46 protein-coding genes and 3 pseudogenes are annotated in these 49,001 nt (G+C 54.0%); 38 read left to right on the forward strand and 11 right to left on the reverse strand.

Features of this window, described 5'->3' with window-relative positions; genetic code table 11:
* Positions 1-72: 72 nt before the first annotated feature.
* Both TRICHSKD4_RS06475 and TRICHSKD4_RS06480 read right to left on the reverse strand, forming a co-directional pair.
* Positions 73-537: an MFS transporter gene (locus tag TRICHSKD4_RS06475; protein ID WP_083782746.1), complete on the reverse strand. Its 465-nt coding sequence runs from the start codon at positions 535-537 to the stop codon at positions 73-75.
* 52 nt (positions 538-589) lie between these two features.
* Positions 590-949: an MmcQ/YjbR family DNA-binding protein gene (locus TRICHSKD4_RS06480; protein WP_040616521.1), complete on the reverse strand. Its 360-nt coding sequence runs from the start codon at positions 947-949 to the stop codon at positions 590-592.
* 396 nt (positions 950-1,345) lie between these two features.
* Here TRICHSKD4_RS06480 and TRICHSKD4_RS06485 point away from each other — a divergent pair, with 396 nt between their 5' ends.
* The 3 genes from TRICHSKD4_RS06485 (at position 1,346) to TRICHSKD4_RS06495 (ending at position 3,132) form a co-directional block, all read left to right on the forward strand.
* On the forward strand, positions 1,346-2,197 hold the full coding sequence (locus TRICHSKD4_RS06485; RefSeq protein ID WP_009466678.1) for a LysR family transcriptional regulator: 852 nt from the start codon (positions 1,346-1,348) through the stop codon (positions 2,195-2,197).
* 189 nt (positions 2,198-2,386) lie between these two features.
* On the forward strand, positions 2,387-2,818 hold the full coding sequence (locus TRICHSKD4_RS06490) for an Hsp20 family protein (protein WP_040616446.1): 432 nt from the start codon (positions 2,387-2,389) through the stop codon (positions 2,816-2,818).
* Positions 2,819-2,847: 29 nt separating this feature from the next.
* Complete coding sequence (locus tag TRICHSKD4_RS06495; protein WP_009466681.1) at positions 2,848-3,132, forward strand: DUF1150 domain-containing protein; 285 nt, start codon at positions 2,848-2,850, stop codon at positions 3,130-3,132.
* A gap of 96 nt (positions 3,133-3,228) precedes the next feature.
* Here TRICHSKD4_RS06495 and TRICHSKD4_RS06500 read toward each other — a convergent pair whose 3' ends face one another.
* Positions 3,229-4,479: an OpgC family protein gene (locus TRICHSKD4_RS06500; RefSeq protein WP_009466682.1), complete on the reverse strand. Its 1,251-nt coding sequence runs from the start codon at positions 4,477-4,479 to the stop codon at positions 3,229-3,231.
* Positions 4,480-4,533: 54 nt separating this feature from the next.
* Positions 4,534-5,916, reverse strand: a complete 1,383-nt coding sequence (locus tag TRICHSKD4_RS06505) for a tetratricopeptide repeat protein (RefSeq protein ID WP_009466683.1) — start codon at positions 5,914-5,916, stop codon at positions 4,534-4,536.
* Between the two features lie 334 nt (positions 5,917-6,250).
* On the opposite strand from TRICHSKD4_RS06505, the gene TRICHSKD4_RS06510 reads away from it, so the two are divergent.
* On the forward strand, positions 6,251-7,366 hold the full coding sequence (locus TRICHSKD4_RS06510) for a YeeE/YedE family protein (RefSeq protein ID WP_139051994.1): 1,116 nt from the start codon (positions 6,251-6,253) through the stop codon (positions 7,364-7,366).
* A 13-nt stretch (positions 7,367-7,379) separates the two neighbouring features.
* Here the strand turns inward: TRICHSKD4_RS06510 and TRICHSKD4_RS06515 are convergent, their stop codons facing one another.
* Both TRICHSKD4_RS06515 and TRICHSKD4_RS06520 read right to left on the reverse strand, forming a co-directional pair.
* A complete protein-coding gene (locus TRICHSKD4_RS06515) occupies positions 7,380-7,979 on the reverse strand; it encodes a GIY-YIG nuclease family protein (RefSeq protein WP_009466685.1) in 600 nt (199 codons plus the stop codon).
* On the reverse strand, positions 7,979-8,545 hold the full coding sequence (locus TRICHSKD4_RS06520) for a peroxiredoxin (protein ID WP_009466686.1): 567 nt from the start codon (positions 8,543-8,545) through the stop codon (positions 7,979-7,981). The genes TRICHSKD4_RS06515 and TRICHSKD4_RS06520 overlap by 1 nt, the downstream gene beginning before the upstream one ends.
* 341 nt (positions 8,546-8,886) lie before the next feature.
* On the opposite strand from TRICHSKD4_RS06520, the gene maiA reads away from it, so the two are divergent.
* Positions 8,887-9,537, forward strand: a complete 651-nt coding sequence (maiA, locus tag TRICHSKD4_RS06530) for a maleylacetoacetate isomerase (protein WP_009466688.1) — start codon at positions 8,887-8,889, stop codon at positions 9,535-9,537.
* A gap of 6 nt (positions 9,538-9,543) precedes the next feature.
* On the opposite strand, the pseudogene TRICHSKD4_RS06535 reads toward maiA, so the two are convergent.
* Positions 9,544-10,464, reverse strand: a pseudogene (locus tag TRICHSKD4_RS06535) (SDR family oxidoreductase).
* 112 nt (positions 10,465-10,576) lie between these two features.
* Here TRICHSKD4_RS06535 and TRICHSKD4_RS06540 point away from each other — a divergent pair.
* The 15 genes and pseudogenes from TRICHSKD4_RS06540 to TRICHSKD4_RS06605 all read left to right on the forward strand — a co-directional run bounded on the left by TRICHSKD4_RS06540 (position 10,577) and on the right by TRICHSKD4_RS06605 (position 27,867).
* Positions 10,577-11,362: an ion transporter gene (locus TRICHSKD4_RS06540; RefSeq protein WP_009466691.1), complete on the forward strand. Its 786-nt coding sequence runs from the start codon at positions 10,577-10,579 to the stop codon at positions 11,360-11,362.
* A 106-nt stretch (positions 11,363-11,468) separates the two neighbouring features.
* Entirely contained in the window at positions 11,469-12,323 is an 855-nt protein-coding gene (locus TRICHSKD4_RS06545; RefSeq protein ID WP_009466692.1) for a PHB depolymerase family esterase, read from the forward strand.
* Positions 12,324-12,371: 48 nt separating this feature from the next.
* Positions 12,372-13,658 carry a CaiB/BaiF CoA-transferase family protein gene (locus tag TRICHSKD4_RS06550; RefSeq protein WP_009466693.1) on the forward strand — a complete coding sequence of 429 codons (1,287 nt, stop codon included), beginning with the start codon at positions 12,372-12,374 and terminating at the stop codon, positions 13,656-13,658.
* A complete protein-coding gene (locus TRICHSKD4_RS06555; RefSeq protein ID WP_009466694.1) occupies positions 13,655-15,268 on the forward strand; it encodes a thiamine pyrophosphate-binding protein in 1,614 nt (537 codons plus the stop codon). Before TRICHSKD4_RS06550 ends, TRICHSKD4_RS06555 begins: the two co-directional genes overlap by 4 nt.
* A gap of 105 nt (positions 15,269-15,373) precedes the next feature.
* Complete coding sequence (gene panC / locus TRICHSKD4_RS06560) at positions 15,374-16,258, forward strand: pantoate--beta-alanine ligase (RefSeq protein WP_009466695.1); 885 nt, start codon at positions 15,374-15,376, stop codon at positions 16,256-16,258.
* Positions 16,255-17,064: a 3-methyl-2-oxobutanoate hydroxymethyltransferase gene (gene panB / locus TRICHSKD4_RS06565; protein WP_009466696.1), complete on the forward strand. Its 810-nt coding sequence runs from the start codon at positions 16,255-16,257 to the stop codon at positions 17,062-17,064. The genes panC and panB overlap by 4 nt, the downstream gene beginning before the upstream one ends.
* 117 nt (positions 17,065-17,181) lie before the next feature.
* Positions 17,182-17,670: a BLUF domain-containing protein gene (locus TRICHSKD4_RS27990; RefSeq protein ID WP_139051995.1), complete on the forward strand. Its 489-nt coding sequence runs from the start codon at positions 17,182-17,184 to the stop codon at positions 17,668-17,670.
* 128 nt (positions 17,671-17,798) lie between these two features.
* A pseudogene (locus TRICHSKD4_RS06575) lies at positions 17,799-19,235 on the forward strand (ABC transporter substrate-binding protein).
* A 177-nt stretch (positions 19,236-19,412) separates the two neighbouring features.
* Positions 19,413-20,264: a sterol desaturase family protein gene (locus tag TRICHSKD4_RS06580; RefSeq protein WP_040616448.1), complete on the forward strand. Its 852-nt coding sequence runs from the start codon at positions 19,413-19,415 to the stop codon at positions 20,262-20,264.
* Positions 20,265-20,535: 271 nt separating this feature from the next.
* Positions 20,536-20,781, forward strand: a complete 246-nt coding sequence (locus TRICHSKD4_RS31615) for a hypothetical protein (protein WP_009466701.1) — start codon at positions 20,536-20,538, stop codon at positions 20,779-20,781.
* Positions 20,703-21,923, forward strand: coding sequence for an SWIM zinc finger family protein (locus TRICHSKD4_RS06585; protein WP_247642795.1), 1,221 nt, complete (start codon positions 20,703-20,705; stop codon positions 21,921-21,923). The genes TRICHSKD4_RS31615 and TRICHSKD4_RS06585 overlap by 79 nt, the downstream gene beginning before the upstream one ends.
* On the forward strand, positions 21,916-23,334 hold the full coding sequence (locus tag TRICHSKD4_RS06590; RefSeq protein ID WP_009466703.1) for a DUF5691 domain-containing protein: 1,419 nt from the start codon (positions 21,916-21,918) through the stop codon (positions 23,332-23,334). Before TRICHSKD4_RS06585 ends, TRICHSKD4_RS06590 begins: the two co-directional genes overlap by 8 nt.
* Positions 23,331-24,407 (forward strand): AAA family ATPase, encoded by a 1,077-nt coding sequence (locus tag TRICHSKD4_RS06595; protein WP_009466704.1) that lies wholly within the window; start codon positions 23,331-23,333, stop codon positions 24,405-24,407. Before TRICHSKD4_RS06590 ends, TRICHSKD4_RS06595 begins: the two co-directional genes overlap by 4 nt.
* Entirely contained in the window at positions 24,408-26,594 is a 2,187-nt protein-coding gene (locus TRICHSKD4_RS06600; RefSeq protein ID WP_009466705.1) for a DUF5682 family protein, read from the forward strand.
* Between the two features lie 100 nt (positions 26,595-26,694).
* A complete protein-coding gene (locus TRICHSKD4_RS06605; protein ID WP_009466706.1) occupies positions 26,695-27,867 on the forward strand; it encodes a VWA domain-containing protein in 1,173 nt (390 codons plus the stop codon).
* A 40-nt stretch (positions 27,868-27,907) separates the two neighbouring features.
* Here the strand turns inward: TRICHSKD4_RS06605 and TRICHSKD4_RS06610 are convergent, their stop codons facing one another.
* Positions 27,908-28,831: an ester cyclase gene (locus TRICHSKD4_RS06610; RefSeq protein WP_009466707.1), complete on the reverse strand. Its 924-nt coding sequence runs from the start codon at positions 28,829-28,831 to the stop codon at positions 27,908-27,910.
* A 220-nt stretch (positions 28,832-29,051) separates the two neighbouring features.
* Here TRICHSKD4_RS06610 and TRICHSKD4_RS06615 point away from each other — a divergent pair, with 220 nt between their 5' ends.
* The 15 genes from TRICHSKD4_RS06615 to TRICHSKD4_RS06685 all read left to right on the forward strand — a co-directional run bounded on the left by TRICHSKD4_RS06615 (position 29,052) and on the right by TRICHSKD4_RS06685 (position 44,044).
* Positions 29,052-30,107, forward strand: coding sequence for an ABC transporter ATP-binding protein (locus tag TRICHSKD4_RS06615; protein WP_009466708.1), 1,056 nt, complete (start codon positions 29,052-29,054; stop codon positions 30,105-30,107).
* Between the two features lie 76 nt (positions 30,108-30,183).
* Positions 30,184-31,416, forward strand: a complete 1,233-nt coding sequence (locus TRICHSKD4_RS06620) for an extracellular solute-binding protein (RefSeq protein ID WP_009466709.1) — start codon at positions 30,184-30,186, stop codon at positions 31,414-31,416.
* A gap of 66 nt (positions 31,417-31,482) precedes the next feature.
* Positions 31,483-32,508 (forward strand): carbohydrate ABC transporter permease, encoded by a 1,026-nt coding sequence (locus TRICHSKD4_RS06625; RefSeq protein ID WP_009466710.1) that lies wholly within the window; start codon positions 31,483-31,485, stop codon positions 32,506-32,508.
* Positions 32,509-32,510: 2 nt separating this feature from the next.
* Complete coding sequence (locus tag TRICHSKD4_RS06630) at positions 32,511-33,392, forward strand: carbohydrate ABC transporter permease (RefSeq protein WP_009466711.1); 882 nt, start codon at positions 32,511-32,513, stop codon at positions 33,390-33,392.
* Entirely contained in the window at positions 33,389-33,937 is a 549-nt protein-coding gene (locus TRICHSKD4_RS06635; RefSeq protein ID WP_009466712.1) for an ester cyclase, read from the forward strand. The genes TRICHSKD4_RS06630 and TRICHSKD4_RS06635 overlap by 4 nt, the downstream gene beginning before the upstream one ends.
* Positions 33,938-34,030: 93 nt before the next feature.
* Positions 34,031-35,341 carry a histidinol dehydrogenase gene (gene hisD, locus TRICHSKD4_RS06640; RefSeq protein ID WP_009466713.1) on the forward strand — a complete coding sequence of 437 codons (1,311 nt, stop codon included), beginning with the start codon at positions 34,031-34,033 and terminating at the stop codon, positions 35,339-35,341.
* A 3-nt stretch (positions 35,342-35,344) separates the two neighbouring features.
* Entirely contained in the window at positions 35,345-36,394 is a 1,050-nt protein-coding gene (locus TRICHSKD4_RS06645) for an ester cyclase (RefSeq protein WP_040616450.1), read from the forward strand.
* Positions 36,391-37,158, forward strand: a complete 768-nt coding sequence (locus TRICHSKD4_RS06650; protein WP_009466715.1) for an SDR family NAD(P)-dependent oxidoreductase — start codon at positions 36,391-36,393, stop codon at positions 37,156-37,158. Before TRICHSKD4_RS06645 ends, TRICHSKD4_RS06650 begins: the two co-directional genes overlap by 4 nt.
* A complete protein-coding gene (locus TRICHSKD4_RS06655; RefSeq protein ID WP_009466716.1) occupies positions 37,158-38,189 on the forward strand; it encodes a LacI family DNA-binding transcriptional regulator in 1,032 nt (343 codons plus the stop codon). The genes TRICHSKD4_RS06650 and TRICHSKD4_RS06655 overlap by 1 nt, the downstream gene beginning before the upstream one ends.
* The gene (locus TRICHSKD4_RS06660; RefSeq protein ID WP_009466717.1) at positions 38,176-39,144 is read left to right on the forward strand and encodes an ester cyclase; all 969 of its coding nucleotides are present in this window, start codon (positions 38,176-38,178) and stop codon (positions 39,142-39,144) included. The genes TRICHSKD4_RS06655 and TRICHSKD4_RS06660 overlap by 14 nt, the downstream gene beginning before the upstream one ends.
* A 25-nt stretch (positions 39,145-39,169) precedes the next feature.
* Positions 39,170-40,135, forward strand: coding sequence for a cupin domain-containing protein (locus TRICHSKD4_RS06665; protein WP_009466718.1), 966 nt, complete (start codon positions 39,170-39,172; stop codon positions 40,133-40,135).
* Positions 40,136-40,224: 89 nt separating this feature from the next.
* Positions 40,225-41,358 (forward strand): cobalamin-independent methionine synthase II family protein, encoded by a 1,134-nt coding sequence (locus TRICHSKD4_RS06670; RefSeq protein ID WP_009466719.1) that lies wholly within the window; start codon positions 40,225-40,227, stop codon positions 41,356-41,358.
* Positions 41,355-42,050 carry an alpha/beta fold hydrolase gene (locus tag TRICHSKD4_RS06675; protein WP_009466720.1) on the forward strand — a complete coding sequence of 232 codons (696 nt, stop codon included), beginning with the start codon at positions 41,355-41,357 and terminating at the stop codon, positions 42,048-42,050. Before TRICHSKD4_RS06670 ends, TRICHSKD4_RS06675 begins: the two co-directional genes overlap by 4 nt.
* Positions 42,047-42,742 carry an RraA family protein gene (locus tag TRICHSKD4_RS06680; RefSeq protein WP_009466721.1) on the forward strand — a complete coding sequence of 232 codons (696 nt, stop codon included), beginning with the start codon at positions 42,047-42,049 and terminating at the stop codon, positions 42,740-42,742. Before TRICHSKD4_RS06675 ends, TRICHSKD4_RS06680 begins: the two co-directional genes overlap by 4 nt.
* A gap of 96 nt (positions 42,743-42,838) precedes the next feature.
* A complete protein-coding gene (locus TRICHSKD4_RS06685) occupies positions 42,839-44,044 on the forward strand; it encodes an O-antigen ligase (protein ID WP_139051996.1) in 1,206 nt (401 codons plus the stop codon).
* A 33-nt stretch (positions 44,045-44,077) separates the two neighbouring features.
* Here the strand turns inward: TRICHSKD4_RS06685 and TRICHSKD4_RS06690 are convergent, their stop codons facing one another.
* A complete protein-coding gene (locus tag TRICHSKD4_RS06690) occupies positions 44,078-45,286 on the reverse strand; it encodes a hypothetical protein (RefSeq protein WP_139051997.1) in 1,209 nt (402 codons plus the stop codon).
* Positions 45,287-45,412: 126 nt separating this feature from the next.
* Here TRICHSKD4_RS06690 and TRICHSKD4_RS32245 point away from each other — a divergent pair, with 126 nt between their 5' ends.
* Both TRICHSKD4_RS32245 and TRICHSKD4_RS06695 read left to right on the forward strand, forming a co-directional pair.
* The gene (locus tag TRICHSKD4_RS32245; protein ID WP_009466726.1) at positions 45,413-45,577 is read left to right on the forward strand and encodes an Arm DNA-binding domain-containing protein; all 165 of its coding nucleotides are present in this window, start codon (positions 45,413-45,415) and stop codon (positions 45,575-45,577) included.
* An 18-nt stretch (positions 45,578-45,595) separates the two neighbouring features.
* The gene (locus TRICHSKD4_RS06695; RefSeq protein ID WP_009466727.1) at positions 45,596-46,573 is read left to right on the forward strand and encodes a site-specific integrase; all 978 of its coding nucleotides are present in this window, start codon (positions 45,596-45,598) and stop codon (positions 46,571-46,573) included.
* Positions 46,574-46,850: 277 nt separating this feature from the next.
* On the opposite strand, the gene TRICHSKD4_RS06700 is transcribed toward TRICHSKD4_RS06695, so the two are convergent.
* Positions 46,851-47,516, reverse strand: coding sequence for a hypothetical protein (locus tag TRICHSKD4_RS06700; RefSeq protein WP_040616452.1), 666 nt, complete (start codon positions 47,514-47,516; stop codon positions 46,851-46,853).
* 5 nt (positions 47,517-47,521) lie between these two features.
* Entirely contained in the window at positions 47,522-48,160 is a 639-nt protein-coding gene (locus TRICHSKD4_RS06705; RefSeq protein WP_009466730.1) for a pentapeptide repeat-containing protein, read from the reverse strand.
* Positions 48,161-48,323: 163 nt separating this feature from the next.
* Here TRICHSKD4_RS06705 and TRICHSKD4_RS30640 point away from each other — a divergent pair.
* A pseudogene (locus TRICHSKD4_RS30640) lies at positions 48,324-48,908 on the forward strand (transposase); the annotation flags it as partial.
* Between the last annotated feature and the right edge of the window lie 93 nt (positions 48,909-49,001).

Below are 49,001 nucleotides of genomic sequence, written 5' to 3' on the forward strand. Positions count from 1 at the left end.
ACGTCGTTGCAAATCTTTGAAAACCGGACGGTTTCATTCAGCCTTGCGCATCGTATCCGAACAAATTCATCCCTACCATTCCATCCAAATTAATGGGTCCTGACCCCTAAGTAAAGCAAGAAGATGCGGGGAGGCAGAGCCAAATGTCAGTGCGCCTACAAGCGTACCAACCAGAAATCCACGGTCTTCCTTGCCCCACCCAACGGCGATTTTCATTCCAACGGGATAAACACCGGCAAGCATCGCTCCGGTCAAAAATCGGGCCAGAATGGAGGCAGTTCCGCCCGGTGTCAGGACCAGTAGCGACAGGTTGGCGACCGCTGCCGTAAGTGCGCATACAGCAAACAGCCGGGCGGGATTGATCCGGTCCGCCAATCCCAAAAACGCCGACGCCAGAGCGCCAAACACAAAACCGGCCTGGACTGCGCTGGACAGGGCGGCTTGGCGCGTTTCGGAGACCGCGTGCTCTGAAAGCATTTCAGGCAAAATGGCAGCGGATAGAAACCAAAGGCTCATCACTGCAATTTCAGCCAGCATCAACAGACATAGTGAGCGGAATTTGGCCGCGCGGTTATTGTGTGGCGCGGGATCAGACGATAAGGCCAAGGTCTGCCCGTTGTTTTCGCGTTAGTTTCGCAGAAATGATCTTGTGCGCAGCAGAGATGTAATCGCGAAGTTCATCATCTGTCAAAGCCTCCGGTTTTGTCACCTGTATCCACTTGGCGCGTGCCAAATAAGGTGCGGGGCGAAAACCCTCCTGATCACTTAACAGGGAGTAAGAGAGTCCTGAGCATTTGAAGGCGACTTTATCTTCAATGTCATCGCCCCAGGCGGAGCAAATGGCGAAAATCTTGCCGCCAACTTTCCAGACAGAGGCATTTCCCCACTGGATGACATTCGTTGTCGCGGAAAGCGAAGCACAAAACTGATTGAATTCTGATCGTGTCACGGAAGGAGCTTTGATTTTTGAACCAAGCTCACCATGCAATTGTTGCCAAGTGTTCGCAAGCGCCTCCAGCATGACAAAAACTTGAGCGGTAACAAACTCAGTATAACCAGTCGCCGCTTCTCGGGCATTTGTTCGAGAGGGAGGGGAATGTCGCTTGGAGGCGGTGGTCCCCAAAGAACATCAGCATGCGGATAGAGGACGCGGCGTATGTCATTCCGCGCAAGCGGGGAATGGGTACGCCGTATTTGTGGCAAAGCAAAAGGAAAGATGGGGGCTGGCATCATAGGTTCCGCAAAATTGCGCTCCATTTATGAAAAGAAAGCTCTAGACTGGGAAATGTGATAAGCCCTCTAGTGAAAATTCACTGCAGATAATGGTGAAAGCGACTTTTCAAAAATGAAAAGAGAGTTTGATTGGCAGGACTTGAAGCTGTTTCTTGCCGTTGCACGAAATGAAGGTTTGTCTGGCGCCTCGCGTGAAACGGGGAGCAGCCCCGCAACGCTCGGCCGCCGTATGGCTATGCTTGAAGAGGCACTGGGCATGCGCTTGTTTCATCGCGGTGCGCGTGGCTATGCGCTTACCGAGGAAGCGGGGGATCTCCTGATCGCAGCTCAAGAAATGGAGAGTTCCGCGAGCGCGATAGATGCTTGGACGGCTGATAGACAAACGCAACGCCGCATCCGCATTTCAGCAGGTTACTGGACCATTCGGCTCCTTGCCGACAATTTGACCACCTATTGGAAGCCGGAAAATGATTGGATCCCGGAATTCCTGTCGGACCTTCAAAAACGAGACATCGCCAGACGGCAGATTGATATTGGGGTGCGAAATGCGCCACCCGAAGAACCGTGGCTTGCAGGTCAGAAGGTCGGCGCGGTTCGGTTTTGTGCTTATTGTTCAGCTGCCCTAAAGGATCCTTCGGGCAAATGGATCGGGTTTGTAGAAGGTGGCGCTAATTCGCCAACTGGCCGCTGGCTTCGAAGGCATTTTGCGGACAAGGTCGGTGTCACCGTCAATGACGCTTCTCACGCTCTGTCTGTGGCGCGAACAGGACAAGGGAACGTGGTACTGCCCACATTTGTGGGAGATCCAATGAAAGACTTGAAGCGCATCGGGGATGAATTGAGCGAGCTGGAAACTGAAAGGTGGCTTGTGATGCATCACGAGGATCGCCATCGCTCCCAGACACGTCAAGCGATCAACGCGCTGCGCTCCTTCCTGAGGACCGACCCCGAGATGATCTATTAGGGCGGGCCGGGTGGTTATTTGGGCGAAATTAATCCCGCGTTATCAGGCTTTGGAAATAGTCAATGCGGGTTCGGCTTGAATCAGGAAGATCAAGTCGCCATATTCTGATGTGAACAGAGGCCCCGTGCCTCATGTCCGGATGCCGCTCTTTGGGTCCGGGCGCAAGGTCGCTATGATAGGACTTTGAGGATGACACGAATGTCAGCTTTTTCCAGCCCGTTTATGCTCGGGTTCGATGACATTGAGCGTGTTTTGGATCGCGTGTCCAAAGCTGCAAATGATGGCTACCCGCCATACAACATCGAACGCCTGCCCAAATCCGAAGCACAAGGTGAGGATATCATCCGCATAACCTTGGCTGTTGCCGGGTTCACGCGCGATCAGCTGGATGTGTCTGTCGAAGAGAGCCAGCTCGTTATTCGTGGTCGGCAAATCGACGATAAGACCCGTCAGTATCTCCATCGCGGGATCGCTGCGCGTCAGTTCCAACGTGCCTTCGTCTTGGCTGAGGGGATTGAGATCCTCGGGGCCGATTTGAAGGATGGACTGCTTTCAATCGACCTTGCCCGCCCAGAGCCGGAGCGCGTTATTCGGAAGATTGAAATCTCCAGTGGCGAATAATCGCCGGGGCCATCGACGGAGTAGTATGCATGTATAATCCGAACTCACCTGCGCTCGAGGAGCAGACCCCTTCGCATGTTCCCATGTCCGATGATGATTTCATCCAACTCGGAACTGGTGAAGTGGCTTACCTGCGGCCGATTGGACCACATGAGCTGGGAACTCTTTTCCCACAAGTACCAGCCATTTCCGGGCACGTGCTGCTTTATGCGCTTTTCAATGCGGATGGCACACCGATGATGCTTGCAGACACGAAGGATGCCCTCATGGCAAATGCTTTCGAAAATGAACTGCAAATGGTGTCCACGCACTAGGCTCCTGACCCTAAGCCCGATGCATGAAATGAAAACAGCCCTGGACGACACTCTCGTCCAAGGCTGTTTTTGTATGTGCTGTAAGGTCCCCGCCGACTATGCGGGCTCATTTACCTTTGTTGTCCGGCTCGATTGCGTTTCAGCAGGTGAAACACTGGATGGAGCTGAGGGGAGGTTGCTGTGAGGTGGTTTGCGCCATGGCTGGCTCTTGTACCAAGACACCACATAGGCAACGGCAATCAGAGCGGCAAAGCCACTGAAGTTGACGATAACCTGCGCATACCACTCACCCCGCGCCCAGAACATGTCTCGAATGATCGCAAACGCCTGAGCGAATACAAGGCTCGCCATGAAAACGGCGAGTGATTGTTGCCCGACCTTCTGGACGACTTTCACAAATCCCTGCCAAATCGCGGAGCCGGTGGAGAGATATTTGCCATGTTCCCCCGCAGCGATCCAAGCAAGGTAAGCCAGCGCCAGAAAGTGAATATACCGGAACAAGCCAAATTCAGTCTTGATCCAGAAGGGCTTGATCACGCCCCGGAGGTCAGATGCCCATTCCAGATTTTGATAAACCCGGAAATACGCAAACGGGATGGTAAGAAGGACGATAGCTAGACTGAGCCCGATGAGGCGTTTGTTCACAGGTGGAGCGGGAATCCAGCCGCGCATGAAAGCAAAGCCGGTGAAGAACACGAGCTGCCACCCAAACGGATTGAAGAACCACTTTCGGTCACTCCATGGTTCGGCAGGGAGGTCCAGATACCCAAACTGAGCAGCAATCCATAGGCCGATGGAAACTGCGAAGGCCAGAGGCACGGAAATGCGGGCCGCGATCATGATCACCGGGATAAGCGCCAGGATCACGGTATACATCGGCAGGATATCGAAATAGTTCGGGACCCAGGTCAGGCTCATGATGCCCGGCAGGGAGATTTCGGTCTTGTTATAAAGGTGCCAAAGGTTCAATGAGACGACGTAATCCTGCGTGAGATTACAACATTCCATCAGATAGCCACTTTCATGGACCGCAACCAGACCAACGGCTATGACAAGAAACTGACCAATATGAGCCCAATAGACCTGCCACATACGGTGGAGAATGCGGGCTGCACCAATGCCAACGCCGTGGGTGTCGAAGATTTTGCCGAAGGCGAGGGCGGATGCCATACCAGAGCAAAACACGAAGATCTCGGTGGCATCGGAAAATCCAAAGCGCGCCGGAATCCAGAGCGTCCACCAGTTCCATGGAACGTGGGCGATGAAGATGATGAACATGCCGAGGCCACGGAAAAAGTCCAGACGAGGGTCACGCGGCCGCTTGGTGATCGGTTGCTGTTTGGTCACGGGTATTGGTTCTGTTGTGGTTTCTTGTTGTCCGCCTCGCTGTTAGGCAAAAGATCAGGCAGGCGTTGCCCGAAGTTTTTCGTCACCCATGATCTCTTCAGCTCGCAGCATTTTTTCGCACATTTCAAAGCGCTGTTCGGCGTAGCGGTCAAGTGCACCGCGCAATTTCATTCGCTCATTCAGCAGCTTTTGTGCATCTGCAGCCAATCCGGCTCGAATTCCCGCATCAATGGTCATTCGTTCAAAGACGTCGCGCTGCGCATGTGATCCGCCGATCCGAGGCATGTTGAACCGAGCGGTGTTTAAATGCATGAAGGCAGAGCCGTAGTTGCCGAGCCGGAATTGCTCAAGCCCAAGGGCAGCTGGTTGGCCGGCATCCTTGGCAATGCGCGCAAGATCACCGTCAGCGGCGCTTGTTGTATGAAGTGATTTCATCAAGCGTTCGGCGCCAAGGCGCTTTCCGCCATTAAGAAGCGCCAACAAATAGTGCAGGTCAGCGAAAACGTTGCAGCTGTCTTCCGCCCGCTTGTCCGACAATTGCGCCAATTCTTCCCAGCGGTGGCCAACATTCACACCCTCAAGCTCGAGCCGCATCAAGAGGGACACACCATTGGAAATGTCGCGATAATCGTCGGTGTGATCCCGCCGGATTTCCTCGTCATAAAGCGACAGAACACGGCTGATATCACCGCGGTCAAGATACATCAGCGCCAAGTGCCACCAGACGTGATAGCCAAAGTTGTTACAGTGCGCCCAGCCATCGGGCTGGTTTTCCAACCACTTGATGCCCTCTTCCATGCGACCGGTCATGTCATGAACGTGCGCGACCGAATGAAGACCCCATGCATCATCGGGGGCATATTCAAGTCCCTCGCGGCCAACGGTCTCGGCCATCCGGTAATCGCCGGTTTCCTCCAGCGCAAATGACCGGCAACCTAGAACATATCCGAAAGACGGATGTGTTGGATCATACTCGGGAAATACCGTTTCGATGGAATGGCGCATTCCGGCGGCATCGCCCATAACAAAGCGGATGGCATGAACCAGCTTTAGCAAAAGCGCATCACGTGGATGCTGGCGAAGGGCCGTATCAAGGATTTCTGCTGATTCAGACGGCCATCCGTTCAGCCATGCAGACAGCGAACGAACCACGGCTTGTTCTCGATCAACGCCCCCACGCTCTTTCAGGGATGTTTTGGCAATGGTCAGGCAATCCTTGGCCGTCGTAACAAGTTCTTTGCGGCCCAACAAAAGGCAAAACAGACCGCGAGCTGCATGCCCAAGCGCGAATTGGGGGTCATGTTGCAAGGCCTGATCCAGATGAACAGGAGTTTCCTTACCGTGAGCCAGAAAAGCCCCCACGGTTGCATTCCAGCTTGAAATGCACTCCATGTTTTCGGCAGTCAGCTCATAACCAAACTGGTCCAGCAGGCGCATTGTCCAGATCTTCCCTATTCGACTGAATTCCGCATTGGTCGCTTTGAACGATCAATGTCCAAACTCACCTTACGCATAAGATGAAAACTCTTAGGTCACTTCATGAACTGCAACACACAAATAAGTGTATTTGGCGTGTGTATTTCTACGAAGAGGTCGGTTTTTTGGTTTAAAAACACAGACAGCTGGGCGAGTTGGAAAATTCATTTCTTGCCCGGAAATTCACAGTGGCTTAGTTCGTTGGAGCAAATGAACGCCTCCTGTTGATCTGAGAATGTAGGCACAAGTGAGGCGCGCCACGTCTTTGGTAGAGTAGCAAGTCAGGTCCAAACCCATGCAAGTTGCAACAATGGAAACATCTCAGAAAACGGTGTTGGCTGCCGCCCTCGCCGGACTTGCAGCTGTTGCCGTGGCCGCGTTTCCATATGGTGGCATGCAGAAAGTCTATGCAGTCCTGATTGGCGGTCTGGCCGGTTTGGCGCTTTATCATGCAAGTTTCGGGTTTACTGCTGCCTGGCGTCACATTCTGACAGAGAAAAAGGGCACTGGCCTTCGGGCGCAGTTCGTATTGATCCTGCTGACGAGTGCTGTTTCCTTTCCGTTAATTGCCTGGGGTGCTGATTTCGGAGTGCCAACCGGGGGATTTGTTTTCCCGTTCGGTGTTGCTGCAGCCATTGGTGCCTTCATGTTTGGTATTGGAATGCAGCTTGGTGGCGGCTGCGCATCGGGAACACTGTTCACGTCCGGGGGCGGATCAACGCGGATGATGGTAACTCTGCTGTTTTTCGTGATTGGCTCAGTTCTGGGTGCGGCGCATTTTTCGCAGTGGAACCAGCTTCCCAAGCTTCCAGCCTATTCGCTGGTCAAGGACTTTGGGCCACATTGGGCCTTCCTGCTGACTGCATTGGTTTTGGGCGCAATCGCCCTTTGGACCATCCGCGTGGAAAAGACAGCTCACGGGGAGCTCTTGCCTTCCCGACAGACCGGAAGCCTGTTGAAGGGGGCGTGGTCTCCGGTATTGGGCGCTGTCATGATTGCCGTTGTGTGTATCCTGACCTTCGTTCTCATCGGTCGGCCTTGGGGTATCACATCCGGTTTTGTCGTTTGGGGAAAAAAGGGCTTGGAGCTGCTTGGTTTTGGCGGTCAGGTGTCTGTCCTTCGCGACACCACATCAGTCATGAATTTCGGCATTATTCTCGGGGCCATGGCCGCAGCAGCATTGGCTGGAAAATTTGCGCCAGTGTGGCATTTGTCTGCGAAAGACCTCGCAACTGCAGTGATTGGCGGTCTGTTGATGGGCTATGGTGCGCGTCTTGCCTATGGCTGCAACATTGGCGCCTATCTTGGCGGTATTACGTCGGGATCGCTTCACGGTTGGCTGTGGCTGGTCTTTGCCTTTGTCGGAAGTCTGCTTGGCACGCGTCTCCGCTTTAAACTCGGAATGGGCTGAGCGGTTCCGTCCGTTAGAAGGCGACGTCCCCGGTCACTTTCGGAACAACAGGGGCAAGACACTCGTGAAGGCGGGTTTCCCATTCGCGCAAGGTTGATGTCGTGCTAGGGAACGGGTTCAACGGCAAAAACAGAGAATAGAGCGGCTCAATGCCGTGCTTTGCCAGACCACGAGCCGAGCGTTTGCCGCCTTTGCGGTGCTCAGCAAATCGTTTTTCAAACGGTTTTGACGTCGAGCCTACATAAGCGCCATAGGTGCCGTTTTCGCGCACATATCCATCTCGCAAAATAACGTAGACCGTGCCCTTGCCCTTCCGGTCCGGGCGCTCTGGCGCAAGCGTTGACAAAACGGCGTCTCTGGCCGCCGAAAGCCACGGAATGGGGGTCAGGCCGATGTTCGCAAATTTCATTCTGGCATTCAGATCGTCCTGGCGAATGTCGAGCTCATTTAGGGCCAGTGTTGCCAATTCCAGACAAGGCGGGTCTAGTTGCAACCATCCACCGATTAGCGTTTCCAAATGTTTGCTGGACCACCTGGAAAACGGGCGCATGGCCGAATAGTCAATCCCTTCAAGCGGTGGATTGAGGGCGCTGGAGTAAGGGTGATCAGACATCAGGATCTGGTTTCAGCCAACCAGTCGATCACATCTTGGGCATTCCGGTCTGGCGGGAAGACGGGGTAAAACACGTTTGAGATAATCCCGTCCTTGACGATCAAGGTGAGGCGTTTAATCAGGGTTTTGCCGTCGACTTGGAAGGTTGGAAGGTCAAGCGCACGCGCCAGTTTCAAGTCAGCGTCAGAGAGCAGCGCAAAGGGCAGGTGAAGCCGCTCGGCTGCTTCAAGCTGATCGTCGCTTGTCTGTGTTGAAATGCCGAATACATGCTCGACACCAAGCGCAGCCAGTTCTGCATAATGGTCGCGAAAAGAGCAGGACTGCGGCGTGCAGCCTCGCGCACCTGGAATGTCGTTCCACCCGTCTGGCAAAGCCCGGTCAGGGCGGCCCGTCATGGGATAGACGTAGAAGACAGCCGTACCGGATAGCTCTGCAAGCTGCACGGCAGACCCATTGGTTGATGTGAGATCAACGTTCGGAATCTCGGCTCCGTTCAGATGATCGCAGGCTCCATCATCTTCCGGGCGAGGGAGGGTAGACCAGTCCACAGTTTCCAGCTTTCCCATTCCTGCGTTCTCTTTCTCAAATTCTTGAAGCTTTTACTTGCCGATGCGCATTTGAACCCTATCATACTCACTATCGTCAACGGCAAGAAAGGAGGTGATCCCATGTCTAGTGAGCTTCAGATGGTGACCTTGGGGTCTGGGCAAATTCTGATGGTGAAGGAGCAGACTCTTTCGTCGTAAGGTTTGCTGGGATCTGATCCGGATGTCGGGTCACATCGGTCTCATGGAAGAGGGTCGCATTGCGGCCCTCTTTTTTGTTGTCGTAGTTTGACTTTGCCTGAAAGTCTCTGCTTGGCATTTGGTTGCAATTGAAACTAAGCTCCTGAAAGTGGGAGGTTTCAATGACAGCACCTATTCTTCATTCCTATTTCCGAAGCTCGACATCTTTTCGTTTGCGAATAGCCCTGAATTTGAAAGGAATTGAAACGGACTATCAGTCCCATCACCTTAAACTCGGTGAGCAACACTCTGACGCCTATCTCCGAGTAAACAGGCAAGGTTTGGTGCCTTCACTGGTGCTGGCGAACGGGACTGTTCTGACACAATCCATGGCCATCATTGAATATCTGGATGAAACCATCCCTGAGCCATCCCTGCTTCCAAAAGACCAGGAAACCCGGGCCAAAGCACGGGCCATGGCCCAAATGATTGCCTGCGAGATTCATCCGGTGAACAACCTGCGTGTCCTTGAGTACCTGCGCTCCGAGTTCGGGGCAGGAGACAGTCAGGTCGCAAGCTGGTTTCGCCATTGGGTGGACACAACATTTGTGCCGCTTGAGCAAATGCTGGCTGAACGTGAGACCGCGCATCGTTTTTGTCTGGGCGAAACGCCGGGCCTTGCGGATATCTGTTTGGTGGCGCAGGTGGCCAACAATGCGCGTTTTGATGTCGACATGTCGGCCTATCCGGTGATTTCCCGCATCAACGCTGCGTGTATGGAGCTGGACGCGTTTAAAAAAGCTGCGCCAGCAGCGCAGCCCGATGCGGAATGAAGGTGATTAAATCAGCCCGACGGCTTTGCGAACGCTTTCATCGCGTAAAGAGCAATCGGTGCCTTTATAGGCATCGCCCGCATCTGTTGAAAGCCAAGAGATCGCCTCTCCAACCCATTCAGCTGGGATATGAGCCGATGGGTCCAGCTGGCTGACCGGGTTGATGCCAGACGCCTTGATTTGCACCTGCATTTCGGTGGCAACGGTTCCCGGGCTAAGGCCCATCACACGAATACCTTTCTCGCCGAATTCTTTGTCACCGCATTTTGTCAGCGACAGGACAGCGGCCTTGGAAGCGCAGTAATGGCTCCACCCCTCCAGCGCACCAGTGGCAGCACCGGAGCTGATATTGATGATTGTGCCCTGTCCCTTTTCCAGCATGTGCGGTGTGGCCGCTCGCATGCCGTAATAAACGCCTTTGACATTCACATCTATGACCTTGCCCCAGCCATCGGGGTCGGACGTTTCAATTCGGCTAATCGGGTCGATCAAGCCGGCATTGTTCACCAGAATGTCGATGCCGCCAAAACTGGAGGTGCATAGGCGCACGGCATCTTCAATATCATCAAACCGGCTGACATCTCAGGCAATGGTTGCAGCTTGTCCGCCTTTTTCGCGGATATCGGCAGCAATCCGCTCAATTTCCTTGGTGCTTCTGGCAGCAAGAACAACAGAGACACCATATTTTGCCAAGCTATAGGCTGCCGACTCTCCAATGCCACGGCTTGCGCCGGTGATCAGCGCAGAATTTCCCTCGATCTGAAACATGTTTCCCGCCCCTTGATTGTTGCATCCCAGTCCCGTGTGTCGGCCCCGGACAGTGTGATTTCGTAAGTAGGGGTATTTCTGACAATTTGCACCGATTTGCCGACTTAAAAATTGGCCGGTGTATTGGAGAACGAGAAAACGCAGCGGCAGGGGTTGCATGAAGTGGCCTGAAGCGCAGATAAACACCTTGAGAGTTTAGACTGCAGTCGTTTGGTCCACGAAATGCATCTCCAATTCGTCCACACAGCCTAGGCAAACTGTCAGGAGCCACATGACCGATGTGATGAGCCGGGTGCGCGCAAACTTGCGTCAGCTATATTTTGGTAGCTCCACAACGTCGCAGGTCTGGCGTTACGGACTTCTGGTCTTCGATGTCCTGACAATCGCCTATTTCGTCATTGCACCTTTTCTGGAACCGGAGCCGGTGCACTTTAAGGTGGATTATACGCTCGCCGTCCTTCTCACCCTCGACTATGTAGCCCGCATGATCGCGTCTGCGCATCCGGGCAGGTACGTTCTAACGTTCACTTCCGCTGCCGACATTGTGGTGATTGTCTCCCTAATCATTCCGGCGTTTTTCGAGAACCTCGCGTTCTTGAGGGTGGTGCGGATGATGCGGCTCATGCGATCCTATCACCTGTTGCGGGAGCTTCGAGAAACATCACGCTGGTTTCGCCAGAACGAGGAAATCCTCCATTCCACGGTGAATCTTTTTGTTTTCATCTTTGTGGTCACAGCGATTGTTTATGTCGTCGAGGTCGATCGGAACGCGGGCATCAATAACTATCTGGATGCGCTGTATTTTACCGTCACCACGCTGACCACCACTGGATTTGGCGACATCACCATGACCGACAGCATCGGCCGGTTGATGACCGTCTGCATCATGATTTTCGGTGTCGCTCTGTTCTTACGCCTTGTTCAGACGATTTTTCGCCCCACCAAAGCTCTCTTTCCTTGCCCGGAATGCGGCTTGAAGCGTCATGACCCAGATGCGGTCTACTGCAAACATTGTGGCAATGTGGTCAACATTCCGACCGACGGGGACTGGTCATGAAACGATCTCCAGCAAGCGTGCTCGCCAAACTGTGAACGCAAGTGTCTTTTCTAAAAGAGCGAAAGCACAATAACGAAGAGCATCCTATTCGCCCCGAGGCAAAACCATGCGTCTGCCTGCCATTTTTCTGTTTGCACTTACAGCGCTGAGCCTTTCTACGGTCGGGCCTGCACAATCATCCGAATGCCGGGATGAAGTGCCCTGCCAGCTCGAAAAGGGTGAATATTACATTCACTTGCCACCCGAATTTGCAGCAGACCAACCCAGAGGCGCGATCCTGTTTCTGCATGGTTATCGAGGCAAGGCGCTCAATGAGATCAGGAACAAGCGGTTTAAGGCTATCGCCGACGAGTTGGGTGTTGCGTTTGTGGCAGTCAACGGCGTCAAGGGAACATGGTCCTTCCCGAGTTCCCCGCGCGATTATCGAAATGAGTTTGCCTTTTTCGACAAGGTGCTGACTGATCTGGGAAATCGGTTCGGGATTGACCGGACACGAACCATGCTTAGTGGGTTTTCTTCTGGTGGATTCATGACATGGTACACCGCCTGTCACGATGCGCGGCTTTTTGGCGGCTACGCACCGATCGCAGGCGCATTCTGGAAACCGGAACCGATAACCTGTACCTCGCCGAAAATCCCATATCTGTTTCACGTTCATGGAACGTCCGACAAGGTGGTGCCGATGGACGGTCGACCACTGGGAGGAGGTCGTTGGCATCAGGGGGATGTGATTGAGAGCATGAATGTCTGGCTGAAGCAGGCGGATCTTGAAAGCACGCTGCCGCACAAAAGCACCTTTCAAAATCTTGCTTGTGAAAGCTGGACTGCCAACGATGGTTTCTTGGAGCTTTGCCTTCATGGCGGTGGCCACAGCGTCAAGGCAGACTGGATCAAGCGAGCCTGGCTCCGTTTAAGTGAAGCACGCGGGTGGTCAAAACCAATTGACGAAACAGACAATTAAGCCTCTGATGCACGCCTTCCCGACACCTAATCAGAAAAATATAGGCAAGTGGTGACTGAATCAGCTGAAACCCGCGGTGCCCTGTCAGGGCTAACTGTTCTGGATCTCTCTCGAATTTTGGCCGGCCCCACGTCGACCCAGATCTTGGGTGATTTGGGGGCGGAGGTCATCAAGGTCGAGCGGCCCAAGCGCGGTGATGACACAAGGGGGTGGGGCCCGCCTTTTCTGCTTGATGAAGAGGGGCAGGAAACCTGCGAGAGCGCGTACTACCTTTCATCTAACCGCAACAAGCAATCCGTGGCGATCGATCTTGCCAGCGCAGAAGGGCAAGACCTGCTCCAGTCGCTTGCAGAGAAAGCCGATATCTTGATCGAGAATTTCAAGGTTGGCGATCTGGCGCGCCGTGGTCTGGATTATGACACGCTCAAGACGCGCAATCCGAAGCTGATCTATTGTTCCATTTCCGGTTTTGGGCAAACCGGGCCGTATTCCCATCGAGCAGGATATGATTTTCTCATTCAAGGAATGGGGGGGATCATGTCTCTGACCGGGTTCCCGGATGAAGAAGGCGGAACACCAACCAAGGCAGGTGTTGGAATTGCGGACGTCATGTGCGGCATGTACGCGACCGTGGCCATTCTGGCAGCGCTCAATCACCGTCACCAGACCGGCGAGGGGCAATACATAGACATCTCCCTCTTCGACAGCCAGGTGGCCTGGCTCATCAATCAAGGCGTTGCACATCTGGTCAGTGGTAAAGTGCCGGGGCGCTTGGGAAATGGGCATCCCACAATTGTTCCTTATGAAACATTTCCCGCGCGCGACAAGCAGTTCATTCTGGCAGTCGGAAATGACAGTCAGTTTCAAAAGTTCTGTGCTGTGGCGGGGTGTTCCGAACTTGCTGAGGATTCGCGTTTTGCATTAAATGCAGACCGGGTGCGGAACCGTAAGGAGCTGGTGCCCTTGTTGCGAAGCGTCACAATTCAAAGAGACGCTGCGGACTGGATCTCAGCGCTTGAAGAAGCCGGTGTGCCATGTGGCCCGGTCAATGATCTTGGGGATGTCTTCACTGATCCGCATGTGCATAGCCGGGGGATGAAGATCACCCTCCCGCATCCGCTATCGGGATCTGTTGATCTGATTGGTTCTCCCATCAAGATGGAAAAGACGCCGGTGAGTTATCGCGCCGCACCGCCGGTTCTTGGTTCGGGCACATTGGATGTATTGCAGCGTCACCTCGGACTAACATGCGAGCAGTTGTGCGATCTGAAAAACGCTGGCGTTCTGGACTTTCCCGAGCCGACTGAAAACAACAAGAAGGAGACAGCCCAATGACAAGCGGAGCCGACATTATCGCCGGAAAATTGCATGCCGCGGGCTGTCGGCATGCATTTGGAATCCCCGGCGGTGAAGTCCTTGCCCTGATGGACAGTTTGAACCGGGCTGGCCTTCGGTTTGTGTTGGTGAAGCATGAGAATGCCGGCGGCTTCATGGCAGAAGGCGGGTGGCATGCCGATGGAGCTCCCAGCGTCCTTTTGGCCACGCTTGGCCCCGGCGTCGCCAATGCTGTTAATGTTGTTGCCAATGCATGGCAGGACCGTGTGCCGCTTATCTTCCTGACCGGCTGCGTCGATGCTGCAGAAGCGGAAAGTTATACCCATCAGGTCTTTGATCACCAGCAGCTGCTACGCCCGATTGTAAAGGCCAGTTTTTCGGCTCGGTTGGGCGCGTTGGATGCAATGATGGACAAGGCTATTGCCCTCGCCATGGAAGGGCAGCCGGGGGCGGTTCATATTGATGTTCCGATCAATGTCGCGGATCAGATCACGGAAGAGCCTTGGAGCGCCTCAACGCCCTTGCCGCTTCCCGCACAAGCCCCTGCTCCAGGACGGCAATTGGAGGAGGCGTTAAAGCTATTTCGGACCGCTCAAAGACCGATTGTCTTGGCGGGCGTTGATGCCGTGAATGAAGGTGTTGGTCCCGAAATCACTGCGTTTTGTGAGCAGTTCGAGATACCTCTGGTAACGACCTACAAGGGCAAGGGGTTGATGGACGAGCGCCGCGCGTTGGCGCTGGGCGGCGCGGGCCTTTCGCCAAAGGCGGATGACGTTTTACTGCCACTTTTCCAGCAGAGCGATTGTATCCTGCTGCTTGGGTATGATCCCATCGAAATGCGGATTAACTGGCGGCACCCTTGGCCCAAGGATGCGCCCGTGATCGAGGTCACCTCTGTTTTGCGCACCCACGGCATGCATGACGTACAGGCGACACTGCGAAGTGATATCCGGCCTGCACTTGAGCACCTGTCTGCAGCTCGTGACGGTGGGCAAGCCACCTGGCAAGACGCAGAACCCGCCAAAGCGAAAGCTCAACTTAAAGGCATTTTCGAAGCGGAAGAGAATTGGGGTCCGGCGCGCGCATTCCATGCCCTAAGGTCTGTTATGCCAGATGAAACGGTTGTAACGGCCGACAGTGGTGCGCACCGGATTTTGGTCTCGCAAATCTGGCAGTGCACGAGCCCGCGCACGATGCTGCAATCCTCTGCTCTTTGTACAATGGGCTGTGCGTTACCGCTCGCGATGGGCCATCGATTGGTTGATGGCAAGGCGCCGGTTTTGGTTTTTGTCGGAGATGCCGGTCTTGAAATGTGTCTCGGTGAATTGTCCACCCTGCGAGATCTGAAGATCCCGGTAATCATCTGTGTGATGGTTGATGCCAGCCTTGCACTGATTGAGCTCAAACAGCGCAAAAGCCAACTTGGAAATGTCGGAGTTGATTTCGAGGAAACAGACTTTCCGGCTGTCGCTCGAGCGTATGGCGGGCACGGGGTTTGGATCGATGATGAGGCAGCTCTGATGAAGGAGGCGAAAGCGGCCTTGGCGCGGGAGAGCTTCACGATATTGGCATGCCGGATTTCCCGCAAAGCATACGACGGGAAATTCTGAGCCGGAAAACAGCTGAAACCATCTTTGGTCGTGTGGACCTTTTGAGAGCACCTGCCTATGTTGCGCTCGCAATTCGTCCACACAGCCTCAAGGTGTTGCTGAAACATGCTTGTCTGCCCGACAAAAGCCGAAGTCCGGTCATTGGTCGCCGGATATCGCCGTGCAAGGCGAACTGTCGCACTTGTCCCGACCATGGGATATCTCCATGAAGGTCATCTGGCATTGGTGCGCGAAGCAAAACGGCAAGCCGAGAAGGTCATTGTTTCGATCTTTGTGAACCCCACACAGTTTGGGCCAAACGAAGATTTGGACAGCTATCCGAGAGATACAGACCGTGACCTTGCCCTGTTGGAGCAAGAAGGTGTCGATGGTGTATTTCTGCCCAGTCCGGAAGAAATGTACGGCACGGGCGGAGCCACATTTGTTGAGGTGCCAGAGCTCTCCGGCATGCTGCAGGGAGTACTAAGGCCAGGACATTTTCGCGGTGTCTCAACCGTTGTGACCAAGCTCTTCAATATTGTTCAGCCTGATGCTGCCGTCTTTGGTGAAAAGGACTACCAGCAGCTAACTTTAATCCGCCAGATGGTGCGCGATCTGGATATGCCGATTGAGATCATGGGGCACCCAACGGTTCGCGAAGAAGACGGGCTTGCGCTGTCGTCCCGCAATGTCCGTTTGAGCGAAAGTCATCGCCAGCAGGCTGTTGTTCTTTCAAAGGCCCTATCAGTGGCGGAAGATGCAGCCAAGACAGACCCGGATATTGAAAATCTGAAAACCGTCATTCACGAGACACTGAATGATGCGCCTGACGGCAAGGTGGAAAGCGTTGATATTCGGGATGCAAAAACATTGGCCGAAGTGGTGGGGCATCCAGCGCGGCCAGTCGTTGCATTGCTCGCGGTTCGCTTTGGATCTGTGCTTTTGATTGACCAGCGGGTCATCGCAAATCTTCTTACGGTCGTTGATGGAAACAAGGGGAACCAAATATGAGTGACCATAGCAAAATTCGCCGCACCACCGTCCCGCAGATCCGAGCCCGAAAGGGAAAGGAACCTATTGTCTCATTAACGTCCTACCACGCCCACACTGCTGCCATTGTTGATGAACACGCAGACTTCATTCTGGTTGGCGACAGTCTTGGCATGGTGATGCATGGGATGGAGTCGACGGTCGGTGTGCCGCTTGATCTGATGATCATGCATGGCAAGGCGGTGGTTCGGGGAACGCAGCGGGCACTCATTGTCGTCGATATGCCCTTCGGCACCTATGAGGAAAGCCCGTCCGTTGCTTTTCGCAATTCTGCTCGCATTATGAAGGATACCCAGTGCGGCGCGGTCAAACTGGAGGGCGGTAAACGGATGGCGGAAACAATTCGCTTCCTGACTGAGCGCGGCATTCCGGTGATGGCGCATATCGGCCTTACCCCGCAGTCCAGTCATGTCATGGGGGGCTTCAAAACACAGGGTCGGAACGAGGACAGCTGGCCAGAGCACGAAGAGGACGCGCGCGCCGTTTCTGAGGCCGGGGCGTTCGCACTGGTGCTGGAAGGCATGGTGGAACCACTGGCCGCTAAAATCACACGGCAGGTTGATATTCCAACCATCGGGATCGGCGCTTCGGCTGAGTGCGATGGTCAGATACTTGTGCTGGAAGACATGCTTGGCCTAAACCCTACACCACCAAAATTCGTGCGTGTCTACGGCAATCTGGGCGGTCAAATTGAGGCGGCTGTGAAAGCGTATTCCGACGATGTGAAGTCACGCCACTTCCCGACAGACAAGGAGACCTACAGCTAGTTTCGAGGGTAGGACTATAGCCCCATCAGAGTTAGTTAACCCGCAATTCATGAAATTGCATATACGTGTAAACACTACTTTAAATGGCTATTATTACCCTGCGTCAGAAAAGTGTGAGTGCGGGTTTCTGCAATGTATCTGATGCGATTGACCTACTACAGTACACCGTCGATTACCCCGGAGCATGGTGGGCGTACGACGGCGTTGAAAGACAATTTGGCGGCAAGCCGTAAGAACAATGCGACCAGCGGTATCACCGGAACGTTGTTCTTCAATGATGACTATTTTGCGCAGGTGATCGAAGGGCATCGTGATGAAGTTAGCAATTCATTCGTGAGGATTTCAGCTGATCCTCGCCATGAAGACGTTATCATTCTGCGGGCTGAACCTATCGATGAGCGATTGTTCAACAAATGGGAGATGGGGTTCGCAAGCATCACTGAGCAAACAGAGGCGCTATACCGAAAGTATTCAGCTTCTCCGCGTTTTGACCCGGCGAAAATGAGCGCAGAATCCCTTGAGCAGCTCTTGGCGGAGATCGCGCAGAGCGCGCAAGAACAAGCCAAGCCCGAGCCTCAAAAGGTTCGCCGTGTGGCAAGCCTCTGACAGCTTCCGCTGATCTGCCAGTGTCAGTCTTGCAAATTGACCAAGGGCAACTTTCCCGAAATATTTATAATACACGGGCATCCCTTTATCGAGTAGGGGGCTCTTTTTGTGTTTTCGGAAAGAGTGGCATGTACGAAAAGGAAGCAGATACGCTCAAGGCCTTCCTTGATGGACAAATGTCACGGCGGGAATTGCTGAGCCGGTTGGCCGCTTCTGGATTAGGGGCAGCTGCTGTTTCCTCCATCTGTTCGAATGCAGCACAAGCTGCGTTTTTGTCGGATTTCGACTGGAAGAAACATAAAGGCAAAAGCATCAAGCTGCTTTTGAACAAACACCCTTACACAGATGCCATGATTGCTCGGCTGGAGGAATTTCGTCAGCTCACAGGTATCGGTGTCTCTTATGACATATTCCCCGAAAACGTTTATTTCGAAGAGCTGACCGCAGCGCTTTCTCTCCACTCCGACGAATATGATGCCTTCATGACCGGGGCCTACATGACCTGGACCTATGGTCCGGCTGGTTGGGTGGTCGATCATAATGAATGGCTAAATGATCCTGAGAAAACCAACCCTCGTTACAATTGGTTCGACGTGCTTCCTGGCGTGCGAAAATCATGCGCATGGAACGGACAACCCGGCGGTGAGTTGGGCTCGGGAGATGCAAATCAGTGGTGCATTCCATGGGGGTATGAGCAGAACGACCTTACCTATAATGCAACCATGTTTGAACGCGCCGGAGTGCGCATTCCAACCAATCTTGATGAGTTGACTGAAGCTGCAGCGGCAGTGCAGGCCGGGAATGAAGGTATCCACGGCATTGGTCTTCGGGGGACGCGGTCTTGGGCCACGATCCATCCGGGTTTTCTGTCGGCCTATGCAAATTTTGGCGAACGCGACCTGGTGGTGGAAAATGGTAAGCTTAAAGCTGCAATGAACACTCGTGAGTCTCGGGCATTTCACGCAAAATGGGTGCAAATGATCCAGCAGAGCGGAGCGAGGGATTGGTCCACCCATACATGGTACAAGGTCAGGGAAGATATTGGCGCAGGACGGTCAGCTATGACCTTCGATGCTGACATCCTTGGGTATTTTGCAAACAGCGATGAAAACCCGATGTCGGGTCAATTGCACTACGCTCCGTTTGCGGCCAATCACGCAGCGTCTGCACCAACGCCGAACATCTGGATTTGGGCTCTGGCAATGTCATCCTTTTCTAGAAATCACGATGCGACCTGGTACTTTATGCAATGAGCAACAGGGCCCCAGTTTAATCTGGATGGCGCGCGGAACCTGAACTTCGTAAATCCGGTCCGCCGGACGACCTGGAGAGACGAAGAATTCCGCAATGGATTAAAAACCAACTACCCCGGATATGTAGAAACACATGATGTGTCCGTCCCTGGCGCGAGCATCAAATTCACGCCGCAACCACTCTTCTTTGACCTAACGACTGAGTGGGCTGCCAGCCTTCAAAAGATGGTCGCCAACAAGGTGCCCGTTGACGAAGGTCTCGATCAACTTGCTGAAAGCATCAATACTCAGCTCGAAGCAGCCGGTCTTTGATCCCCACTAACTTTGGGTCAGGGCGCAATGCTTTATTTCTGGTTTCTCGATCAAAGGTGAGATGTCGTGATTTGACTTTTCTCGGCGGTTTTCCCACTTCAAAAGTCAGAGACACTTTTCAACTGATGCCCGAGATCGACTGATCTGTCGGGCGGTACTCTCGCGTTGGGGTGGAGAATGAGCGAGTTTTTGTTGGCAAATGAGCCAACCGTCCGATTGGCGGTATTTCTGGGTGTGCTTGTTCTGATGGCCATCTGGGAGGTTGCTGCTCCGCGCCGGCGTATTGAAATCCCACGGGTTATCCGCTGGACCAACAATCTCGGTGTTGTGATTGTCGACACCGTGCTTGTTCGATTGGTCTATCCAATTGCAGCCGTCGGATTGGCACTGCTCGCGCAGCAAAATGGATGGGGACTGTTCAATCTTGTTACGCTGCCCGGTTGGGTCGCAATTCTGGTCTCAATCATCTTGTTCGATTTGGCGATCTATCTGCAGCACGTTTTCTTTCACAAGGTGCCGTATCTCTGGCGCCTCCACCGGATGCATCACGCAGACACCGGCATTGATGTAACGACCGGGTTGCGGTTTCATCCGCTCGAAATCTTGATCTCGATGGCGATTAAATTCGCCGTCATTCTTGTCCTTGGACCTCCTGCCGTTGCAGTTCTCCTGTTTGAAGTCATTCTGAACGGAATGGCGATGTTCAACCATTCCAATATCAAGCTGCCATTCGCCCTTGATCGGGCTTTGCGGTTGATTGTGGTAACGCCTGACATGCACCGGGTGCATCACTCGATAGATCGCGTAGAAACCGATAGTAATTACGGTTTCAATCTGCCTTGGTGGGATCGCTTGTTCGGCACCTATATCGATCAGCCAGAAAAAGGGCATGATGGAATGACAATCGGGTTTGCTGGTTTCCGGACGCAACGTGATCATTGGCTTGATCGGATGCTTATCCAGCCCTTTAGCACGCCCTCAAAAAAAGACCCTAAGAGCATTGAGGCAGAGGCGAGCCCAGACGTTTAGGCCACAGCCTGTTCCGCGCGCCCAAGTCGGTTATAGCCTTTGGCCTTTTGATGGGAGCTGTCGTTTGTTTGACCGCTTCAATCAAGAGTGGGTTCCCTTGTAAATTTAACGCTTGAGATATGTTGCAGGCTCGGACGAAGCCGATATTGTGCCTTCGTAACGTTATTTGGTTTTAGAGTTGTTTGAGGGAGACAAACGGGGGGGCGGTTTTTGATCCCTTCGCATTGTTTTCCGTCCCGAATTTTAAATCTCCGAAAGTTGGCCTTTTTGAATGTCCCTTACCCATGATGCCATTGCAGCGCTTGCCCCGGACCAGGCATCTCTGAAAGCTGCCAACGGTATGACAAAGCCAAAAAAATGGCCGACGCGTGCACGGTCCGAGGCCGAGCCACTTGTCTGGGGGAGTGCCAAGGTTCGGGCGCAAATCCGTATCGCACGGTGTTTGACACTTCAAATCACGGCTATAAGTGCACTTGCCCATCGCGAAAGTTTCCGTGCAAGCATGTTCTTGCCCTGATGTGGATGTACGTTGATGATCCGGTGCCATTTCAGCCCGCTGAAACGCCTGACTGGGTTTCGGACTGGCTGGGGCGCAGGAGAACCACCGCATCCGCACCCAAATCGGCACCGCCGAATTCTGGCGAGGACAAGTCGCTTACAGCGGCCATGCGTACTGAACCTGAAAAGCCAAACGACCCGAAGGCAGAGGCGCGCAAAAAGGCAGCTGCGGAGAAGCGGGCACAGGAAACAGAGGCGGCTTTAAAAGGTGCGGCCGACGATCTTGAACAATGGATCGGCGACCAACTCCGCACCGGCCTATCAGCTTTTCTGGAAGACATGACAGATCGCTGTCGTGCGATTGCAGCGCGCCTCGTGGATGGTAAGGCTCAGGCGCTCGCAAGCCGTCTTGATGAATTGCCTGCACTTGCTCTTGCTTATCCCGGAGAAGAACGGATGCAATTGGTTGTGCGTGAGCTTGGAAAAATCGTGCTCTTGCTCGCCGCTTGGCGGCAAAGCCCGGCGGATCCCGAATTACGGCGGATGATCGCTACGTCAGAAACGCGAGACAGTCTCTTTGAAAATCCGAATGCGCAGAAGGTGACGTCGGTCTGGGAAGTGGTTGGCGAAGATATTTCAACCCGGCGGGACGGGATGGTCAGTCAGGCGACATGGCTCATGAACCTTCAATCGAGCGGGCCGCGCTTTGCTGTTCTCCTTGATTTCTTTCCGGCCAGTCTCGGAAAGCGCTCCAGCGCGGTTGTCATGGGAGAACAACTCCACGCGGAACTGGTCTTTTACCCCGCCAGCCATCCGCTTAGAGCTGTATTAGGAGAGCGGAAATCAGCACCGGACACACCCTTGCCATGGCCGGAAATCGAGCTGCAGAGTGATCCTCTGCAAAGCTTCTTGGAGATTCAAGATGTAGCGCCCTGGACCGGCGTGGCACCGGCGGTTTTGCCCGAGGGGCGGTATTGCAAGAATGGGCCGGAGACGTGGTGGCAGTCTGTTGATGGGCAAATTGCCTTGCCGGTCAAAAATGCTCCCGATCCGCATACCGCGGGATTTCAATTGCAATCCTCTTTCGGACTTTGGGACGGACTGCGTTTGACACTTCTGTGTGCTCGCACAAATTGGGGTAGGGTTCAGCTAAATGGTTGATCTAAGCCAGTTTGTGGAGCGCATTCAAAGTCGCTGGATGGTGGGCGGGTCTGCGCAAGAACAAGCGCCTGAGGCTTGGCGTTCGTTGGCGTCCCAAACAGATAATCCCGACCTTTCGCTATTGGCCTTGGTAGCACAAGCGGCGCAGGTGGGACTTCGGCCTGCACCTGCCAAGGATCTCCAGCCTTATCCATCGCTGCCCAAATTGGATTTGCCGCCAGTGTCGGACGCGCAGCGGGGTCTGTTTCGACGCATCTTCTTGCTGGTCAAACCGACCCGAGAGCAAAGTGATCTTTTACTCAGCTTTCTCGCTGCCCGCGGGTTTACGAGCCATCCGGCGGACTTCATGCCCGCCAATATGGAGAACCTTCCGGCCTGCTACGCTCCGTGGGAACAATGGAGTGAAAGGCAGGAGGCAGACCTAAGCGAGCTGTCGGCAACCAGTTGGGATGATTTCATGCCGTCGGAGCGGGTTCATGCTCTAAGGCAAATCAGGTTGAACAACCCGTCCGCGGCTCGCGACATGTTGGTGGAAAAAGCGGCAGAACTTCCAGCTGAACAAAGATTGCGCGCAGTTCAGGTTCTTGAAATCGGGCTTGGACCCAATGACGCACCCCATCTGAACAAGCTGCTGGAGACGGACCGCTCAGGAAAGGTCAAGGCCTTGGCGCAATCCTATCTGGCGAGACTGGGTTTGCAGCAGGACGAAGGTGACGCGGTCTCGGAACTTGCCGATTTTTTGGAGCTTGGCAAAAGCTGGATTATCCGGCGCAAGGTGACCGTTCGCCCGAAGAAACTGAAAACATCCGCCCAACACAAACGCCGGGCTGACCTGTTTGAAGCAGTCAGTTTGAATGGTTTGGCTACCGCGCTAGAACTTGCCCCGGACATCATCATTGCAGGATGGCAGTTTTCAAATCAGCGAGAGGACCGAGAGTTCTTCGACATGGTTGCTCGCACCGGTTCTGACGATGCTGTTCGGAGCCTGATGGACAGAATACTGGAAAGCGGTGAAGTGCAGCTCCACGTCATCGGGTCACTGCTTGACCGGCTGACGCCAGCGGACCGGTGGGCACGCCTGCCGGCAATCATGAAACAAGATGATGAATTGATGGAGGCCGTTCTGGCTTGCGCACGTCATCGCCTTGGAGACTTGAGCCTTGATGTCTTGTCAAAGTCTCTGCAGGTTAAATCGCTGATTGCCAAGATCAAGGAACAGGCTAAGAGCGACAAGGCCGGGGCTTATGATCATGTCCTGCGCCCCAGCCTTTTCATTCTGGGCCTTTTGGCAGACCCTCAAGCGGCTACAGCCTTGATCGACACATTTATTGAAGCGGGTTTGTCCCGCGCCGACGCGGCACTGCTTGTCTTGCAGTTTAACGCCGCTTTGCCCTCCGGAGATATCAAATGAGTGACACGTTGCGGCGTCCGGCCGAGATTACCTATGCAGCCGAAATCGAAGCCCTGAAAGCGGTCGATGATCACCCCAAGCCACAAGGTTGGGTTTTGTCTCCGCAATCGGTCATCACTTATGTGATGGGCGGCAAGGCTGGATCAGTTGAAATCAGTGCCAAATATGTCGGCAATCGGCGTTTGATTGAAACGGCTGTTGCAACACTGGCGACCGACCGGGCACTGCTTCTTCTCGGAGTTCCGGGAACTGCGAAATCCTGGGTGTCAGAACATTTGGCCGCTGCCATTTCTGGAAACTCGACATTGGTGATCCAGTGTACTGCCGGAACCGATGAAAATCAGGTGCGTTATGGCTGGAATTACGCCCAGCTTCTCGCTCATGGCCCGAGCCGGGAAGCCTTGGTGCCGACGCCTCTATTTCGGGCGATGGAAAGCGGAAAACTGTGCCGTCTGGAGGAACTGACTCGGATGGGCTCGGATGTGCAGGACACGCTGATAACTGTGCTTTCGGAAAAAATGCTGCCGATCCCGGAACTGAATGACGCGGTGTTTGCAAACCGGGGTTTCAATGTAATTGCAACGGCCAACGACCGAGACAAGGGCGTAAACGAGTTGTCTGCCGCCCTGAAACGCCGTTTCAATGTTGTGGTCCTGCCACTGCCTGACGACATGGACGAAGAGATTGCCATTGTGACAAAGCGGGTTGGAGAGATGGCAAATTCCCTGGATCTACCGGCTCCGAAAAACGTTGCAGAGGAAGTTACGCGATTGTTGTCGATCTTCCGCGAATTGCGGTCAGGCGAAACACTGGATGGCAAGACGACCTTGAAAAAGCCGTCCGGAAACCTTTCAACAGCAGAAGCGATCGCGGTCACGGTCGGCGGACTGAGCCATGCAGCTTACTTCAACAAAGGGACCCTTTCGGCATATAGCCTTGCGCCCAACGTCATTGGGGCTGTGTTGAAAGACCCGGTTCAGGACAAGGTGGTTCTTGAAGAATATCTGGAAACGGTCCTGAAAAAACGGCGCGACTATTCCGATTATTATCAGGCATTGACCGAGTTGGTTTAAGTGGCAGCTCCCGTCTCCTATTTCGGCATCAGGCATCACGGACCGGGCTCTGCCCGGCGTCTCGTAGAGGCTTTGGATGAGGTCAGGCCTCACGAGGTGCTGATTGAAGGCCCAGCTGATCTCAGCCACCTTTTGCCCATGTTGGCCAGTCCGCAAATAAAGCCTCCGGTCGCGCTTCTCGGCTATCCGGCAAATATGCCGGAAAAAACAGTGTTCTGGCCATTTGCAGAGTATTCGCCTGAATACCGGGCGGTCGTGTGGGCCGTTCAAAACTCAGTGCCTGTGCGGTTCATTGACTTGCCGGTTTACTGGCGGATTGAGCCTGACGCACAAGACCCCATTGAGCCGGAGGCGGGTGAGGGTGACCCCGCTGAAACGGAGGAACAACAGACGCTCGAACAGGAAGCCACAGACACGTCAGGGCAGAAGCACCAGGCCAATTCCTTGAGTGGCGATCCGATTGGCGTGTTGGCGGAACTAGCCGGCTATGAAGACGGAGAAAGTTGGTGGCAGGATGTCATTGAAGAAAATCCTGCTCCCGGCCCGGTGTTTGAAGCGGTTGAGCAGGCCATCACGGCTCTTCGCGCGCAAGAGTTCGAGCTTTCAGAACGCGAAGCCGCCCGAGAGGCCCATATGCGGCTTGAAATCAGAAAGACGGTCAAGGACACGGATGGTCCTGTCGCCGTCGTGTGCGGGGCATGGCATGTGCCAGCATTGAAGGCCAAACATGCGGCCAAGGACGACCGTGCTCTCTTGAAGGGCGCGCCAAAGCAAAAGATCTCTGCAACTTGGGCACCCTGGACCTCGCCGCGTTTGTCCTTCGCAAGCGGGTATGGGGCAGGGGTTGCTGCACCCGGCTGGAACCAGCACCTCTGGACGGCTGATGACGATACTAAGGTCACACGCTGGGTGGCTCGCATTGCGCGCGCCCTGCGGGGGCAGGGGCAAGTTGTTTCAACCGCCTCTCTAATTGAGGCAGAACGCCTTGCAACATCGCTGGCGTCCATTCGCAGGCGTCCGCAGCCCGGTTATGAGGAGTTGCGAGACGCCGCAGTCTCTTGTCTATGTTTTGGCAATGGTCTTATCTGGCAAACCATTGCAACCGAACTTCTGATTGGGTCTGAGACCGGAGAGATCCCCGATGATGTGCCAATGGCCCCGCTTCTGGAAGACCTTCAGCGTCAGCAGAAAAAAGCGAAGTTGAAGCCGGAGGCATTGGAGCGAGACCTCTCATTGGACCTGCGGTCTGATAGCGGACTGTTCCGCTCCACCTTATTGCATCGGTTAACAATTCTGTCGGTGCCATGGGGACGTCCGCTTGACCCCGGCAAAAGCCGTGGCACCTTCCGGGAACGGTGGATGCTGGCTTGGGAACCGGAATATGCGGTTGAGCTGGTTGAAAACCTGATCTATGGCGCAACCATCGAGCAAGCTGCAAGTGGACGGCTTCAGGCGAAACTCGAAGACTGCCGCGAGCTGGGGCCGCTGGCTGATCTCGTCTTCAATGCCATGACAGCGCAATTGCCGGAAGCAGCCGCGCGCGGTGTTCAGCTTTTGGGAGATCGGGCCGGTCAAACTTCTGATTGCAATGAACTTTTGTCCGCGCTTCCAGCTCTTGCTGATATTCTGCGTTATGGCGCAGCCCGGGAGCTGGATACTGTTCAGCTTGGTACCTTGTTTGAGCGAATTGCCACTCAAGGCGCGCTTGCTCTGCCCTATGCTGTGCGAGGTCTCGACACAGAAACATCCGAGGCCATGCGCGCCAAAATACAGGCTGTAAATAATGCAATTGGGCTGCTGGACGATCTGAAGGACTTGCAGCAGGCATGGCAAAACGCACTTCATGCAATCGTGGATGAAGCGCACGCAAATCGTTTGATTTCTGGTTTGGCCGCCCGGCTGCTCTACGAAGCAGATTTGATGACCTCGGACAATGCCGTAGATCTTCTGGCTCGCATGCTGTCTCCTGGAACGGAAACAAAAGATGCCGCAGCCTTTTTTGCCGGGTTCTTGGAAGGGGCGGGGCAGCGCCTTCTTTATGATGAGGGTTTACGCGCCTGCGTGGACGCTTGGCTCATCGGTCTGGAAGAAGATGCGTTTACCGAGCATCTCCCACTGTTTCGGCGCGTTTTTTCCCAGATGGACAAAAGTGAGCGTCGCCGCTTGATGGATGCACTGTTCGGATGAGTACAGAGTGGAGGTGTCCGGCTTGTTGCAGCTCCTGATGCCAAAGCGCGCTGGGTGGCCCATTTTGAAATCTTATCCGGCATTTTGACGGGAGAGCAGCATGGATGATCGCGGACGCCGTTGGCGGTTGGCTTTGGGTGGAGATGATGAGGCTTTGACAGGGCGGGATCAACGCCTGTCTGCGGCTCTGAGCGCGCTTTATAACGCTGACGATGAGCCGAGTGGAAAGGGTGGTAAATCCAAACGTGGCGGGCTCGGCAGTTCGTCTCCCAAAGTTGCCCGCTGGCTCGGTGATATTCGCGAGTTTTTCCCGTCCCCTGTTGTTCAGGTCGTACAGAAAGACGCGTTTGATCGCCTTGGGCTGCGGCAAATGCTGATGGAACCGGAATTTCTCGCGGTCATGGAGGCCGACGTCAATCTCGTCGCCGATCTGGTGTCGATGCGCGGTGTCATGCCGGAGAAGACCAAGGAAACAGCGCGCGAAGTCATCGCCAAAGTTGTGGCTGAATTGATGGAACGGCTGGAACGGCGGACAGCAGAGGCATTGCGCGGGGCGGTCGATAAATCCAAACGCACGTTTCGGCCACGTTTTGCTGACATTGATTGGCCGCGCACCATTCGAGCGAACCTTCATAACTATCAGGCAGATCACAAGACCATCGTTCCTGAAAAACTGATCGGCTTCATGCGTCGTCAGCGCCGGATAGTCGATCTGGATGAAGTGATCCTTTGCGTGGATCAATCTGGTTCGATGGCCTCGTCCGTTGTCTATGCCTCCATCTTCGCGGCGGTCATGGCCTCGCTTCCGGTGGTGGCAACCAAACTGGTGTGCTTCGATACAGCCATACTGGACCTCACTGACGATTTGGCCGATCCGGTTGAGGTCCTCTTCGGTGTTCAGCTTGGCGGTGGAACGGACATCAATCATGCTGTCGCCTATTGCGAAGACAAGATCGAGAAGCCGTCCAAATCGCATCTGCTCTTGATTACCGATCTTTATGAGGGCGGAAACGCGGAAGAACTTGTTGCCCGGATCGCGCGTTTACAAGGGCAAGGGGTGAACGTGATTGTCCTCCTGGCCCTGACCGATACAGGGAACCCTTTTTACAATCCCGCACTGTCTGCAACGGTCGCCGCGCTTGGCGTACCTGTCTTTGCTGCCACTCCAGATCAGTTTCCTGACCTCATGGCGTGTGCCTTGCGCCGCGAAGACATCCACCAATGGGCGGCCGGTCAGGACATCAAGACGATTAGACCGGACGAAGGTGCGTGATGTCAGCCACAAAGCTGATGGATCGGTGCAGGAGCTGAAATTATGCTTTGCTATTGGATTCTTCTATCAGGTCACGGCCCATTTGCTGGAAGAGGTCGAGGTAATCGAGAAGCACCCAGTTCTCCATGATCTTGCCGGACGCGCAGCGATAGAAATCCATAACGCGCAAGGTCAGCGATTTGCCGGAAGCCGGTTCTCCAAGATAGTCACCTTGGTGCGTCATGGTCATGGAGGGCCAACCGCTGACAGCGGCGAAATTCCCATTGCCTATCCGGCAATAGTGATCCCCGCCAACCCGGTCCGGAAATGCTGTCAGGAATGATGCCCTGTGATCCTTTTCAAACCCGCTCCAACGATAATTGGAGCCGATGCCTCCGGGTCCGTACCAGAGCATGTCATCATGCCAATACCCTTCGTCGCCAGTTTGCCCCTTTGAGGTGAAAGTCTCCGGGTCGAAGGCCTTTAGGTCCGCCAGCATGGCCTCGCAAAGGTCCAGTGTTTTCTCGCCGTCTGCTTGCTCGGCAGGTAAAACGCCATCATGGGTTGCTGGTCCTGGGAACAGCATCTCGGTTCCGAGCATTTGCGGAAGCGGAAAACGGCCTGTCTGGCGCATAAGGTCCAGCAAATCGAGTATGATCTTGGCTTCTGATATCTGACCATCCGGTTCGATGCGGTAGAATTCTCCCGCTCTCAAAAACACTAGGTGCCCGGATGGTTTGATCCCGAACAGTGGCACTTCAAAATTCCCGACGTAATGCGTGACGCTGGCAATCCAGTGGCCGCCCGGTTCGCGACGGTTCGGCCCGCCTATGAAAATCTCATCCCGCCGGCGAATGTGAGATAGGGCGCTTTGCAGTGGCTCAAAAAAGCCGCTCAAGACAGCGTCGCGACCAGAGAGGCGATTGACCGGACAGGCCACGTCAAAAACCACATCTTCTCGCAAGTGTCTGGAAATTAGATTCATTCTTTCACTTGGGTCAGCCGTCCGAAAGGAGTTCAGAAAGCTATGTGGTGCGAGGCGAAAGTCGGACATCAGATTGCCTGAGTAACATTGGTGGGACTGCCACTTGTAACAAATTTGCATTCGTATGCAAAATTATATTGCCAAACTGAAGTGACTATGCGTAGATTTGTTGCATAGGAATGCAAAACGCAGCTCGACTGACGGTTCTGGGAGGGGCGCGGTGGCTGAAATTCAGCTCAAAAACGTATCAAAGCGATGGGGAAGTTTTGTCGGTGTTGACGACTTTAACCTGACCATCGCTGACCGTGAGTTTCTCGTGCTTCTGGGGCCGTCCGGCTGTGGGAAGACCACGACCATGCGCATGATCGCAGGGTTGGAAGATGTCACAGATGGAGAGATCGTCATTGGCGAACAGGTCGTCAACGACCTTGATCCCAAGGATCGGGATATCGCGATGGTGTTCCAGTCCTACGGCCTTTATCCGAACATGAATGTTTATGAGAACATTCGCTTTCCGCTGAAGGTGCGCAAGGTCGATCCCGCGACCCACGATGAACGGGTCATGCGCGCAGCGGGTATGGTAGAGCTGGAAGAGTTCCTCCATCGAAAGCCTGCCGAACTTTCGGGCGGCCAGCGCCAACGTGTTGCGCTGGCGCGGGCGATCGTGCGCGAGCCGAATGTCTTCCTGATGGATGAACCTCTGTCGAACCTTGATGCGAAACTGCGTGTCTCGACAAGGGCCCAAATCAAGAACTTGCAGCACGAACTCAAGACCACCACCATTTATGTGACCCATGATCAGATCGAGGCAATGACCTTGGCAGATCGGGTTGTTGTTATGAAGAAGGGTCTGATCCAGCAGGTCGGCTCGCCTACGGAAATCTACGACAAGCCAGCCAACACGTTTGTTGCCGGATTTATTGGGTCGCCCGCCATGAACCTGATGGACGGGGTTCTGGAGGGCGGAACATTTTCCGCAGAAAACGTGAAAATATCCGGACTTGATGGCCCCGATGGTCCCGTCACGCTGGGATTCCGCGCTGAAGACGCTTCGGTCGCGACGGATCAAGAGTCGGGGGAAGTCGTTGCCCCGGTTTACACGATGGAGCTCCTTGGCGATGCAACGATGATCACGGTCAAGGCAGGCGGAGCCCTTGTGTCCGTGAAGGCGCACAAGGACTTTCGTATCGAAATTGATGACCAGGTGGAACTCAGCATTCCAGCGGGCATCTGTCACCTCTTCAATCACGAGACTGGGATGCGCATCGACGCTTAACCCGTCCGACCGGCAAAATTGCCAAACATCCAGAGACGCGCCATGTGCGCACGGAACACCAGGGAGACCTGATCTAATGTTGAAAAAACTGCTTCTCGCCGGCGCAATGTCGCTGGCAGCCAGCACGGCCTATGCAAACTGCGGCATCGAGGAAGGCCGCATCAGCATCATCGGCAATGAGTTTCCGGCCATTCAAACTGTTGGAGCAGGGGCGCTTGCCTGCGGCTCTGAAACGGTCGAGGCGAAGTCAAACCTGACGGCCGATCACCAGAAGCTCAATGTAGCGGGCATGAGTGGAAATCCGGCGGAATACACCACCGCGATTATTGCGAATTCCTCCATCGTTGCGCTGATGAATGAAGACGTAATTCGTCCGCTGGATGATTTGGTCGCAAAGCATGGCGGTGATCTGAAAAAGACCCAGTTGATCACCATCAACGGCAAGATCATGGCGGTCGCCTTCATGGCCAATGCCCAGCATTTGGTTTACCGGAAGGACGTGCTGGACGAAGCGGGTGTCGAGCCGCCAAAGACCTATGAAGGAATGCTCGAAGCAGCCAAGGTGATCCGTGAAAAGGGTCTGATGGACAACCCGGTCGGCGGTGCATATGCCGCAGGTTGGAACCTTGCCCAGGAATTCAACAACATGTTCCTTGGCTACGGTGGTCAGCATTTCAAGGCTGGGTCCGCAGAGCCGAACGTGAACACACCGGAAGGTGTGAAGGCGCTTGAGATGATGAAAGCGCTCAGTGCCTATATGAACCCGGACTTCCTGACACACGATTCCAACGCCACCAATGCGGAATATCGTGCGGGCAATGTTGCTCTGATGAATATGTGGGGGTCGAGGGCCGCCACGCTGACATCTGCTGAAGGGGTGCCGCAAGAAGTCGTTGATGGATTTGCAATCGCCGGTCCAATGACCGTCGGCGGAGGCTCAACACCGGCCACGACCTTGTGGTGGGATGGCTGGACCGTTGCAAAGAACATCAGCGATGCGGAAGCCGAGGCAACGTTCGTTGCAATGAAAAAGGCGATCGACCCGTCAATCCTGAAGGATTCGGAAGTTGCGCAACAGGCAGTTTGGCTGATCGATGGCTATGAGCCGACCGATAAGGCTGTAGGTGTCTTTGAGGCCGCAAAAGCAGGCTCCATACCTTATCCAATGCTGCCTTACATGGGCCTGATGCACACCGCGCTGGGCAATGAGCTGGCTGACTTCATGCAAGGCAAGGAAAGCGCCGAGCAGGCCCTGAAGGACGTGGAAGCAGCCTACACGGCCGCGGCCAAGGAAAAAGGTTTCCTCTAATACCCACCAACTGGCGGCGCGTTGCCCGAACGCGCCGCTTTTTTCTTCAATGGTCAGGGGAGCGTCATGAAGCACCGGACATTTTTCTGGTTCTTCCTGCCAACCGGACTGGCGATGCTGATCTTTATCGCAGCGCCCATTGTCTCGGTTGTCATGCAGTCCTTATTCGTTCCGCATGAAGCGGTCTTGGTCGAGACGGAAAACTGTGGCCCGTTTGGCTGCACTACAGCCGTCGCCGTTGATCAGGACGCAACGGAACAATTGCGCGCAGAGCAGCCGCTTGGGCGGTTCGCTGGACTGGAGATCTACCTTGATCGGGGCCATCTGGCCTTTGGTGAAATCGCAGAAGCCTGGTTGATCACGACCTCACTTGGTGAGTTCTTTTCAGAACTTGGGGATCTGCCCTTTTATCGGGCGCTGAGTTTCACACTGACATACACTTTTGTCGTTACTCCCCTTCTCATCGCATTGGGTTTCGCGATCGCGCTGGCGGTCAATTCCCTTACGCAGAAGATCAAGGGATTTGTGATCTTCTTCTCTCTGCTGCCAATGATCGTCACTCCGCTTGTCGGGTCCCTGATCCTTTTCTGGATGATTGACAGCCGAGGCGTGCTGGGAACCTTGATCCAGTATCTGGCGGATGACCAGACCCTGTCGCTCAAAGCATCAACCAGTTTGATGTGGTGCGCCTTGATCATTTACGGCATCTGGAGCAGCGCGCCCTTTGCGTTCGTGGTCTTCTATGCTGGCTTGCAAACCGTGCCGCAGGACACACTGGAAAGCGCCCGCATTGATGGGGCAACCCGTTGGCAGCAAGTGCGCTATGTGGTGCTTCCGCATCTGATGCCGTTGGTGACATTTGTGGCCCTGATCCAGCTGATGGATAACTTCCGCGTCTTTGAGCCAATCGTCGGCTTCAATGCGTCGGCACACGCGCAATCTCTCTCGTGGATCATCTTCAATGATTTGGGAGGAGAAACCCGCCAGCTTTCCGCGGCCGCGACAACTTCGGTCCTGACAATCATCGGTGTTGCCATCTTGCTGTCCCCGGTTTTGGTCCGGACATGGCGCGACTTCAAAGGAAAGGCTTGATCATGGCTTCAGCAGCGCAACGCCGTCCGACCGTTCTGGTTGTTGTCTCCACCGCCTTTCTTGTTCTCTGGCTTTTGGCAGCGGCCTTTCCGTTTCTGTGGACGGCCTGGGGCTCCTTTAAGGTCGAGCTGGACTTCTTTTCCATCTCCAACTGGACCAACGCTCTTACGGGCGAAGCGACCGAAAACACTTACAGACGCCCGTTTACAGGGGCAGGCTATGAAGGTGCTTGGGTTCAGGAGGAGTTCTGGCGGGCGGCGCTGAACACCGCCGTCGTCTGCTTCTTTGTGGTCTGCACATCGCTGACGATTGGCACACTTGGCGGGTATGCGCTCAGCCGCTCCAACCACAACTATGTTTTTTGGCTGCTGATCGCTGCTTTGATTTTCCGCGCCATGCCGCCGATTACATTGGTTTCCGGCTATCTGCCGCCGTTCTTTCAATGGAACCTGTGGGGCTATCTGCCGACGGCCATCATCGTGCTCGTCGCCATCAATCAGCCGTTCACGCTTTGGATGCTGCATTCCTTCTTTCAAAAGATCCCGAAAGACCTGGATGAAAGTGCGCGTGTTGATGGTTGCACGCAGTTTGAAGCGTTCCGTTTTGTAATTATTCCGGTCATGTGGCCGGGCGTCATCACCACCGGTCTGTTCAGCTTCTTGCTGGCCTACAATGACTTTGCAGTGACGGCGATGCTGCTGAACGAAAACAACCGGACAATGGTACCAAAGATCGCAGCGTTTCTCGGGACGACCTACACGGAGGGCAACGTGATGTTCGCGGTTGCCGCCTCCGTTTCCGCCGTCATCCCGCTTTTCTTGCTTGTGATGGTGTTCCAACGCCAGATCGTGTCCGGCCTGACAGCGGGGGCGGTAAAAGGATGAGTGGCGCACGCCCTGAACAAGCGGTTCTCAGCCGTGATACCGATCTGTCGAAGACAGACGAAACGCGCCGCGTCATCGAAGACATGGTGGACGGCCTCAACGATCATCGAATTGCCGATATCGGCGAGTTCTTTGCGGAAGGATTCCGCTGGATGGGGAATTTTGGTTGTGGCACCAAGACGGGTCTGACGGAATTTCAGGACAATTGGCAAAAGCCGTTTCAGGCTGCCTTTTCCGATAAGGTGTGTGTTGATGAAGCTCGTCTCTATATGGGCGAATGGGCCGCTGCTTTTGGTCGTCAGGAAGCCATTCACTCCGGCGAATTCATGGGGCTTGCGCCGACTGGGAGAAAAATTGAAATCCGCTACATGGATTTCTGGAAGGTCGTGGATGGAAAGATCGTCGATAACTGGGTGATGGTCGACTTTCCGCACGTGTTAGCCCAACTCGGCAAAGATGTTTTCAGCGGCGAAGGCTGGGAAGCTTTTGACCGGGGAGAGAAACAGCCGCCAGGCCCAACCGGCACAAGACACCAACAGCTGTAACGATCATGGTCTTGGAGACAAAACAGCTCATATCTGCATACGTATGCGATAGTTAAGGGATGAAGGGCGGTTCACCGCTGAAGGGAAGTAACTATGGCGATAGAGTATCTGAAACGCGGAAAGCCGGAGGCCGAACGGTCTGAAGATGACGCAAAGGTGCGCTCCATTGTTGAAGGCACCTTAAAAGAGATCGAAACTCGTGGCGATGCGGCTGTGCGTGAGTTGTCCGAGAAATTCGACAACTACTCTCCCACATCTTTCAAATTGTCACCGTCAGACATAGAGGCGTTGATGAACCAGGTCTCCACGCGGGACATGGAAGATATCAAGTTTGCGCAGGAACAGGTGCGCAAATTCGCTGAAGCCCAGCGCGCATCGATGACGGATATCGAAGTGGAAACGATGCCGGGGGTGATCCTTGGGCATAAGAACATTCCGGTTCAATCCGTTGGGTGCTACGTGCCGGGCGGCAAATTCCCGATGGTGGCCTCGGCTCATATGTCGGTTGCAACAGCATCAGTGGCTGAAGTGCCGCGCATCATAGCCGCAACCCCGCCCTTTAAGGGCGCACCAAATCCGGCAGTCATTGCGGCCATGCATTTGGGCGGTGCGCACGAAATCTATGTCCTTGGTGGGATTCAGGCCGTTGGGGCCATGGCGTTGGGCACGGAGACCATTGATCCGGTGCATATGTTGGTTGGGCCGGGCAATGCCTTTGTTGCCGAGGCCAAGCGCCAATTATTTGGCAAGGTCGGCATCGATCTTTTTGCAGGCCCGACCGAGACCATGGTGATTGCCGACGAGACGGTGGATGCAGAACTCTGCGCGACTGATCTGTTAGGGCAGGCAGAGCATGGCTATAACTCACCGGCTGTCCTCGTTACCAATTCTCATAAGCTCGCCATTGAAACCCTCGCCGAAATTGAACGGCTTTTGAAAATCTTGCCGACCGCAGAAACTGCCGGAAAGTCGTGGGAGGATTATGGTGAGGTTATCCTCTGCGATACCTATGACGAAATGCTGGCAGTTGCCGATGACATTGCTTCCGAGCATGTACAGGTGATGACGGATCGGGACGACTGGTTCCTCGACAACATGACCTGCTACGGCGCGCTTTTCTTAGGACCGCGGACGAATGTCGCCAATGGTGACAAGGTTATTGGAACCAACCACACCCTGCCGACGAAGAAAGCAGGACGCTACACCGGCGGTCTCTGGGTGGGCAAGTTTCTGAAAACGCATTCCTATCAAAAAGTGCTGACTGACGAGGCTGCAGCCGAAATCGGCGCTTATTGCTCACGACTTTGCATGCTTGAGGGCTTCGTCGGGCATGCAGAACAGGCAAACGTCCGCGTGCGCCGCTATGGCGGTCGCAATGTCACTTACGGAGAAGGGGCAGACTGAGACATGGGGCGGCATACGGATCACAAAAAGCTACTTGCCCCATTAAGGTCGGCGATGGCGGATTTTGATGAAGCGTCCGTAAGACGGGCGCTGGCTGATCTGTGCGCTTCGGACGTTGTCGTGCGCTTATGTCACCCGTTTGGGGAGCTGACCGGTCCGCAGGCGTTTTACGACCGTGCCTATAAAGAGCTTTTTAGCGCGATACCGGATTTGGAACGACGCGACACGATTGTGATGGCCGGTCCAACAGCTGAAGGGAACGACTGGGTCGGATGCTGTGGCGTGTACACCGGCTCATTTGTAAACCCGTGGTTGGACATCCCCGCCACGGGCCATCAAGTCGCCATGCGTTTCCACGAGTTCTATCGGTTTGATAAAGGCACGGTTGTCGAAATTCAGGTCATCTGGGACATTCCCGAAGTCATGATACAGGCGGGTTGCTGGCCCATGGCCCCAAGTCTTGGGCGCGAGTGGCAAGTGCCCGGACCAGCAACACAGGATGGGCTTGTGCCCGGACCTTACGATGAAGCGGCAGGCCGGGCATCCTGCCAAACCATCATCGACATGCTGGAGCACATGAAACGGCACCCGTCGCAAGGCGGACCCGAGGTGATGGAGATGCCAAGGTTCTGGCATCCGCGCATGAGCTGGTATGGACCTGCAGGCATTGGGACCGCGCGCGGTATCAAGGGCTTCCGGAATTGGCACCAAATTCCGTTTTTGGCTGCGATGCCGGACCGGGGACAATATGCAGATCAAGTGACCTATCATTTCTTTGGGGACCGGAACTACGCAGCCGTAACCGGTTGGCCAAACATGATCCAAACCGTCACACATGACGGATGGCTCGGCATTGCGCCCTCAGGTCAAAAGATCTCTCTGTGCAGTCTTGACTTTTGGAGATTGGAAGACGGCCTCATCCGGGAAAACTGGGTGATGGTGGACCTTCTCGACGTTTATCGACAATTGGGCGTTGACGTTTTCCGCCGACTTCGGGAATTCAACAAGGCCCGCCCGGGCTTTGATCCTCAAACCGGAGTCGCCTTGTCATGATCGATCTTCCCTCCACCCCAAGTTTTTCCCTCAAAGGCAAAAAGGTACTGGTCGCTGGAGCGTCCTCTGGCATCGGTCTGGCCTGCGCATCAGCCCTAGCAGAAGCTGGCGGCGATGTCGTTCTGGCAGCCCGTCGGGCAGACAAACTGTCGGACGCAGTCAGCGCTATGACCGCAAAGGGCTGGACTGCGTCCGCGCTTCAGTTGGATATTGTGGATGTCGAGGCAGTTCAGGCGGCAGTCGCTGAACATGGTCCCTTTGATGTTCTTGTAAACAGCGCTGGTCTTGCCCGTCACTCTCCGGCAGTTGAAACGACGCTGGAAGACTATGATGCCGTTATGGCGATCAATGTGCGCGGAGCTTATTTTCTGGCGCAGGCGGTCGCTAAGGGTCTTATGGAAGCAGGCAAGCCCGGTTCGCTGATTACGATTTCGTCGCAAATGGCTCATGTTGGCGGCATCGACAGGGCGGTTTACTGCGCGTCCAAATTTGCCGTTGAGGGCTTCACAAAAGCCATGGCCCTGGAATTTGGGCCCAAAAAGATCCGCATCAACACCATCTGCCCGACATTTATCAGAACACCGCTCACTGAACCTACCTTTGAAAATCCGGAGCGGGTCAAATGGATTGAGGAAAAGATCAAGCTGGGCCGCACAGGTGTCGTCGAGGATATCATGGGCTCGGTGCTCTATCTTGCCAGTGATGCCTCGTCTCTTGTTACAGGTACATCGTTGCTGGTGGACGGCGGCTGGACGGCAGACTGATGGGCGCTGAGAAGGTCACCTCAATAGATGTTGCAAAACGGGCGGGTGTCAGCCAGTCAGCCGTCAGCCGTGTTTTTACGCCCGGAGCCTCCGTTTCTCCGAAAATGGCTGAAAAGGTCCTCAAGGCGGCAGAAGAGCTGGGCTATCGTCCCAACGTGCTAGCTCGGTCTTTGATCACAGGTCGATCCCGGATCATTGGCTTGGTTGTCGCCTATCTGGAAAACCAGTTTTATCCCGATGCGCTTGAAAAGCTCTCCAACGCTCTTCAGGCCCACGGCTATCACATTCTCGTTTTCATGGTGTCCAACGATGATGCCTCGGTCGACAAGGTAATGGACGAACTGCTCGATTATCAGGTCGATGGCATCATCACTGCATCCGTTGGAATGTCCAATGCACTTACATCCAGGTGTTCCGCAGCTGGTGTGCCTGTTGTCCTCTTTAACCGGGGGCAGGATGACGACCGCCTTAGTCAGGTGACCTCCGACAATTTCGAAGGGGGGCGAAAGATTGCCGAGTTTCTGGCAGCCGGTGGCCATCGCCGTATTGCGCACATCGCAGGCTGGTCAGGATCATCGACCGGACGAGATCGTGAAGCCGGGTTTCGGCAGGGACTGAAAGAAGCTGGACTGGAATTGATTGCTTCCATTGATGGCATGTACACACGCGAAACAGCTGCTGCTGCAACACGGCAACTGTCTCAAAATGATGTGAAACCGGATGCAATCTTCGTCGGCAATGACTATATGGCATTTGCCGTCATGGATGTGTTGCGGTTTGAATTAAAGCTCGACGTCCCCGGTGATGTCTCCGTTGTCGGCTATGACGATGTGCCTCTGGCCTCCTGGCCAGCCTATGACCTTACAACCTTGCGCCAACCCTCCAATCGCATGGTGGAAGCCACCGTCTCAACCCTGCTCGGTTGGATTGAGGAAGGCAGCAAGGACGTCCAGAAAATCAAGATCGAAGGGCCGCTGATGATCCGCGGCTCAGCGCGTGTACCTGAAGGATGGCCTGATGAAAGGCTTTGACAGCCGTTGGAAGGATTTCCCGGATTACATCTTGGGGATCACTAGGGAGATTTGGGAAGATCGCAAGATTGCAACCCTTCATCACTACTATTCGGATGACATCATTGTTCGATCGCCGGGGTCGATCGTCACCGGAAATAAAGGTGTCATCGGCGCAACAATGGCAACCCTTGCCGAGTTCCCGGATCGTCAGTTGTTGGGCGAGGATGTGATTTGGTCCGGCACGCCGGAAGAAGGTATGCTCTCATCTCATCGGATTATCTCCACTGCGACCCATACTGGAGACGGTGTGTATGGCGCCGCAAGCGGGACAAAACTTCGCTACCGGATCATTGCGGACTGCCACGCGATCAACAACCAGATCAACGATGAGTGGTTGATCCGCGATCAGGGGGCGATTGTCCGCCAGATGGGGTGGGGTCCACATGCCTACGCAAGAGATCTGATCGAGCGGGAAGGCGGCGCCGAGGCGTGTGTCAAACCATTTACACCATCTGACGACAAGTCGGGGCCTTACACCGGTAAGGGCAATGACAATGAGTGGGGCGCCCGACATACAGACATTCTGACCCGTATGATGGGCGCGGACATGGCTGTGATCGAGAGCGAGTATGACCGGGCCTGCCAGCTGGCTTATCCGGGCGGACAAAGCGGTGTGTCCTTTGACGATGCAGACCGGTTCTGGATGGGGCTCCGCGCAAGTTTCCCGTCTGCGAAATTTACAGTCCATCATCAGATTGGCCGTGATGACCCGATGATGGCTCCGCGCTCTGCGGTTCGCTGGTCCTTGCATGGCACCCATGATGGCTGGGGGGCTTTTGGCAAGCCGACAGGTGCTGAGGTTTATGTCATGGGCGCGTCCCATGCCGAGTTTGGCCCATGGGGCTTGCGGCGCGAATACACCCTTTTTGATGAAACCGCGATCTGGAAACAGATTGCCTTGAAAACCGGCTGACTGCTGCCCAATCAGGACGAAACTGATGACCCCAGATGAGATGGAAACCCGCATTGTTCGCTATGGCGACTTGAAGCCGTGCCGGACCGCCTTCATCGATGCCCATACACCCGGCTCCGATCAAAAGGAAAACTTCACGATCATCGGAGGCGGGGTGTCTGAAAGTCCGGACCAGCATGTCCATATCAAGGAAACTCCAGGCTTCAATATCGGCGCGGCAGGTCAACCTCCCAAATGCCGAAACTCGCTTCACTCCCACCGCACGGCAGAAGTTTTCTTTGTATTGAAAGGACGCTGGCGCTTTTTCTGGGGGCGCTGGGGAACAGCTGGTGAAGTTGTTCTGGAAGAAGGCGATATTTTCAACATCCCGACAGGCATTTTCCGCGGGTTTGAAAACATCGGAACCGATTACGGAATGATCATGGCGATCCTCGGCGGTGATGATGCAGGCGGCGGGGTCATTTGGGCGCCGCAAGTCATCGAAGACGCCAAGGATCATGGACTTGTTCTTGGCGAAAACGGCGTTCTCTATGACACCAAGCAGGGTCAAAACCTCCCGGACAATGTGAAGCCCATGGCTTTGCTCAATAACGAAGAGCTGAAGGCATATCCGGAACCGGGAAATGCAGATGTCGTTCCAGGCTACGTTGCACGCTACTGGGACATGATGGCGTTGGCGGCCAAAGAGCCGTGTCGGGTGATTGGCGAAACTGCGCTCTTGAAGGACAGGCCGGGATTTGAAGTCGAGTTCCTGACGCGCGGGTCCATTCCCGAGACGCCTTACAGTCGCAATGCCCATGAAATCCTGATGATCATGCGCGGCCACTGGAAGCTCACTTGGTCCGGCGGCGAAAAGGTCCTCGCACCGGGTGATACCTGTGCAGTGCCTCCAGGATTAGAGCACTGTCTGATGCCATCTATGAGCGGCGAGGCAAGCCTATATCGTGTGATGAACACGAATGATCCTGCCGGAGAGACCTGGCTCGGATAAGTTTGCAAATTGCACTGTCCCGGTTGAAGCCCGGGCCATCTCCAGATACCGGAAGTACACCCGGCACGGGGAACGAGGAGGGGGAAAAGATGCCAAAACTGGATGTGACTCATGTCGGGTCCTTGCCACGAACTCAGAAGGTCGTCGACTTCATCTTTGCGCGAGAACAGCGCGAAGAGTATGACCGGTCCACTTTCGATGACGCTATGGCTGAGGCCGTTTCTGAAACCGTGCGCAAGCAGGTTGAGGCAGGTGTCAGTATCGTGAGCGATGGCGAGACCTCCAAGATCTCCTATGCAACCTATGTGAAGGATCGCTACACCGGTTTTTCAGGCGATAGTCCGCGCAACGCGCCTCAAGATCTCAAGCTCTACCCAAGCTTCTTGACGCGCATTGCCGAAAGTGGCGGAACGCCCCAATACGCACGGCCAATGTGCACAGGCGAAGTGAAGTCCAAGGGGCAAGGCGAGCTGCAAAAAGACATCGCCAATTTGAAAGCAGCGATGAAGGAGCACGGTGTGGAGCGCGGCTTCATGAACGCCGCGTCTCCCGGTGTGATTTCACTTTTCCTGCAAAACGACTACTACCCGACCCGCGAGGCCTACTTGCAGGCACTAGCAGATGTCATGAAGGCTGAATACGAGACGATTGTCGCCAGTGGTCTTGACCTTCAACTCGATTGCCCGGATTTGGCCCTGTCTCGCCACATGCTCTTCACAGACCTGTCCGACGAAGAGTTCGTCAAGATCGCTGCCAGTCACGTGGAAGCGCTCAATCATGCGCTGTCCCATATCGATCCTGCCAAGGTGCGGATCCACATCTGTTGGGGCAACTATGAAGGCCCACATGTCTGCGATATCTCGATGGACAAGGTGTTCTCGACCTTGATGTCAGCACGCGCCAATTATGTGTTGTTTGAGACATCCAACCCGCGCCACGCTCATGAATGGACAGTCTTCCGGGATCGGAAATCGGAAATTCCAGAGGACAAGATTCTCGTGCCGGGGGTCGTCGATACGACAACGAACTTTGTGGAGCATCCCGAAGTCGTCGCCCAACGATTGGAACGGTTCCTTCCCATTTTCGGCGCGGATCGGGTGGTGGCCGGATCAGACTGCGGCTTTGGAACCTTTGCCGGCTTTGGTGCGGTCGACCCTGAAATTGCCTTTGCCAAGCTCAAGGCGCTCTCTGATGGGGCGGAGCTTGCTGGAGCGCGCGTGTGACCTCACTCGTTCTCTTGCCGGGTATGATGTGCGATGCGCGCCTTTTTGGACCGCAAATCAAGGCCCTGTCTGGCCGACTACCCATGCATTTGGCCCCGATAACAGGCGAGGAAATAATTGAGGCGCTGGCGGCCAGTGTGCTCGACCACGCTCCAAGGCGTTTTTCACTTGTCGGATTGTCCATGGGCGGAATTGTCGCCATGGAAGTGATCCGGCAGGCCCCGGATCGGGTGGATAGATTAGCGCTTCTGGACACAAATCCGCGAGCGGAACTGGATGAGGTCAAACAGCGCCGTGAGCCGCAGATTGAAAAGGTTAGAGCCGGTTATTTGCGCGAAGTGATGCGCGACGAACTCAAACCAAATTATCTGGCGAATGGGCCAAAACGGCAGGAAGTGCTCGATCTGTGCATGGATATGGCGCTTGATCTCGGACCTGAGGTTTTCGAGCGCCAGTCCCGTGCATTGCAAACGCGCCCCGATCAACAGGACGCGCTGAAGAGTGTCAGCGTTCCAACCCTTGTTTTGATGGGGGAAGAGGACCGCCTATGCCCGCGCGACCGGCATGAGTTGATGCAGCGTCTCATTCCAAACGCACGCCTCGAGATCGTAAGTGGCGCTGGCCATTTGCCGACCCTTGAACGGCCAGACACAGTCAACAATGCCTTTAAAACATGGCTGGAGCTATCATGACTGACGACGTGTTCGCACTCTTGAGATCGGTCGACACTCCGACCGTCTGCAACGCCATTGAAGTTGCTGAAGGGGGACGAGGGTTCAACCGTTTTACCCGCAGCACAATGCTGGCGTCTGCGCCCAATGCCGGAGCAATGGTTGGCTACGCAAGAACAGCAAAAATTTCAGCCTTGGCCCCGCCGACAGAGCCTGCGGAAGTCATCCGGGCGCGGCGGATGGATTACTATCGCTATATGTCTGAAGGACCGCGTCCGGCCTTGGCGGTCGTCGAAGACGCAGATTACCCAAATGCCATCGGCGCGTATTGGGGTGAAATCAATACAACGGTGCACAAAGGACTTGGTCTGTTTGGCGCCTTGACCAACGGTGTCATGCGGGACTTGGGTGATTTGCCTGACGGCTTTCCCGTTGTGGCCGGTTCCGTTGGCCCAAGTCACGGTTTTGTTCACATCAAGGAAATAGATAAACCTGTGAAGATATTTGGCCTTGATATCCGCCCGGGAGAATTGGTGCATGCGGACCGTCACGGAGCTCTGGTCATTCCGCAGGCGGTGGTGCCTATTCTTGCGGATGCGATCCGCAAGCTTCTTAAGACCGAGCAGATTATTCTGGAGCCGGCACGGCAGTCTGATTTTTCATTCGAGAAATTCGAAGCTGCATGGGCCGCTTTTGAAAAGGCACGCACCTAACTTTAAGCAAAATCCGAGACAGGGCATGGAAGATTTGGCCGTGATTGGGTAAAAGCGCTGAAATTGTGCAATTAAGAAATCGACGCGAATTAGCATATGCCCACCATAAAACTGCTGCTTGGCCTATATTTTGTTTTAATGGCGACACCATTCTTGATGGTTTTGTCCAGAAATATCGCTAGCCCAATTTTAGTGGGGTTCGCAGTACTGGGTGTCGCTCTTTTATTGGCATCACGAGATTTTCAACTTGAGAAAGTGAAAACACAGCTGAGTGCGTTTCGAACGCCTCTTATTCTTTCAGGACTGCTGTTGTGCTTTATGGGGGCATCCCTCCTCTGGTCACCCATTCCGCTCCGTGGCGCTGATGCGTGGACAGCCACTCTATTGAACGTAGCGGCTTTGATCGCCGCTTTTTTAGTGGTTGCGCGGTTCAGGCCAAATTCTCAGACAGTGCATCTGGGTCTGGCAGTAAGCCTTGTGATTACTGCCGTGCTCATTTTGATCGAAATTCACTATCAGTCACCTGTCAGGACATTTCTTGGCGGAACTGCCGAATTGTTTCGTATGAACCGGGCGGCAGTCGCAATTTCATTGTTTTTGCCATTATTGTTTTACGTGACACCAAAAAGGCCGTTCCATCTTGTTGCGCTGGCGATCATCACAGTCCTTGGCATTTATGGGATTTTTTCCTCAATAAGCGAAAGTGCAAAACTAGCTGTTTTGGTCGCGCCGATAGCCGCAGCAGGTGCATATACTTTTGGTCGCGCAGCAATACCGTATTTTGCCGCTGGAGTGTTGATCTCTCTTTGGGGATCACCGTTCGTTGCGCCCTACATAAATGACCTCATTCCGCAGACCGTTCACGAAGTGGTCGGCTATGGAACACTTGGCGTGCGCGCCGATATCTGGTCGTCGTTTGGAAGTTTGCTTTCGCTTAAGCCGATATTTGGACAGGGTTTGGAGGCAAGCTATGTAGCTGCGGATGTACACGGGCATCTGGTTCCAGATGAGAAGATGCTTGGAATGGCGCATCCGCACAATTTCGCGGTGCAGGTATGGTATGAACTTGGCCTCACGGGTGTTGTTTTGGTCACAGCATTACTTCTGATGTTTTTCAGAAGCCTTAGACACCTCCCCAGAGCGATGATGCCAGCCGTGTTGGCGACCACCTCAGCAGTCTGGACAGTTGCACTCGTCAGTCACGGTGCCTCGCAATCCTGGTGGTGGAGCCTCGTTGGCATTGTGGCACTAATCTGGGTTGTTATCTATTTGACTCAACAGGAGACCAATGCGCCGACGTGATGGGCACAAAACTCTCCATCTCAAATACTTTACCTATCGATAGATTGTTCCAAGCGGAACAGCGTGACCGGTTTCGGGGTCGACATAGACGGATTGACGGATCATCAACTCAACTGCAACATCAATTGGACGAAGGGTGTTTGTTCTACGGCTGCAGCTGACGTGATCGACCGTGAAGCCCCAGTTTGAATAAAACGACACACCATAACAGTGCACCACGCAGCCTCGGAGTGCTGCCTCCAGCCCAACGCCGGACGTGATCGTCGCGACGATTGGCTGCTGTTCCAGCAATTCAATGATGTTTTGTTTTTCTGGCACAATCTGCAATTCAGGAAATCTGTATTGTAGATCGGCAATCTCTCTTTCGTTGGTTTTGTTTTTTGGATGCGCCTTGTAATAAAAACGCTTGGTTTCCGGCCATTCTGTTTTGCTCAGAACTTGCTCGACAAGGTGGGTATTAGTGGCGCAAACGGTGTCCGTGTAAGTCAATGCTTGGTCACCCCGAACCTGCCCGATGATCAATACCGAGCCTTCTTCCAGCAAATAGGCCTCACTATCAAGCGGCGAAAACTTGGTCACGCCTCGCTTAACTAGCGTATCGATTGTTTTCTCGTTCTCCAGGCGTCGATCGATGTCTCCTTTTGTGAGTGCGTTGAGGGCTTCTTCCAGTTGGGATGGCTGACGACCGTCAAAATACATTCCCTTGGAGCTGAATATGTATGACGTCAAAAAGCGCTCACAGGCCGGGCCGGGCACAAGGCCGGCTTCAATCCGCGTGACTTCCCCAAAATACTCTTCAAACGAAAATCCCAGATTGATATGATCCCGATACCCCCAAACAACAGTTTTGGTTCCGGAAGGCAGTAGCCTTTGTATAAATGTCAATTTGCGGCGAGCCGAGTGTTCGCGAAAACCAAAGCCGCCTCGAAAATAGTTGGCCCTAATGGCGATTGCATCCGGTGCAAAAGCAGACAAAAACCGGCGTTCTTTGTCGTTGACGGAGAGACCGAACACTAATTGTCGATTTTTGGGCAGCACAAGCAACCGCAAACACAAGAAGTAGAATTTGAGATGGTTGAGAAGACTTCTCACGCAAACACCATGTCTAAGGAAACCCGCGGAAGTGGAGCGCAGTACGTATGACCCGCTGCTGCATTCAATGCAATGAGGTTTAACCATTCCTGTGTAAGGTAGGTGAGGTAAACATGGCGGAGAGAGAGTCCGCTTGTGTATCAGTTTCAAGTCATCTCATGGAGTTCTGGTCAGTCCATCGTGTATAAAATGATGGGCTGTTTGATGGGCTGATGAGATCTAATGATGTTGAGCGATGCCAAAGCGCGGAAAATATAACCTGATGACAAACCCATATTGGATGGGTCGATCAAGGGGCTCTATTTGTTTCCTGCCAAGACCCATGGGCAAGGAAAATGGATCTTGCGCTTTACGTCTCCTGAGACCGGGAAGCGGCGAGACATGGGTTTGGGGAGCTATCCCACATTCTCGGTAAAACGTGCGCGCGAAATCGCATTCTAAGCACGCAAGCTGATCGACATGAAAATCGATCCGATTGAAGACCGGGAGCGAGAAGCCAAGGTTCAAAAGGCGCAGATGGAAATGCCGTCTTTCGAAGAAGCGGCCCGAAAGGTCCATGAAGACAAGAAGTCAGGGTTCAAGAACGCCAAGCACGCAGAGCAATGGATCAACACGCTCGAGCAGTATGTGTTCCCAGATTTGGGAAGGTCTCTGGTTTCTGAACTGACCGCAGCAGATTTCGCCAGAGCTCTGAAGCCCATATGGCTGGAGAAGGCCGAGACTGCGAGCCGCGTCAAGCAGCGATGTGATGCGGTCATGAAGTGGAGCGCGGCCAGAGGGTATGTGCTTGCCAGTCCCGTCGGTGTCGTTGATCAGCTCCTGCCCAAGCAACCGGGCAAACGGGAACGTGTTGCGCATCAACCTGCCGTTCCGTGGCGAGATATTCCGGAATTTGTTCAAACGGTCTTGAGGCAGGGGCTTAGAACCAAAGCCAAGATCATGCTCGATGTTCTGATTTTGACGGCTGCCCGGTCTGGGGAAGTTCGATTGATGGAGTGGTCAGAGCTGGATCTTCAAAATGGTATCTGGATATTGCCCGCCCAGCGCATGAAGGCAAAAACACTGCATCGGGTTCCGCTATCGCCATATCTTGTCAGCCTCTTTGAGGATCTGCGGAGTTCAGCTTCTCCCGATACATCTCTTGTATTCCCCTCTCGCAAGAACACCCCGATCAGTGACATGACGCTGACGAAGTTTTTGCGGGATCACAAAGTTGCCAGTGACACGCCTGGGCGCTTTGCAACAGCACAAGGTTTTCGTTCCAGTTTCCGTGATTGGGCGTCAGAAAACGGATACCCACGTGACTTGGCAGAGCGAGCTCTTGCTCACACCATCAAAAACTCCACCGAAGCAGCCTACCACCGCACAGACCTAATCGAACAACGAAGCGAAATGATGCTTGATTGGGAAGGCTGGGTATTGTGTTGCTGTACCTAAGCGTACTGGTCATTTTCAACTCTAGTGATCGCAAAAAAAAGCCAACACAATTATAATCGAACTTGCCGGGTTCTGTTGACGCTTAGGGACACTTATTCATCAAGCTTTGTTGGCGTCTCGATCACTCGTCTCAATTCAATTTGGCGAATTCATACAAGTCATCTTCGATCCGCACTGCTCCATTTTGCGCTAGATCTTTACTTAGCTGCTCATCCTTGGCCTTCACGCCAACCACACCTTCATCTCGCAAAACCTTGAACGAGTATGCTGTTGGTTGCTACCTTACAAGCACTTCAGCAATTGGAGATGGGTTTGGCCCCCAAGCTGCTAAGGATACAGCATAAGCAGAGTTGATATCGAGAGCTGAATACATAATCTGCTGATAAATAGAGTTTTCGGATTTCTTTTGTCCCTTCAGCCCATTGTTGATCAACATGGACATCTGGCTCGTAGATTGCGTATCGCCAATGGAACTTAAATTCGTGCTATTTCTATTTTTGGCCGAAACAACAGGCGTTTGGCTTCGGTGTGTGTGAATTTGCTGACTATCACCATTAGTTTTCGTCGTTATTGGCTCACTTAAGACAGTTACCCTTGGCTGTGTCGAGACCTGATGTAGCTGCCCCAACTGGTTTTGCAAAACCACAAGCTGTGTTTGGAGGCCTGCCAGTTGACTTTGAATAGATGCAACATTGCTCGTACCAGCATTGTTTTGAACCTGAAGCAAAGCAACCTGTTGCTGCATCTTGGTCAAGTGATCCAGCTCACTGGATTGGCTAAAGCTTCCCAATAGCATCAGTGTTCCGATTATTCCGATTGAAAGCCCGGCTATCGGCAATACGAAAAGCTTGTATTTTAAAACACTGTCGATTGAGAGTTTTGATCTCGTTGACGCTGATGTATCTGACATATCGATATCAATGACTTTCGGTCTACTGGTCATGAGATTCACCAATCAAAGGGGCACCCGTGGCAACCTTGCATGTAAGCGTCTTGGAAGATTGCAAAGGTGATGTTTGTGCCGTCATCAAGAAAAGCGCCCTCAAGATTACTGTCGAAGAGCTTCATTTCCTGAAGGTTTGCGCTCGTAAGATTGGCGCCTTTAAGCTGAACCTTGTTGGCCCGAACCATTTCTAGGTTCGCCGCAGTTAAATCCGCACCTGACCAATCAGCAGCAGAGATACGGGCATACTCCATGTTTGTTGCCCGCATGTCCGCACCTCGAGCCTTCGATTTTTGCATGAATGCTCGAATGAAAGACGCGCCTTTAAGATCAGCGCGATCGAAATTCGCAAAACGAAGGTTCGCGTCATCAAAACGTGCGCGCGCGAGTTTCGCGTCTGCAAAATTTATCCCAAACAAGTCCAAATTCGACAAGTTAGCGTGCCGAAGATCAACACCAGAACAATCGGACTTTGGCTCTAAACGGCATCCATTAATCACCAACACTCCGTCTGCGCCGGGTTGTGGGCCATCATAGGTCCAGCCACTATCTCCATAGTTGACGTCTTCATCGAAAGCGATTGCGGGTTCCAAGTTCAAAACCAGAAAGACCAATAAAATGCAGGAAAAAACGACAGGAAACATTGCCAAACTCCTGAGTAATGTAGAGGCCAATTCATGCTGGCCTCTACTGCGTTCGCGCTGAAAAACCCCTTAACTGATTGAAGAGTATGGATACCCATTGGGTTTTGGATGTGTGAATATGCCGGTTAGTTGATCCGAAGCACGCATTTTCTGGCATATTCTCATGAGACCTTCAAAACGCAACAAACGGTGTGGCGATCTGTTCAAGGAACGCCTGGCCGCAATCATCGATATGAACCATTCGTTGGTGCGGCTGTCTGGTCTGATGCCTTGGGATGAATTTGATGCGGAGTTCGGCAGGCATTATCGCCCCTTGGGACGACCGGCCAAACCAACGCGTCTGATGGCCGGGCTGCACTTTCTCAAGCACATGTACGATCTTTCCGATGAAGAGACGGTTGAGCGTTGGGTTGAAAACCCCTACTGGCAGTCTTTCTGCGGTTTTGAGTTTTTCCAGCACCAATTCCCCATTGATCCCTCAACCATGACCCGCTGGCGCAAACGGATTGGTCCTGAGGGAATGGAAAAGCTTCTTTCTGCTACGGTAGGTGTTGCGATTGAGAGCGGGACGATCAAGAAGAGCAGCCTTGAGCGGGTCTTGGTTGATACGACCGTCAACCCAAAGCCATTGCCCATCCCACCGATAGCCGTCTTTATCACAAAGCCTTGCAGCTTCTGGTGCGCCAGGCCAAGAGGGCCGGCATCATCTTGCGTCGCAGCCATACCAGAGTTGCCAAAAGCGGCCTTGATGGCGGCCGTTATGCCATGCCAACAGTTCAGCGATGCGCCGGACTCAAAAGCTGAGACTATCTGGCGGTCTATCGCGACATCTCCGCAGATC

The sequence above is a fragment of the Roseibium sp. TrichSKD4 genome (assembly GCF_000148725.1).
GTDB lineage: Bacteria > Pseudomonadota > Alphaproteobacteria > Rhizobiales > Stappiaceae > Roseibium.

Coding starts and splice junctions, on each gene's coding strand:
- TRICHSKD4_RS06475 (WP_083782746.1), bottom strand. CDS start 537: ATGCTGGCTGAAATTGCAGTGATGAGCCTTTGGTTTCTATCCGCTGCC.
- TRICHSKD4_RS06485 (WP_009466678.1), top strand. CDS start 1,346: ATGAAAAGAGAGTTTGATTGGCAGGACTTGAAGCTGTTTCTTGCCGTT.
- TRICHSKD4_RS06490 (WP_040616446.1), top strand. CDS start 2,387: ATGACACGAATGTCAGCTTTTTCCAGCCCGTTTATGCTCGGGTTCGAT.
- TRICHSKD4_RS06495 (WP_009466681.1), top strand. CDS start 2,848: ATGTATAATCCGAACTCACCTGCGCTCGAGGAGCAGACCCCTTCGCAT.
- TRICHSKD4_RS06505 (WP_009466683.1), bottom strand. CDS start 5,916: ATGCGCCTGCTGGACCAGTTTGGTTATGAGCTGACTGCCGAAAACATG.
- TRICHSKD4_RS06510 (WP_139051994.1), top strand. CDS start 6,251: ATGCAAGTTGCAACAATGGAAACATCTCAGAAAACGGTGTTGGCTGCC.
- TRICHSKD4_RS06515 (WP_009466685.1), bottom strand. CDS start 7,979: ATGTCTGATCACCCTTACTCCAGCGCCCTCAATCCACCGCTTGAAGGG.
- TRICHSKD4_RS06520 (WP_009466686.1), bottom strand. CDS start 8,545: ATGGGAAAGCTGGAAACTGTGGACTGGTCTACCCTCCCTCGCCCGGAA.
- maiA (WP_009466688.1), top strand. CDS start 8,887: ATGACAGCACCTATTCTTCATTCCTATTTCCGAAGCTCGACATCTTTT.
- TRICHSKD4_RS06540 (WP_009466691.1), top strand. CDS start 10,577: ATGACCGATGTGATGAGCCGGGTGCGCGCAAACTTGCGTCAGCTATAT.
- TRICHSKD4_RS06545 (WP_009466692.1), top strand. CDS start 11,469: ATGCGTCTGCCTGCCATTTTTCTGTTTGCACTTACAGCGCTGAGCCTT.
- TRICHSKD4_RS06555 (WP_009466694.1), top strand. CDS start 13,655: ATGACAAGCGGAGCCGACATTATCGCCGGAAAATTGCATGCCGCGGGC.
- panC (WP_009466695.1), top strand. CDS start 15,374: ATGCTTGTCTGCCCGACAAAAGCCGAAGTCCGGTCATTGGTCGCCGGA.
- panB (WP_009466696.1), top strand. CDS start 16,255: ATGAGTGACCATAGCAAAATTCGCCGCACCACCGTCCCGCAGATCCGA.
- TRICHSKD4_RS06580 (WP_040616448.1), top strand. CDS start 19,413: ATGAGCGAGTTTTTGTTGGCAAATGAGCCAACCGTCCGATTGGCGGTA.
- TRICHSKD4_RS31615 (WP_009466701.1), top strand. CDS start 20,536: ATGTCCCTTACCCATGATGCCATTGCAGCGCTTGCCCCGGACCAGGCA.
- TRICHSKD4_RS06590 (WP_009466703.1), top strand. CDS start 21,916: ATGGTTGATCTAAGCCAGTTTGTGGAGCGCATTCAAAGTCGCTGGATG.
- TRICHSKD4_RS06595 (WP_009466704.1), top strand. CDS start 23,331: ATGAGTGACACGTTGCGGCGTCCGGCCGAGATTACCTATGCAGCCGAA.
- TRICHSKD4_RS06605 (WP_009466706.1), top strand. CDS start 26,695: ATGGATGATCGCGGACGCCGTTGGCGGTTGGCTTTGGGTGGAGATGAT.
- TRICHSKD4_RS06610 (WP_009466707.1), bottom strand. CDS start 28,831: ATGAATCTAATTTCCAGACACTTGCGAGAAGATGTGGTTTTTGACGTG.
- TRICHSKD4_RS06620 (WP_009466709.1), top strand. CDS start 30,184: ATGTTGAAAAAACTGCTTCTCGCCGGCGCAATGTCGCTGGCAGCCAGC.
- TRICHSKD4_RS06625 (WP_009466710.1), top strand. CDS start 31,483: ATGAAGCACCGGACATTTTTCTGGTTCTTCCTGCCAACCGGACTGGCG.
- TRICHSKD4_RS06630 (WP_009466711.1), top strand. CDS start 32,511: ATGGCTTCAGCAGCGCAACGCCGTCCGACCGTTCTGGTTGTTGTCTCC.
- TRICHSKD4_RS06635 (WP_009466712.1), top strand. CDS start 33,389: ATGAGTGGCGCACGCCCTGAACAAGCGGTTCTCAGCCGTGATACCGAT.
- hisD (WP_009466713.1), top strand. CDS start 34,031: ATGGCGATAGAGTATCTGAAACGCGGAAAGCCGGAGGCCGAACGGTCT.
- TRICHSKD4_RS06645 (WP_040616450.1), top strand. CDS start 35,345: ATGGGGCGGCATACGGATCACAAAAAGCTACTTGCCCCATTAAGGTCG.
- TRICHSKD4_RS06650 (WP_009466715.1), top strand. CDS start 36,391: ATGATCGATCTTCCCTCCACCCCAAGTTTTTCCCTCAAAGGCAAAAAG.
- TRICHSKD4_RS06655 (WP_009466716.1), top strand. CDS start 37,158: ATGGGCGCTGAGAAGGTCACCTCAATAGATGTTGCAAAACGGGCGGGT.
- TRICHSKD4_RS06660 (WP_009466717.1), top strand. CDS start 38,176: ATGAAAGGCTTTGACAGCCGTTGGAAGGATTTCCCGGATTACATCTTG.
- TRICHSKD4_RS06665 (WP_009466718.1), top strand. CDS start 39,170: ATGACCCCAGATGAGATGGAAACCCGCATTGTTCGCTATGGCGACTTG.
- TRICHSKD4_RS06670 (WP_009466719.1), top strand. CDS start 40,225: ATGCCAAAACTGGATGTGACTCATGTCGGGTCCTTGCCACGAACTCAG.
- TRICHSKD4_RS06680 (WP_009466721.1), top strand. CDS start 42,047: ATGACTGACGACGTGTTCGCACTCTTGAGATCGGTCGACACTCCGACC.
- TRICHSKD4_RS06685 (WP_139051996.1), top strand. CDS start 42,839: ATGCCCACCATAAAACTGCTGCTTGGCCTATATTTTGTTTTAATGGCG.
- TRICHSKD4_RS06695 (WP_009466727.1), top strand. CDS start 45,596: ATGAAAATCGATCCGATTGAAGACCGGGAGCGAGAAGCCAAGGTTCAA.
- TRICHSKD4_RS06700 (WP_040616452.1), bottom strand. CDS start 47,516: ATGACCAGTAGACCGAAAGTCATTGATATCGATATGTCAGATACATCA.
- TRICHSKD4_RS06705 (WP_009466730.1), bottom strand. CDS start 48,160: ATGTTTCCTGTCGTTTTTTCCTGCATTTTATTGGTCTTTCTGGTTTTG.